At 52.4% G+C, this 54,011-nt stretch carries 67 protein-coding genes and 1 pseudogene (2 of these 68 running past the window's edge); 18 read left to right on the forward strand and 50 right to left on the reverse strand.

Features of this window, described 5'->3' with window-relative positions:
* From AAZT04_RS15170 to AAZT04_RS15315, 30 genes are all read right to left on the reverse strand, one after another.
* On the reverse strand, window positions 1-66 hold the 5' portion of the coding sequence (locus AAZT04_RS15170) for a phage minor tail protein L (RefSeq protein WP_115058229.1). Its footprint begins 687 nt before the window's first position; the window shows 66 of its 753 coding nt (coding positions 1-66); the start codon lies at window positions 64-66; its stop codon lies beyond the left edge, outside the window.
* Window positions 67-74: 8 nt separating this feature from the next.
* Window positions 75-410, reverse strand: a complete 336-nt coding sequence (locus AAZT04_RS15175; RefSeq protein WP_115058228.1) for a phage tail protein — start codon at window positions 408-410, stop codon at window positions 75-77.
* Window positions 407-3,352 carry a phage tail tape measure protein gene (locus tag AAZT04_RS15180; RefSeq protein ID WP_434680723.1) on the reverse strand — a complete coding sequence of 982 codons (2,946 nt, stop codon included), beginning with the start codon at window positions 3,350-3,352 and terminating at the stop codon, window positions 407-409. The genes AAZT04_RS15175 and AAZT04_RS15180 overlap by 4 nt, the downstream gene beginning before the upstream one ends.
* A 232-nt stretch (window positions 3,353-3,584) precedes the next feature.
* Window positions 3,585-3,947, reverse strand: coding sequence for a phage tail protein (locus tag AAZT04_RS15185; protein WP_434680725.1), 363 nt, complete (start codon window positions 3,945-3,947; stop codon window positions 3,585-3,587).
* Between the two features lie 9 nt (window positions 3,948-3,956).
* A complete protein-coding gene (locus tag AAZT04_RS15190; RefSeq protein ID WP_434680727.1) occupies window positions 3,957-4,211 on the reverse strand; it encodes an immunoglobulin domain-containing protein in 255 nt (84 codons plus the stop codon).
* 5 nt (window positions 4,212-4,216) lie between these two features.
* Window positions 4,217-4,672 (reverse strand): phage tail protein, encoded by a 456-nt coding sequence (locus tag AAZT04_RS15195; protein ID WP_262240937.1) that lies wholly within the window; start codon window positions 4,670-4,672, stop codon window positions 4,217-4,219.
* Window positions 4,673-4,705: 33 nt separating this feature from the next.
* Window positions 4,706-5,110, reverse strand: a complete 405-nt coding sequence (locus AAZT04_RS15200; protein WP_434680729.1) for an HK97-gp10 family putative phage morphogenesis protein — start codon at window positions 5,108-5,110, stop codon at window positions 4,706-4,708.
* Window positions 5,107-5,496, reverse strand: a complete 390-nt coding sequence (locus tag AAZT04_RS15205) for a hypothetical protein (protein WP_434680731.1) — start codon at window positions 5,494-5,496, stop codon at window positions 5,107-5,109. The genes AAZT04_RS15200 and AAZT04_RS15205 overlap by 4 nt, the downstream gene beginning before the upstream one ends.
* Window positions 5,483-5,821 (reverse strand): phage head closure protein, encoded by a 339-nt coding sequence (locus AAZT04_RS15210; protein ID WP_262017307.1) that lies wholly within the window; start codon window positions 5,819-5,821, stop codon window positions 5,483-5,485. The genes AAZT04_RS15205 and AAZT04_RS15210 overlap by 14 nt, the downstream gene beginning before the upstream one ends.
* Window positions 5,818-6,144 carry a head-tail connector protein gene (locus AAZT04_RS15215; protein WP_434680733.1) on the reverse strand — a complete coding sequence of 109 codons (327 nt, stop codon included), beginning with the start codon at window positions 6,142-6,144 and terminating at the stop codon, window positions 5,818-5,820. Before AAZT04_RS15215 ends, AAZT04_RS15210 begins: the two co-directional genes overlap by 4 nt.
* A gap of 8 nt (window positions 6,145-6,152) precedes the next feature.
* Window positions 6,153-6,446, reverse strand: a complete 294-nt coding sequence (locus AAZT04_RS15220; protein ID WP_434680736.1) for a hypothetical protein — start codon at window positions 6,444-6,446, stop codon at window positions 6,153-6,155.
* 48 nt (window positions 6,447-6,494) lie between these two features.
* A complete protein-coding gene (locus AAZT04_RS15225; protein ID WP_434680738.1) occupies window positions 6,495-7,715 on the reverse strand; it encodes a phage major capsid protein in 1,221 nt (406 codons plus the stop codon).
* Window positions 7,716-7,727: 12 nt separating this feature from the next.
* A complete protein-coding gene (locus tag AAZT04_RS15230; RefSeq protein WP_434680740.1) occupies window positions 7,728-8,582 on the reverse strand; it encodes a head maturation protease, ClpP-related in 855 nt (284 codons plus the stop codon).
* A 13-nt stretch (window positions 8,583-8,595) separates the two neighbouring features.
* A complete protein-coding gene (locus tag AAZT04_RS15235; RefSeq protein WP_262017303.1) occupies window positions 8,596-9,900 on the reverse strand; it encodes a phage portal protein in 1,305 nt (434 codons plus the stop codon).
* A complete protein-coding gene (locus tag AAZT04_RS15240; protein ID WP_434680742.1) occupies window positions 9,900-11,645 on the reverse strand; it encodes a terminase large subunit in 1,746 nt (581 codons plus the stop codon). Before AAZT04_RS15240 ends, AAZT04_RS15235 begins: the two co-directional genes overlap by 1 nt.
* Entirely contained in the window at window positions 11,596-12,063 is a 468-nt protein-coding gene (locus AAZT04_RS15245; protein ID WP_411226710.1) for a phage terminase small subunit P27 family, read from the reverse strand. The genes AAZT04_RS15240 and AAZT04_RS15245 overlap by 50 nt, the downstream gene beginning before the upstream one ends.
* Before the next feature lie 202 nt (window positions 12,064-12,265).
* Window positions 12,266-12,595: an HNH endonuclease signature motif containing protein gene (locus tag AAZT04_RS15250; protein ID WP_020828223.1), complete on the reverse strand. Its 330-nt coding sequence runs from the start codon at window positions 12,593-12,595 to the stop codon at window positions 12,266-12,268.
* A 128-nt stretch (window positions 12,596-12,723) separates the two neighbouring features.
* Window positions 12,724-12,942 carry a hypothetical protein gene (locus AAZT04_RS15255; protein WP_020828224.1) on the reverse strand — a complete coding sequence of 73 codons (219 nt, stop codon included), beginning with the start codon at window positions 12,940-12,942 and terminating at the stop codon, window positions 12,724-12,726.
* 316 nt (window positions 12,943-13,258) lie between these two features.
* Window positions 13,259-13,789 carry a hypothetical protein gene (locus AAZT04_RS15260; RefSeq protein ID WP_434680745.1) on the reverse strand — a complete coding sequence of 177 codons (531 nt, stop codon included), beginning with the start codon at window positions 13,787-13,789 and terminating at the stop codon, window positions 13,259-13,261.
* Between the two features lie 2 nt (window positions 13,790-13,791).
* Entirely contained in the window at window positions 13,792-14,265 is a 474-nt protein-coding gene (locus AAZT04_RS15265) for a lysozyme (RefSeq protein ID WP_434680747.1), read from the reverse strand.
* A gap of 4 nt (window positions 14,266-14,269) precedes the next feature.
* Window positions 14,270-14,491, reverse strand: coding sequence for an HP1 family phage holin (locus AAZT04_RS15270; RefSeq protein ID WP_249921499.1), 222 nt, complete (start codon window positions 14,489-14,491; stop codon window positions 14,270-14,272).
* An 80-nt stretch (window positions 14,492-14,571) separates the two neighbouring features.
* Window positions 14,572-15,600: a DNA-methyltransferase gene (locus AAZT04_RS15275; protein WP_434680750.1), complete on the reverse strand. Its 1,029-nt coding sequence runs from the start codon at window positions 15,598-15,600 to the stop codon at window positions 14,572-14,574.
* A gap of 264 nt (window positions 15,601-15,864) precedes the next feature.
* Window positions 15,865-17,160 (reverse strand): DUF6575 domain-containing protein, encoded by a 1,296-nt coding sequence (locus AAZT04_RS15280; protein ID WP_434680752.1) that lies wholly within the window; start codon window positions 17,158-17,160, stop codon window positions 15,865-15,867.
* Complete coding sequence (locus AAZT04_RS15285) at window positions 17,157-17,591, reverse strand: hypothetical protein (protein WP_434680754.1); 435 nt, start codon at window positions 17,589-17,591, stop codon at window positions 17,157-17,159. Before AAZT04_RS15285 ends, AAZT04_RS15280 begins: the two co-directional genes overlap by 4 nt.
* 295 nt (window positions 17,592-17,886) lie before the next feature.
* The gene (locus tag AAZT04_RS15290) at window positions 17,887-18,558 is read right to left on the reverse strand and encodes a hypothetical protein (protein ID WP_434680756.1); all 672 of its coding nucleotides are present in this window, start codon (window positions 18,556-18,558) and stop codon (window positions 17,887-17,889) included.
* A complete protein-coding gene (locus tag AAZT04_RS15295; RefSeq protein WP_434680758.1) occupies window positions 18,555-19,133 on the reverse strand; it encodes a recombination protein NinG in 579 nt (192 codons plus the stop codon). Before AAZT04_RS15295 ends, AAZT04_RS15290 begins: the two co-directional genes overlap by 4 nt.
* The gene (locus AAZT04_RS15300) at window positions 19,117-20,103 is read right to left on the reverse strand and encodes a toprim domain-containing protein (RefSeq protein WP_129941338.1); all 987 of its coding nucleotides are present in this window, start codon (window positions 20,101-20,103) and stop codon (window positions 19,117-19,119) included. Before AAZT04_RS15300 ends, AAZT04_RS15295 begins: the two co-directional genes overlap by 17 nt.
* On the reverse strand, window positions 20,100-21,623 hold the full coding sequence (locus tag AAZT04_RS15305; protein WP_434680813.1) for a DEAD/DEAH box helicase family protein: 1,524 nt from the start codon (window positions 21,621-21,623) through the stop codon (window positions 20,100-20,102). Before AAZT04_RS15305 ends, AAZT04_RS15300 begins: the two co-directional genes overlap by 4 nt.
* A gap of 495 nt (window positions 21,624-22,118) precedes the next feature.
* On the reverse strand, window positions 22,119-22,628 hold the full coding sequence (locus tag AAZT04_RS15310; protein ID WP_020828236.1) for a YmfL family putative regulatory protein: 510 nt from the start codon (window positions 22,626-22,628) through the stop codon (window positions 22,119-22,121).
* A 66-nt stretch (window positions 22,629-22,694) separates the two neighbouring features.
* Complete coding sequence (locus AAZT04_RS15315; RefSeq protein ID WP_410528943.1) at window positions 22,695-22,928, reverse strand: transcriptional regulator; 234 nt, start codon at window positions 22,926-22,928, stop codon at window positions 22,695-22,697.
* Between the two features lie 55 nt (window positions 22,929-22,983).
* Between AAZT04_RS15315 and AAZT04_RS15320 the strand changes: the two genes are divergently transcribed.
* On the forward strand, window positions 22,984-23,799 hold the full coding sequence (locus AAZT04_RS15320; protein WP_410528944.1) for a S24 family peptidase: 816 nt from the start codon (window positions 22,984-22,986) through the stop codon (window positions 23,797-23,799).
* 594 nt (window positions 23,800-24,393) lie between these two features.
* Here the strand turns inward: AAZT04_RS15320 and AAZT04_RS15325 are convergent.
* On the reverse strand, window positions 24,394-24,705 hold the full coding sequence (locus tag AAZT04_RS15325) for a hypothetical protein (RefSeq protein WP_434680762.1): 312 nt from the start codon (window positions 24,703-24,705) through the stop codon (window positions 24,394-24,396).
* Window positions 24,706-24,890: 185 nt separating this feature from the next.
* Between AAZT04_RS15325 and AAZT04_RS15330 the strand changes: the two genes are divergently transcribed.
* From AAZT04_RS15330 to AAZT04_RS15370, 9 genes are all read left to right on the forward strand, one after another.
* A complete protein-coding gene (locus AAZT04_RS15330; RefSeq protein ID WP_434680764.1) occupies window positions 24,891-25,253 on the forward strand; it encodes a hypothetical protein in 363 nt (120 codons plus the stop codon).
* A 35-nt stretch (window positions 25,254-25,288) separates the two neighbouring features.
* Window positions 25,289-26,101 carry a DUF2303 family protein gene (locus AAZT04_RS15335; protein WP_020828243.1) on the forward strand — a complete coding sequence of 271 codons (813 nt, stop codon included), beginning with the start codon at window positions 25,289-25,291 and terminating at the stop codon, window positions 26,099-26,101.
* 93 nt (window positions 26,102-26,194) lie between these two features.
* Window positions 26,195-27,010 (forward strand): ParB/RepB/Spo0J family partition protein, encoded by an 816-nt coding sequence (locus tag AAZT04_RS15340; RefSeq protein WP_434680767.1) that lies wholly within the window; start codon window positions 26,195-26,197, stop codon window positions 27,008-27,010.
* A complete protein-coding gene (locus AAZT04_RS15345; RefSeq protein WP_434680770.1) occupies window positions 27,007-27,225 on the forward strand; it encodes a ParE family toxin-like protein in 219 nt (72 codons plus the stop codon). The genes AAZT04_RS15340 and AAZT04_RS15345 overlap by 4 nt, the downstream gene beginning before the upstream one ends.
* 15 nt (window positions 27,226-27,240) lie before the next feature.
* Window positions 27,241-27,522, forward strand: a complete 282-nt coding sequence (locus tag AAZT04_RS15350) for a hypothetical protein (protein WP_434680772.1) — start codon at window positions 27,241-27,243, stop codon at window positions 27,520-27,522.
* Window positions 27,523-27,729 (forward strand): hypothetical protein, encoded by a 207-nt coding sequence (locus AAZT04_RS15355; protein ID WP_434680774.1) that lies wholly within the window; start codon window positions 27,523-27,525, stop codon window positions 27,727-27,729.
* 199 nt (window positions 27,730-27,928) lie between these two features.
* The gene (locus AAZT04_RS15360) at window positions 27,929-28,204 is read left to right on the forward strand and encodes a hypothetical protein (RefSeq protein ID WP_434680775.1); all 276 of its coding nucleotides are present in this window, start codon (window positions 27,929-27,931) and stop codon (window positions 28,202-28,204) included.
* 70 nt (window positions 28,205-28,274) lie between these two features.
* The gene (locus AAZT04_RS15365) at window positions 28,275-28,844 is read left to right on the forward strand and encodes a 3'-5' exonuclease (RefSeq protein WP_434680777.1); all 570 of its coding nucleotides are present in this window, start codon (window positions 28,275-28,277) and stop codon (window positions 28,842-28,844) included.
* A 14-nt stretch (window positions 28,845-28,858) separates the two neighbouring features.
* Complete coding sequence (locus tag AAZT04_RS15370; RefSeq protein WP_434680779.1) at window positions 28,859-29,074, forward strand: DNA-binding protein; 216 nt, start codon at window positions 28,859-28,861, stop codon at window positions 29,072-29,074.
* A gap of 162 nt (window positions 29,075-29,236) precedes the next feature.
* On the opposite strand, the gene AAZT04_RS15375 is transcribed toward AAZT04_RS15370, so the two are convergent.
* Both AAZT04_RS15375 and AAZT04_RS15380 read right to left on the reverse strand, forming a co-directional pair.
* Window positions 29,237-29,764: a hypothetical protein gene (locus tag AAZT04_RS15375; RefSeq protein WP_434680781.1), complete on the reverse strand. Its 528-nt coding sequence runs from the start codon at window positions 29,762-29,764 to the stop codon at window positions 29,237-29,239.
* Window positions 29,765-29,908: 144 nt separating this feature from the next.
* Entirely contained in the window at window positions 29,909-31,306 is a 1,398-nt protein-coding gene (locus AAZT04_RS15380) for a recombinase (RefSeq protein WP_434680783.1), read from the reverse strand.
* A gap of 215 nt (window positions 31,307-31,521) precedes the next feature.
* On the opposite strand from AAZT04_RS15380, the gene AAZT04_RS15385 reads away from it, so the two are divergent.
* Window positions 31,522-31,782, forward strand: a complete 261-nt coding sequence (locus AAZT04_RS15385) for a YfhL family 4Fe-4S dicluster ferredoxin (protein WP_041414859.1) — start codon at window positions 31,522-31,524, stop codon at window positions 31,780-31,782.
* Between the two features lie 63 nt (window positions 31,783-31,845).
* Here AAZT04_RS15385 and acpS read toward each other — a convergent pair whose 3' ends face one another.
* From acpS to lepA, 7 genes are all read right to left on the reverse strand, one after another.
* Window positions 31,846-32,226: a holo-ACP synthase gene (acpS, locus tag AAZT04_RS15390; protein ID WP_020828251.1), complete on the reverse strand. Its 381-nt coding sequence runs from the start codon at window positions 32,224-32,226 to the stop codon at window positions 31,846-31,848.
* Complete coding sequence (pdxJ, locus tag AAZT04_RS15395; RefSeq protein WP_046372886.1) at window positions 32,226-32,957, reverse strand: pyridoxine 5'-phosphate synthase; 732 nt, start codon at window positions 32,955-32,957, stop codon at window positions 32,226-32,228. Before pdxJ ends, acpS begins: the two co-directional genes overlap by 1 nt.
* Window positions 32,958-33,030: 73 nt before the next feature.
* Window positions 33,031-33,762, reverse strand: a complete 732-nt coding sequence (gene recO, locus AAZT04_RS15400) for a DNA repair protein RecO (protein WP_020828253.1) — start codon at window positions 33,760-33,762, stop codon at window positions 33,031-33,033.
* An 8-nt stretch (window positions 33,763-33,770) separates the two neighbouring features.
* Window positions 33,771-34,679 (reverse strand): GTPase Era, encoded by a 909-nt coding sequence (era, locus tag AAZT04_RS15405; protein ID WP_020828254.1) that lies wholly within the window; start codon window positions 34,677-34,679, stop codon window positions 33,771-33,773.
* On the reverse strand, window positions 34,676-35,356 hold the full coding sequence (gene rnc, locus AAZT04_RS15410) for a ribonuclease III (RefSeq protein WP_041414862.1): 681 nt from the start codon (window positions 35,354-35,356) through the stop codon (window positions 34,676-34,678). The genes era and rnc overlap by 4 nt, the downstream gene beginning before the upstream one ends.
* 182 nt (window positions 35,357-35,538) lie before the next feature.
* Window positions 35,539-36,516 (reverse strand): signal peptidase I, encoded by a 978-nt coding sequence (gene lepB / locus AAZT04_RS15415; protein WP_020828256.1) that lies wholly within the window; start codon window positions 36,514-36,516, stop codon window positions 35,539-35,541.
* Window positions 36,517-36,548: 32 nt separating this feature from the next.
* Window positions 36,549-38,348 carry a translation elongation factor 4 gene (lepA, locus tag AAZT04_RS15420; protein ID WP_020828257.1) on the reverse strand — a complete coding sequence of 600 codons (1,800 nt, stop codon included), beginning with the start codon at window positions 38,346-38,348 and terminating at the stop codon, window positions 36,549-36,551.
* A gap of 542 nt (window positions 38,349-38,890) precedes the next feature.
* Here lepA and AAZT04_RS15425 point away from each other — a divergent pair.
* Window positions 38,891-39,729 (forward strand): annotated as a pseudogene (locus tag AAZT04_RS15425) (hypothetical protein).
* Here AAZT04_RS15425 and rseC read toward each other — a convergent pair.
* Genes rseC through rpoE form a run of 4 tightly spaced genes read right to left on the reverse strand, consistent with a single transcriptional unit; the run spans window position 39,726 to window position 42,417 of the window.
* Window positions 39,726-40,202, reverse strand: coding sequence for a SoxR-reducing system protein RseC (gene rseC / locus AAZT04_RS15430; protein WP_046372820.1), 477 nt, complete (start codon window positions 40,200-40,202; stop codon window positions 39,726-39,728). The pseudogene AAZT04_RS15425 and the gene rseC overlap by 4 nt on opposite strands.
* Entirely contained in the window at window positions 40,199-41,158 is a 960-nt protein-coding gene (rseB, locus tag AAZT04_RS15435; RefSeq protein WP_020828260.1) for a sigma-E factor regulatory protein RseB, read from the reverse strand. Before rseB ends, rseC begins: the two co-directional genes overlap by 4 nt.
* Window positions 41,158-41,811 (reverse strand): anti-sigma-E factor RseA, encoded by a 654-nt coding sequence (gene rseA, locus AAZT04_RS15440; protein WP_020828261.1) that lies wholly within the window; start codon window positions 41,809-41,811, stop codon window positions 41,158-41,160. The genes rseB and rseA overlap by 1 nt, the downstream gene beginning before the upstream one ends.
* 30 nt (window positions 41,812-41,841) lie before the next feature.
* Entirely contained in the window at window positions 41,842-42,417 is a 576-nt protein-coding gene (rpoE, locus tag AAZT04_RS15445) for an RNA polymerase sigma factor RpoE (RefSeq protein ID WP_012146382.1), read from the reverse strand.
* A 213-nt stretch (window positions 42,418-42,630) separates the two neighbouring features.
* On the opposite strand from rpoE, the gene nadB reads away from it, so the two are divergent.
* Entirely contained in the window at window positions 42,631-44,232 is a 1,602-nt protein-coding gene (gene nadB, locus AAZT04_RS15450; protein WP_020828262.1) for an L-aspartate oxidase, read from the forward strand.
* Between the two features lie 42 nt (window positions 44,233-44,274).
* Here the strand turns inward: nadB and trmN are convergent, their stop codons facing one another.
* Window positions 44,275-45,057: a tRNA(1)(Val) (adenine(37)-N(6))-methyltransferase TrmN gene (gene trmN / locus AAZT04_RS15455; RefSeq protein ID WP_349525842.1), complete on the reverse strand. Its 783-nt coding sequence runs from the start codon at window positions 45,055-45,057 to the stop codon at window positions 44,275-44,277.
* A gap of 99 nt (window positions 45,058-45,156) precedes the next feature.
* On the opposite strand from trmN, the gene srmB reads away from it, so the two are divergent.
* Window positions 45,157-46,482, forward strand: a complete 1,326-nt coding sequence (gene srmB, locus AAZT04_RS15460; RefSeq protein ID WP_020828264.1) for an ATP-dependent RNA helicase SrmB — start codon at window positions 45,157-45,159, stop codon at window positions 46,480-46,482.
* Between the two features lie 58 nt (window positions 46,483-46,540).
* Here the strand turns inward: srmB and AAZT04_RS15465 are convergent, their stop codons facing one another.
* From AAZT04_RS15465 to grcA, 3 genes are all read right to left on the reverse strand, one after another.
* Window positions 46,541-47,296 (reverse strand): ankyrin repeat domain-containing protein, encoded by a 756-nt coding sequence (locus tag AAZT04_RS15465; RefSeq protein WP_197821594.1) that lies wholly within the window; start codon window positions 47,294-47,296, stop codon window positions 46,541-46,543.
* Window positions 47,289-48,251 (reverse strand): DUF2974 domain-containing protein, encoded by a 963-nt coding sequence (locus AAZT04_RS15470; protein WP_197821593.1) that lies wholly within the window; start codon window positions 48,249-48,251, stop codon window positions 47,289-47,291. Before AAZT04_RS15470 ends, AAZT04_RS15465 begins: the two co-directional genes overlap by 8 nt.
* A 186-nt stretch (window positions 48,252-48,437) precedes the next feature.
* Window positions 48,438-48,821, reverse strand: coding sequence for an autonomous glycyl radical cofactor GrcA (gene grcA, locus AAZT04_RS15475; RefSeq protein ID WP_020828267.1), 384 nt, complete (start codon window positions 48,819-48,821; stop codon window positions 48,438-48,440).
* A gap of 346 nt (window positions 48,822-49,167) precedes the next feature.
* Here grcA and ung point away from each other — a divergent pair, with 346 nt between their 5' ends.
* Window positions 49,168-49,851 (forward strand): uracil-DNA glycosylase, encoded by a 684-nt coding sequence (gene ung / locus AAZT04_RS15480; protein WP_020828268.1) that lies wholly within the window; start codon window positions 49,168-49,170, stop codon window positions 49,849-49,851.
* A 51-nt stretch (window positions 49,852-49,902) separates the two neighbouring features.
* On the opposite strand, the gene grpE is transcribed toward ung, so the two are convergent.
* A complete protein-coding gene (gene grpE / locus AAZT04_RS15485; protein ID WP_020828269.1) occupies window positions 49,903-50,475 on the reverse strand; it encodes a nucleotide exchange factor GrpE in 573 nt (190 codons plus the stop codon).
* Between the two features lie 124 nt (window positions 50,476-50,599).
* On the opposite strand from grpE, the gene nadK reads away from it, so the two are divergent.
* From nadK to bamE, 3 genes are all read left to right on the forward strand, one after another.
* Complete coding sequence (gene nadK, locus AAZT04_RS15490; protein ID WP_020828270.1) at window positions 50,600-51,478, forward strand: NAD(+) kinase; 879 nt, start codon at window positions 50,600-50,602, stop codon at window positions 51,476-51,478.
* 86 nt (window positions 51,479-51,564) lie between these two features.
* On the forward strand, window positions 51,565-53,226 hold the full coding sequence (gene recN / locus AAZT04_RS15495; protein WP_020828271.1) for a DNA repair protein RecN: 1,662 nt from the start codon (window positions 51,565-51,567) through the stop codon (window positions 53,224-53,226).
* A gap of 113 nt (window positions 53,227-53,339) precedes the next feature.
* Window positions 53,340-53,678: an outer membrane protein assembly factor BamE gene (gene bamE, locus AAZT04_RS15500; RefSeq protein ID WP_012146393.1), complete on the forward strand. Its 339-nt coding sequence runs from the start codon at window positions 53,340-53,342 to the stop codon at window positions 53,676-53,678.
* 114 nt (window positions 53,679-53,792) lie between these two features.
* Here bamE and AAZT04_RS15505 read toward each other — a convergent pair whose 3' ends face one another.
* Window positions 53,793-54,011, reverse strand: the 3' portion of a protein-coding gene (locus AAZT04_RS15505) for an RnfH family protein (protein WP_130016690.1). 66 nt of this gene lie beyond the right edge of the window; the window shows 219 of its 285 coding nt (coding positions 67-285); the start codon falls outside the window, past its right edge — the gene reads right to left on this strand; the stop codon is at window positions 53,793-53,795.

A 54,011-nucleotide genomic window follows, 5' to 3' on the forward strand; every position in this document is an offset into this window, starting at 1 on the left:
ATCCACGACGAACAGGCGCACTTCACTCCCAGGCTCAAGGCGCTGGTGATCGGTGTTTATCGACATAATTTTTCCTATGGGTGATAGGCGCGGGTGAATGTAACGGAGAGGGAGAAATAAGCACCGCTGGCTTGCACTGTGAGTTTGCCTGCTTGATAGAGGCCCAGTTCAAACATCGGGTTTCTCCATTTAAAGGAGCGATAGCCTTTGTGCTCACGCAGAAACTTGACGATGGGCTTGATCTCATCCCAGACGCCAACAAACACCAGTGGCCAGCTCTCCTTCTCGCTGTTGATACCGTCACCGGTACTCTGCGTATATCCGTCGCCAAATGGGGTTGTTCTCACCACCGGCTCAATGTCGCCTGAGGTGCCAACCCGTGCTGCGAAATTGAATGTTTCTAATTTCATCGGCTCCCCTTGATTGCTCGGCTCAATGTCCCACCCTGGCCCAGACTTTTGTTCAACAACACACGAAAGCGCTGATCGACATAGTTGGCAATATCATTGCCAGCAGACTCGAATCCGCTCGTTGCCTGCACCTGGCTGGAGCCATCGGAACTAATGGTAATATCGACGTTAATCAACGTCTGATTGCCCGCGGCACCATTTGCCTGCACGCCCAGCGAGCCATCCGCACCACGCTTAAGCGGCATGATAGCTTCCGGCCCCGCTTCGCCCATCAGCCCAGCCCCTTTGGCAAACGCAAACATTGTGGGGCTGCTGACCACCTGGCCACTGTAGGAACTCAGGGACGGTGACGAGTAAACGCCGCCCTTGGCGTTGGCGAACATCGGCACTTGCCCCGGATCATTACCGCTGGGTGAGAAGAAACTCATGCCGGCTTTCAGTGCGTTAAACATCGCCATTTTGATCAACATGCTGGATAGGTCGGTTAGGACAGATTTGGCGAAGTCGCCGAAACTGGCTTTGCCTGTGGTGACAAAGTTGGTCAAGGTGCTGGCCATACCGTCAAACGTTCTGGTGGTCACATCTTTCACCTGGCCATAAACGTTACCGGCATCTGCCGCCCAGTCCGTCATGCCCTTCTTCAGCCCAGCGCTGTAATCCCCCTCGATAGCCGCCTTTTCCTGCGCGGCATTACGAACGATATCCAACTGGCGCTGCTGTTCGCTGGCGAGAATGACCGTCTGTTGTACATACTGCTCGGACGCTTTGTCCGTCACTTCCTTGTCCAGTTGCAGGCGGCGCTGATGGAACGACTCCCTGATCTGCTGTTCTGCCACCATCTGATCGTAAGCAGCGGTAGACAGGGTCATCTGCGCATTCTGGTTTGCGTATTCCTGCTGTTTCGCAGCGGTTTCCATCACCATGCTGCGGGTTTGTTCCAATAGTTTTTTGCCAATCTCCCGCTCACGATTGGCTTTCTCCAGTGCCGCGTTTTCTGTCAACTGAGCACGGATCTGATCCTGCATGGACAGAAGGCTTTTTTGCCCGGTTGTCAGCTTCTTGCCCTGCAGGCCGGCAATCTCCTGATCAAAAGCCACCAGCTTTTTCTGCGCATCGCTCAGCTTGTCGGTGTCCTGCGCCTGGGCGCGTAATACCGCGGATTGCTCCCGTAGCTGTTGCAGGCGACGCACGCCTTCACTGTCGCTATAGCCAGCTTTTGTCTTCTCGCCATACTGCTTGTTGATGCCTTTCAACGCCTGCGCGTATTCATCAGCCGACAGCTTGCCGGCCTTATACTGCGCGGTAACCACTCCCGTCAGCCTGGCCTGCTCTTTTTTCGGGTCCGTCCCGGCCTTGATCGCAGCGGCCACCTCGTTTTGCGTCTTGATCAGCTCGCGGGCTTCGTCCTGCTCCTGCTGTTGGCGCTTATACAGCTCATCGGCGGTTTTCTTCATCTCCTCGGCCGGTGCATTGCTGATATCCAGCTTCACACCCTGCGCCAGTGCCTGCGCCTGCGCGGTCTTCATCTGCGCCTGACTGATGATGTCAAACGCGGACGCCACTTCGTTCTTCAGGGATTTCCAGATCGACGTCAGGCCGCCGACGCTGTTTTCCTGCTCGGTGACCTTCCCCTTCACATCATCCAGGTATTTCTGCTGCAGGAGCGCCGTTGCCTCGCTGGTTTTACCCTGGCGTGACAACGTGGCGATATGTTCGATAAACGTGGTATTGAGCTGAACACCCTGATTGGTCAGTGCCTCCAGTGCTTTCAGCGGCTCGCCCTTCAAGCTGGACAACTGCGTGACCAGATCGTCGGAGGACATGCCCAGCTCATTCATCCGGGTCCCGAGTGATGCCACCTCTGTCAGCATGTCACCGCCGAACCCGGCGCCAGCAGCACTGGTTACGGCTTTAACGGCATTTTGGGTGCTGCCGAGGGTCAGGGTCAGCAGTTGCAGATCGTTGACCGTCATAATGGCTTGATTACCGCTCTTCTGCAGGGCTGCGTTGAATCCCTTTGTCTCAGCCTCCGCATTTTGATAAGCGGTATATAACGCCGTCGCACCAGCAACAGCTGCCATAATGCCCAGCCCAACAGGGCCCCCCAGCAACGCCATTGCACTCTTCAGCAGATTGGTGCTAGCTGCGGCTGCCCGGGCAGAGAACGACACTTCCTTATTTGCCGCACTGATTTGAGTCAAAGAGGAAAGCAGGTTGGTTTTACCCTGAGCCTCAGCAATGTCAGCCGCCAATACTGCTTTTGATGCCTGTGCCATCTTGCCTTTGGCACCAACCTCGGCAATGTTAGCTTCACGTACCTGCCGATTAATATCGGCGTACTCTTTTTGGTAACTGACCGACAAGCCGTAAAGCTGATTTTCCTGTGTCTTGGCCGCATAGAATCGCGCCATTTCCTGCGCCTGTTCACGGGATGCCTGTGCTTGCTCTCGGGTACGTTTCGCTGCTTCAAATTGCGCTTGAGCCTGCTGGCGGGCGGATTGCGCTTGTTCAATCTGCCCCTGAGACGCTTTCTTAAACTCAACGGCCGCCTCTTTCGCCGCCTCACGCTGGGCCTCCCAGCCGCTGCTCAACCCTTTAAAACCGGTGAACGTGCGATCGAGCGTCGGAATTAACGCGTTGGCCAGCGTGCTGATCGCGATATTACTACCACCAGCCAGCCCGCTGATCACCGTCCGGAGCTGCTCAAATCCCCCCTGGCTGGCGTTCAGGGCACCACTCAGCGTGTTAAGCTGGCCACCGGTGCGTTTCGCCTGGTTACCAATCTGGTTTAACGCCTCGGTGGTCTTCTGGCTTTCCTGCTGCGCTTTCCCCGTAAAGTTTTTGGACGCACTTTCCGCCGTCCTGAATGAATCGACAATTTGAGATTTAAAACTGGCGGAGTTCAGGTGCAGCGCTACCGCCAGAGTAGCTACATCGGCCATTACATGAGCGCTCGCATAACGGCAGCACACTGTTCATCAACGTCAGATGAAACAGGGGCTGACAAGGTGACGGGGGGCGGAACAGCGGGATCGGACGACGCCTTATCCACCAGCGAATAAAACGCCTCCCAGTGCCGGATAACCGGTGCCGGGAGCGCCATAATTTTTCGTATATCCGGCTCACCGAAGCGATCGGCCAATTGATAAATCAGCCACAGCCACGGTGAGTGGGTCAGTTTTTTTCGGCCTCCTCCAGCGTGCCGTAGCTGTGGCTCTGGATAGCGCGAATTGCATCAAACAATGCTGCGTTATCGTGAGCGGACAACAGCTCAGCCGGTGAAGGCAGATCAGACGCAGGCACTGATTTGCCCTGCTCATCAACCAATGCGGAGAGGATCAACTGAGCACCCAAGAGAGTTGCTGCTTTTTGGTCACTCTCAGTCTGGGCCTTACCCAGTGCTTCGTCATAATCCATCAGTTCACAGACCGTCAGGCGGCGGATATGTACCGGCACGCCAAACAACGTATGGGCAATTGCCGTATTGGCCGATTGAAGTAGCGCATTCTTGAGGCTGAAACTTTTCTTCTGTGACATGAAATTCCCTTATTTAACGGTGATAGTGGCCGCTGCGCTGTTTACGGTGTCGGCCCGTTCAGCAGACAACACCACGCGATACGTACCGGCATCAGCCGCCACAACAGAGTTTTTGGTATAGGTGGCAGCAGTAGCACCGTTAATGTCGGCGCCGTTCTTCTGCCATTGGAATTTAACGGGCTTGCCGTTACTGGAGGTAGCCGCAACAGTCAGGGACAAATTGCCCCCGACCGCCAAATCAGCGTTTTTCGGCTGGGTAGTCACGCTGATCACACCTTTGGGGCCACGGCTCCCCAGGTGTTGCTGTTCTGCTTGCCCTGCACCGTGATCTGAATGACCTCACTCGCGGGCGCGGTGATCTCATTCATTTTCCAGCCGGACAACGAAAGAATGGAGGTTGATGTGCGGCCGTTCGGCAGCTCGACATAGAACTGCACGGTTTCTCGGTTGTCTGCTGCGGTAAGGAATGCCGCAAAATTTTCATCTGCAGGATTATCGATAAATCCAATGGATTTTTCAGCGCCCTCAGGCAGATCGGAAATAAATTGCTTGGTCGTGTCGATCAGCGTGGTGCAGTCAACAAAGCTGCCGGTTTGCCCCATCTCACCGACCGCCTTACAGTTGGTCAGCGCTTTCATGGTGGCGGCGGCTGCCCCGACCGCGCCCCATTTCACAACCGTGCCAGCGGGTAGCATGGCGTATTCTGGCGAAGTTTTATCAGCCATAATTCCTCTCTTAAATGATTGTGGCAGCGGTCGCTACCGGTTTTCGATGCCGTAGCGGAGTTCTGCCGCCAGGATGCGTAACACTTGCGTTTTGTTGTAATCCAATGCCGGACGGATAAACGGATCGGCCACCTGCTTCACCGTGCCGAATTCCTGCGCCAACGCCTTCATGTGATGCTTTTTGCTGGGGCCAACTTTGAAGGTAATCACCGTCAAATAGCGAGGGTCTTGCATGCGGCTTGTGCTGCGGATTTTAATGTCATCCCGCATGTGTGGCCCAGCGCTACTCTCATCAAACCCGGCATGCTGCTTCATGTCCTCCAGCACCGGCTCCAGGGCAGCGCGGCCTGCATCACGCAGCACCTTAACCGCCTCATCCCCCATCGCTTTAAGCTGACGCTCCAGCGCATCAAGGCCGGTGACGTTGATACTGATCATGTCGCGTCCTCCGGGTAACAGATGATGTAATCACGCACCAGTCGGTACTGGATGCTGTTGTTGGTCAGCGTGGTGGCACCTTGCAACATTGTGCCGCGTGTCACCGTCTGAACCGGCCAGCGGCCAATGTGCCCGTGTTGAATGCCTTCCCAATCGACGCAGATAGCCTTATCCAACTCAAGCAGGCGGGCGTAATCGTCGATCACGTACAGCGAAACCTGGAAGCGGCCTTGCACCAGCGCGGTGCTGGCCAGCCCGGTATCAAATTTAGGATCGGTGATTTTTTGGTATGTCACCCCTTCCTGCTCTGGGTCGGGCAACAATAGCGGGTACGCCGGCAGGCTGGTTAATGCCTCCAGCGCCGCTTTGATTTCATACTCGATCATGACGAATATCTGCCTCCGCCGTAATTAACAGCCGATCTGCCTGCGAACGGTCAGGGGCTCGCACGGTAAAAATTCGCTTTTGAAAAACCACCTGCCAGTCAACGGTGATTTCATCACGCGGGCGGAGCGTGAACAGCATGGTTTCCACCACCTGGCCTTGATCCCCGGTACGGATTTTACGGTTAGAAATCGGCTCGGCATCCGCCCAGACCTCTTTCACAAACTCGAAGGATTTCACCGGCGAACCGGTTTGCTCATCGCGAATGGTGACAGGGCGAAAAAGCCCGATGCGAAAACGAAGCTGCCCGGCACGTAGTGATTTCATAGCCCGTAAATCCGATAAGGTTGAAGTAGAGACTCAACGGCCAACGGCAGTTTGGATGCTGATGCTCCGACTACTGCGGCCTCCCGATTGGCATACCAATGCCCGATACAGAGCAGCATGGCTGTACGAACGTCATCATCCAGCAAAAGCCGATCTTCATCGTCCTCATAGCCAGGGTCTGATTTACTGGCGTAGAGCGTGCGGCGGGTATACATCTCAACATGCTTTTTCGCCGCACCAATGAATACGCCAATCAGCTTGTCGTCCACACTGAAATCAAACTCCAGCCGGCAATGCTCTTTCACCAATTCCAGCTCTAACATGGCTCACCTTACTTTTTGGATTTTTTGCCCGCTTCTGGCTGCTCTGGCTGCTCTGGCTGCTCTGGCTGCTCTGGCTGCTCTGGCTGCTCTGGCTGCTCTGGCTGCTCTGGCTGCTCTGGCTGCTCTGGCTGCTCTGGCTGCTCTGGCTGCTCTGGCTGCTCTGCAGGATTGTGTTCTTCCACCAGCTCGGCATAACCTTTTTTGATCAGTTCGCGACCGTGAAGCTCCTGCGTTTCGAATAATTCGCCGTCATTGACCACCCGGCTACCGAATAAAAGCGGTACAAGTGCTTTAACTTTCATGGATATCTCCTGAAAAAGCGGCCCGCGGGCCGCTATACGTTGAAGGAATTAACCGCCAGCGGGTGGGGTAGGAACAGTGAAGGCACCAGTAACGAAGGCTTCCGGACGTTTGACGGCCAGCGCCACACGCTCTTCGCAACGAATCGAGATCATGTTCTTCTCGAAGTCGTCGGCGTTCTCGGTACTGATCACCACGTTGGCCTCTTCACGGTCGAAGAGTTGCGCACCTGCGCTGAATGCGCCGGTCAGGAATTTACCCAGGAACGCGGGGGCTTCCGTTGCCACAACGGGCAGGCCCCAGAGCGTCGGGCCGACGAGCGCTGATGGGTTCGCAAGGATGTAGCGGCCCAGCGTGTCCTTGAGCAGCTCAATTTTGGCCCAGTCGGTGAAATGCAGCACATGGCCCGTTGATGGGAATCGGGCCAACTGGGCCTGTAACATCGCCAGACGCAAATCATCAATGCCGTTTTGCATCGCCACTTCGAACGCCGCTTTATACTTCGACGCCTGCGGCATGATGCCCTCCAGGTGAGCACCGGTACCGTCACCGAACAGAATTTCCTGCTCTTCGACATATTTCAGGCCAAAGCGCAGTTCTGCATCCACCGTCGATTGCAGCTGCGCAAAGTCATCCAGGATCTGCTTGGACGCCTTGAACATGTGCGCCAGGGTGCGAACCGGTGTGATTTTTTCCGCGAACTGGATATCACTGTACGGTTTCGCCGTATTTTCAGGTACGGCGGCGGCTTTGTTGGTAAAGCCGGTTTGCTGCACCCAGTAAATGGTGCTGGAACCCGTTTTGCCTGGTGCGATCAGGTCGCGGATAAACAGACGTTGTTTCGGGGCGGTATCAATCCCCGGCAAGCGCTGCGGCGCCACAATCTGCCCGGGCACATCGGTAGAAATCAGTGCGGCATTTACCGGGATGCTGAGGCGTTGGTTACTTTGAATACCTGAAGCAAAATCCTTCAGGGCAGATGCAGAAATCACCTGCTGACCAACGGATTGAATAACCGCTGCAGCATGGCTTAATGGCATTTGCGCCACATGCTGCTCGAGCTCACCCAGCGCCGACTTCAAGGTTTTTTCTGCTGCCTTCATGGCATTCAGCTCGGTGGCCATTTTATCAACGGCGTCTTTTGTTTCTGCCGATAGCTCGCCGGATTTTTTGGCTTCTTTCAGCGCATCCTCAGCCTTGGCGTTAAATTTACTGGTCGCATCTTCGATAGAGGCGGTGACTTTTTTCAGGATTTCATTTACTTCAGACATAGTTTCTCCAGATTATTGGCATGCCGAAACCAGCCCATTTAATGCGGCGTCCAGTTTGGCTAAGGTTTCAGGGGTTGCTTCGGCAGCGCTCGGCGTACCTTTTTGATCGGTAACAGCGCCCGGCGTGTTACCCGTAAGGGCTTTCAAAAGTTTGCGGCGTTCTGACCGTGGGGTGTTAGCCTTGGCCAGTAAAGAATCCAGCTTGCGCAGAGCCGCTGCGGGTGAATCATCATCACTGGTGACGGAATCGGAAGAAAGCAGGCCGTCCGCCAATCCTTTTTCGATAGCATCACTGCCGCCAATATAGGTTTCGCCATCCATCATCTGCTTGATGGCATCGCTATCGAGACCGGAGCGAGCAGAATAAATATCCGCCATCGCGTTATCGAAGGGCTCCAGATATTCCACCATCGCGCCAAAATCATGGCGGTTGCCTATCGCCACTACCCAGCAGTTGTGGATCATCAGGAACGCCCCACGACCGATCTGAATGTCATCTCCAGCCATCGCAATGATTGAGGCTGCACTGGCGGCCAGCCCCAACACTTTCACGGTCACTTTTCCCTGGTGCTCACGCAGCAAGTTATAAATCGCCAGACCTTCGAACATATCGCCACCAGGCGAATTAATGTTTACGGTGACATCGGCACCATTCATTGACCGCAAAGCGCCCGCAATCCGCTTCGCTGTGACGCCTTCCCCCCAGTAGTCCTGCCCGATAACATCAAACACAGAAATCGTATTATCGTCAGAGGCTGCGGCTTTCAGGCCGCCATTCCAGCGATCGAGCGCTGAGGGTAAGGGTTCGCAGGTGACACCCGCGCAGGGGCGCCCCGCCGGCGCTGCCGGAAGTTGTTTTTTTGTCATGGGGAAGTTGCTCCTACGCCGCTTTTTTCAGCGGTGACTGGTCTTCAGGAATGTCAGGGAAAAGGTAGTTATGAAGCTTGGTAATACTGCTGGCTTGAGCGCCGAGGTTATTCTGTTTCAAATCCTCCAGCGGGGTCAGGTTAAGCTGCACGGTGTAAATATCTCCACCCGGTATTGGCGGCAGATTTTCAAGCCTGCGGACATCGTTGCGGCTCATCCAACCATTTTGCAGCGCGGTAGTGTAATACGCAGAGCGACCGACGCTATCAGCACGCAACAGGCCTTCAACCGAGAATTCAGCAAAATAATCCTCGTCACCATCCAATAGACAGCGTGCGATTTCCTGCTCGATGTTCACCAACAGTGGTCGCAAGGTATTGGTCAGGAATATCAGGTTCATTCCCTCAACGCTTGATGCCCAACTGCTCTGTTTCGTGACATGTCCCACCATAAATGGCGGAACCCGAAACCAGCGGCAAATCTCTTCGATACTGAAGGCGCGGCTTTCCAAAAGCTGTGCCGCCTCTGGATTCATCGTCACGTTTTGGTAGGAAAGTTCGTTTTCCAGCACCATCAACTTACCGGCGTTTTTAGAGCCGATAAACGATTGCAAGCTTTTACGCAGTCGCTCCCGCTGCTCTTTATTCAATGCCGTTTTTGACGATAAAAAACCGGTGCTTTGAAGGCCATTTTCGAAAATCTTGGCAGCGGCTTCATCCACGGCCATTGCAGCGCCGAACACATCGCGGCCAGAGCTCAAAGGCATCATGCCGCATACCCCATCCAGGCCAAAACCGCGAATATGCATCATACGGTCAACGGGGATCACTCGCTTGGCCCCGTTCTCGGTATACGTGTATTCAAGCTTGCCCGTCGGTAAGCGCTTAACCACCATGTTTTGCGGTAACAGCGGGTCCAGTGCCACCAGCTTGCGGCCAATCATTTTCTTTTCAACGAATGCGTTACCCCGCAAACAAATGCTGGCCACCACCAGCAACATGAACCGCGAGGGGGTCATTTCCAGATTGGGACGACGGCACAGCACCTGGTAAGCAGGATGATCCTGAGCAAGCTTGCGGGAGCCATCCGCCTCACGCATATACACTTTTAGCGGCAGTGTGGAGATCGACTCACTGAGCAGGCGAATACAGGCCCAGACAGACGAAAGCTGAATTGCCTTGTCGGCGGTTACCACCTTCCCGCTGCTACTGGTGCCAAACCATTCTTGCCAAAATGTCCCGGTGGTGAGACTGATCGGGACACCCAGCCAATTTAAAAGGGCGCTTTTAACGCGCCCCGGTTGTTTGTTTTTGTCCATCAGATACCCACTATGATCGGATCATCAAAAAAGCCTTCTAAATCGCCGTCGTCTTCCTGTATATCCTCGGCTGCGCCCACGGACATTGCCAACGCAACAACACCGTCTATACGCCCATTGCTGCGGCGCTTGCTGAACACCCGGTTTTCACTTTTATCAGACTCGGTCACGGCGTTGGCCGCATTCCAACGAAGGCAGGGATTAAACAGAATGGTGATTTTCTTATCGATAATGAGTTTTTCTAACAACTCGATAGAGTGTGGCATCCAGAGCCCAGACTCTTTAGATTTACCGAAACCCTGCCCGTGCGGCACAAGAGGAACGGTGATCCCTTCATCTATCAGCTCCGGCTCTAAATAGTCCATGTGGTAGCGGTCAAATGCGATGGACTGCATATCAAACAGCGCCGCCAGCTGGGCGATGCGTTTTGACACTGCGCCATAATCGATAACACTGCCGACGGGGGCGTGAACGTATTCCTCACGGACCCAGGAATCATAAGGAACACGGTCATTTCTGGCCCGGTCGAGCAACGTATCCTTCGGCGTCCAGAACTCAACGAATGCCGTTCTTATCTCCGGGAAATACAGGGAAAGCGCGGTTAAATCGCGTTTGCCGGATAAATCCAGACCGCCATAGCACATCTGGCCCTGCAGCTCGGCAATATCGAACGTCTTTTCACAGGCCATCCAAACATCACCGCCGATCCACGGATTCTCGGCATCGACCCATTCACAGAAGTTAAGGCGCCGCACCAGGCTCTCTTTGGACGGCATACCCCGCGCATCTTCCACCTGCTCGCGTAAATATTCAGGCTGAAATGTCTGCCCCATCGAGGGATTGGCTTTTGCCCAGCATGACTCATCCTTGAAAGGATCGTCGCCTTCATCCAGCGAACAGATAAACGCAAAGAAGGCATCGTTTTTTTTCTGGCCGGCGGCCAACTGCTTGCCGTACTGGTGATACTCATAACAGACGCTGGTTTTATCGTGGCCACTGTTCGTGATCATGAAAATCAGCGCCTGTCTCCGGCCTTTGGTACCGGCACGCATCATCTCGACGGCTTTGTTATCTTTGTGCTCATGCACCTCGTCAATCAGTGCGCAGTGGGGGCGCGGTCCAGACTGGCCATCATCGGAACTGATTGGCCGGAAGAAAGAGCCTGTCTGCAAAAACGCCAGGTTCCATTCTTTTCCTGCACCACCAGAAGGATCGATGCGCTGTGATAATGCTGGCGATTGGTTAACCATCGCTACCGCATCACGAAACAAAATCATCGCCTGGTCTTTTTTCGTCGCTGCCGCGTAGACTTCTGCACGAGGCTCTTTATCAGCCATCAGGCAATACAGCCCGATACCCGCTGAAAGGGGCGATTTTCCCGATCCTTTACCCGACTCGACATACGCCGTGCGAAAGCGGCGGGAGCCGTTCGCCCTTTTCCATCCAAAAATGGAGCCGACGACGAAAGCCTGCCAGGGTAGAAGAATGAAGGGCGCACCTTCATGCTCGCCGCCATTCAGCTTGAGCACTTTGGCGAAGAAGTCGATCACACGACTCACAGCTTCAACATCCCAGTGAAGGCCCCGGCTTTCCCCCTCAGCTAAATCATTAAGGTGACGCTGGCAGGCATTGCGTATGTCGGGACCGGCAATGGTCCTGCCCTCGGTGACATCCAGGGCATACTGCGTTGCCAGATCAGGTGCCGAAGAATTCGTCGAGCGGGTCCGTTTCTTTTTTTCCACCATTTACATTTACCTTTGACCTGGCCGCTGGCGTCAGACCAAATTCCACCAAATAACTTTTGAAGCGACGATCCGCATCCGCCAGCATGGATACTGCAGGGTTGGCCTTAATCAGAAATCCGCCCTCGGTTTGCACCGTATAGGTGCGGCCTTCATCAGTGATCGTATTTCTCAGTTGGAGGATATCGGCGTAAATGTCACAAAGCCGCTCGAGCGCGAAAGTATCTGCAACGGTCAAAATGCCCATGCCATCGAGAAGAACGGTCATCCGCCCCCAGGCTGTTTTCCCCCAGTCGGTGAGATGCGCCGGAGGGCTGGGAATTTCGCGGGCCGGCATCGGCTCTTTATCATTAAGTTTTCTTTTGCCCGGGTTACCCGTCACCAATTTTAATTTGGTCGGTTTCGGGCGACGACCGGCCATGGAAACCTCCCATAAGGCAAGAACAATTATTAATTACAAGTGAAATTAGTACGCATGAAATAATTAACTTTTAAGCGCAAAATCACTCCAGAAAAAAACTTTTCATTTCGCGGTTCTGCACACGAATGACTAGCGGCGGTCTTTAAAAGCGAGAGGGGTGAACTCTTACCCCGCCCCTCCCCATCGTGTTCAAAACCCGCTATCAGCGGCTCCAGTGCGACGCTGGGTCAAGCGGCAGGCCATCGGGCGTGCACCCTATTACCTTGCCTGTCTTCTCCATACGCTGCTTTGTGGAGTCATGGTGAGGTTTGCAGAGACCTTGCCAGTTCTTGCGGCTCCAGAATAGGTGCTGGGCCTTCTTCATTTCCTCTGGCGTCTTCGCTTCTTTCATTCGGTGCGGCTCTATGTGGTCGACCACAGTCGCCGCTTCAATACGGCCCATCTGCTGACACATGACGCACAGAGGATTGGCACGCAAGAAAACCAAGCGTTCAGCCTGCCACTTGCTGCCATACGGCTTCTTGTTGCTCATGAGTACCTCCAATAGAAAAACCAACAGCAAGGTCTAAGCAAAGAGCGCTAACTACCAGGCAATAAAAAACCCGCCGCAGCGGGTCCTGTTACCTTAGCTGGCCATCTACAGCCATCTAATAGGTTTACTTATTCTGCATCCATATATGCCTGGATAGCTTCGGCTAATGTCGCAACCTCTTGGGCTGCGTACTTCAAATCATTTTCGACCTTGTCACTTCTAATGCAAGCGGTTTGAGCCGCCGCAGAAGCTTTTGCAACTTCTAACGCTGCATTCATCGCAATAATTCTTTTGTGTTGTTCGTCAGATACTCTGTTATCTGTTGACTTGAAATAACCTTGCAACATAAAACCTCCTTATGTAATCGGAGATTTAAGATTACCCCTATGTTTTTCAAGATTAAAGGAATATCTATAGCATTATCGATGGCACTCATTGAATACCATCTGTAATGCTAATCAGAACTGCAGGAGCCTGAATCGTTGCAGCCACTATCCGAACTGTTGGTGCTGTAATCATTACTGTAATCAGCACCAACGAATACCGGGCTTAGTGGGTTGAGAGGGTTCAGTAGGTCACTGCCAGTTCCAGCAGCACTCTGTTCTTCCCTACGGCGGCGCTCTTCTTCCTGACGGCGACGGCGTTGCTCATAGAAATATCTGCTCATGGTTTCTTCCTTTCATCATCAAGCTGACGAATAGCCAGCAGTTGGTTGTTCGCCTTATCGATGGCAGCAAGCAACGGGTCAATCCACAATACCGCCTGGCAATAGGTCAGCGTGTTGGCGGCAGTGGTGCCAGCACTGGCTGTGTTAGCGTTGGCGGTATTGCCTGGCATTGCGCCGGAACGTAGACGGTTCGTGTAGTCGAGCAACCCACCAGCAATAACGGCAGGCACAGCCAAATCGCACGTAGGCTGATTCTTGAGGATTGTCCGGTATTCAATTTCTTTCCCCTGGGTGGCCACGTCGGTATTAATGCCGTACTGGCTCGCTGCGTTACTGATAGCGTTGGCGCGTTGAAACAGAAACGCCTGGGCGGCAATGGTAGCTGTCTGCAGGTTGTTATCGCTTTGAAGCTGCTCAACCTTCCCACCAGCCGTTACAGCGTTACCGTGGAAGTGAAACGCCAGCCATGCCAGCGTGATGAATATGACCAGCAGAGCAGCACCAATAGCTGCCGTTAATCGGTTCATTATTAGCCCCAGCTGCAGATTTCACGTTCAACCTCACGGCGGTTAATCAAACCCTTCCAGACCTTTCCACCAGCTTTATTCCATCGGCGCATTTCGTCACAAGCTCCCGAACTGTCACCAGCATTGAGTTTTTTCAGCAGTGTGGAAGATTCAAACGCTTTGACGCCGACGTTGTAGCTGAAGCTGATAAGTGCCGCTTTCTGATATTCACTGGCTGGCACCTTCACAGACCGGTCTACAGAACGGGCGAAAGGAATAAGGTCTTTATCCAGCATCACTTTGCATTCAGCTTTGCTGTAAGTTTTGCCGGGGATAATATCGGCACCCGTATGGCCATAGCAGACAGTCAGCACGCCAACTACATCGCGGTAAGGTCTGTATTCGACTCCTTCCAGTGAAGGAATAAGCACCGCAGCAATAGCCAACGCTCCACCACCGACAGCACCAATGATTTTCTTTCTTAGCTGTGGATTCATGGTTTCACTCACTCATCGCTTTATATGCAGCTTTTGCACGCTCTTTGTCATACCCGACGGCGGTCAGTTTATTAACCAGCTTGCGCTTGTAGTACCAATTCACACCGGCAGTAAACACAGCAACCAGTATCCCCACCAGCACGGCCCAATCCTGTAGGGTCATTGCTCCCGTCGCTGCCAGTAGTGACGCAACCCAATACGAAAGCTGTGAACTGTATTTATCCATCCTCATAACCTCCCCCTGCCGGGGCTGTGCCCGATCGTCGGGTGGTGGAAACAAAAAGCCCCGGCAAATGCCAGGGCGACTTAGTTACTCGGGAAGATTTCCCGCTGTGTTTGTTCGAATCTGTCTGGTTCCAACTCAACCCCCAACCCAATGCGGCCCAGCTTGATAGCCGCCTTAATCGTTGAGCCGGAACCCATGAAGAAGTCAGAAACGACATCACCTGGGCGACTGCTGGCACTGATGATGTGCTCCATCATTTCAGCGGGCTTTTCGCATGGATGTTTACCGGCGTAGAAAGCCACCGGCGAATAAGTCCAAACGTCGGTATAAGGCACCGCAGCAGTTACAGTGAAGGTACGCCGCAATGATTTATATTCCTGGCACAAGTCCAGATATTCGCGGTTGAGAGTTTTGTATTCCCTTACCAGCTCATGATGGGGGCGATTCAACCCACCAGCCTGATGCTTCTCATTGGCTATGCGGTCAAATAGTGCCTGAAGCTTGTGATATTGCTCTTCGCTCGGTAGCTGCCACTGACTCTCACTAAACCAATGGCTGGCCATCTGCTTACCGGTAGCCGCGTTAATCTCTTTGGATGTAACACCAAGAGACTGCCGGGCGGATTTGAAGTATTTGATGAGAGGCTTGAATACGTTTTGCTTCAGCTCGGTGCATTTGACCGCGTAGCCATCCACCTTCTGTTGTATCGGCCCTGCATAATGACCGGCGAAAATGATCCGCTCGGTAGAAGGGAAAAATGCGCGTAGCCCTTCTTTATGCTGACGTCTCCATGCACCTGACGGTTTCGCCCAAACGATATGGCTCAGTACGTCGAACCTCTGGCGAACTAACAGCTCAGTATCAGACGCCAACCGGCTACCGCAGAACATGTAAAGACTGCCGTTAGGCTTGAGCACCCGCCAGAACTCCACCAGCAATGAATCCAGCCAGGCTAAATATTCTGCCTCGGTCTTCCATTGGTTATCCCAGTCGCAAGACTTCACCCGGAAATAAGGCGGGTCAGTGGCAATCAGGTCGATGCAGTCATCAGGCAGGGTTTTGATGTATTCGAGTGTGTCAGCGTTGACAAGACTTGTGCTGGATATCATAAGCGCCCTTGTTTGATAGGCTCGTCCTGCTGTTAGCAGCACGGGCAAAGGTTCGCTTGTGACCATTGGCATGAGCAACTGGTGGACAGGGTGTTACCTCACCCTTCCGCCGCCCACTTCACAAACATTAAGGCGAAGCACCATCCACCAGATACCGACTCAACCCCTCAGCTGGGGCACCTGTTAATTTTGGATGGCACTTCGCTTTAACTTTTTCATAAAAAAGGCCACCCGAAGGTAGCCTGATTGTCTATCTATAAAATTTTAAATTTCTTGGTAAACCGGTTGGAAAGCTTCGCACCACTGCCGCAAGGTCGATGCTCTTCTCTTCATGGTCGTAGTGCTCAAAGACAAGCACTTTTCCATTAGGAATGTTTCAGCAGTTTCAGCCTGAACACCTTTGAGGTTTTTGGCGTTACTCCACCTGATCCAAGCCCACCCGCAATGGCTTGCTTCAAAACTTCTTGCCGCTATTTTGAGTCTTGATTCACTAGAAGACTCAGCTAGCTGTTGGCCTAAGGCAGCAATGGAACCATTTGAATTCAAGAAACCCAGGATTTTTGCGGCATGAATGTAATAAAGAATATGACGTTCATCTAGCCCGGTTGATTCAAGATTCAAATATTCATCTTTATATTTAAGCTCTACAATTTTAAAAACCTGCTCAATAATATTTGCTTGTGGAACTTGATAACCACCTACGAACTCACTTGCAAGTTTAGCCAATCCATTAATATATATTAACGCATTAGGTTTACTGAGTACAAAAATCAAATCGTCCGTACTATTGCTTTTCAACTCCATTGTCGTGCTTGTTTCGATTACACTCTGAAACAACGCTTCGATCATATGCACATCTATATTATTATTTTTTATGTAAGGGATAATATCCCTTTTATACAAGATGAGATCGTTAAGCCCTTTGAAGAGTGGTTCGAAATGCTCGAGCTTTTCAGCTTGAAAGGATAGTGCGAATGAGCCAGGCCTTCCAGATATAGGCGTCATCACATCTACTTTTCCAGCAGCTTCTAATATTGAGTTATATAAATCATTAAATTTTTCGAATACTTTAGATACACCATTAAGTACTAAAGGCTCTTTATTGCTTTTAGCACTTCTTTCTATATGAATCTCATGGGTCGAAAACTGCACCTCTGCGCCCAACTTACCAGTATCTAGAACTGGGGTTACCCCACTGATGAAGAGTCCCGGTTTAGGAAGCTTTATCGTTGTCGCTATACTTTGAGACTCTCTCGGAAGAAACTCCGTCTCCTCCGAATCATCATACGGAATGTTTACTTGGTAATAAGAGCGCTGCTCTTGATAAGACAGCACCGCATGAATATCTATTCTCTTACGCTCTAGATGCTCTAGTCTGTCTTTGGATATTGGGATCAAAAACCATTTATCATAGTCATCATCATCCCCAATCCAATAGACAACAAAAAGCCCTCCAACTTCGTTGGATACGGAAAAAAACCGAGGCTCTTCGAAAAATTCATATATGTTTTTTATATATAAAGAACCAAATCGCGTGTCGGACAAGAATAAGTTACTCATTTATTCAGCCCTCTAGTACATGAAAAAACCTCATGTATCTGAGAATTCAATTTTATCCATAAAGTATGATGAAAAGGATCGGAAAAGGTCTTCATCATTTTTCCATTTTCTGCGCATACTGTGCCTTTTGCAACATACCTCTGACCAGTCCCCTCAGGGAACTTATCAAACGCATTAACTACTGCGCTTTCTTCTGTATAGACAGAAACACCGTAGCAACATTTTAGTTCAAATCCGCTGAATTTTTTCAGTCTATTAGGTTTCTCTTTATACATGCTTAAGAAGCACCCCTGCAGTGGTGGGTTGCTCTTCACAATACGAAAGAACTCGCCTTCAGCATCCTTTGCTTCTTTTGGCGGAACATGCTGAGGGAAATAATTAGGATATTCATTATTCACCTGCGAAACATTTTCTTCTTTTTTAACTGTCATATTCTTCGCTCTTCAAACCATTCAAACTGCCAAGTTCAACGTGAGCTTAAAATTACCGTCCGTTGGCATCGTAGCTGAATATAACAGACACTTTCGAACCAAGACATACTGTAAATTAACACAGACACACTGAAAAATTACCATTTTTGGTCAAATACCAGTATGTAGTTGTTATCGTTCATTTCTGACACAACATATCGAAGATCATTAATTATCTAAAAATGAAAAACCCGCTCAATGGCGGGTCATTCTGTTGCATCGCTTGATGGTACAGCTTCGCGAAAGCATACCTGTATTATGCATTTTCTTTGGCTATTTTCAAGTTATTTTTGCAAGATTCTTCATTTTCGATGCAGATAGCCGCACGAACGGCGAAGAACACCGAAGAATTGAATATTTCAACGCACCAGCGCACCCTGTCATCCACCTGGTCGCGTGTCAGCCACGGGGCGTAATGATTTTGCATATAGCGACCAAGTACCGACACAGTGTTGTTGCGGCCCGTGTAGAACAACTTGCCTATCACATAGACCGGGTTGTCATGCTTCATCGAGGCCAGCACCGCTTTTTCCATGAAGTCGCATTCCTCCCCTGCATCAGCAGCCACCAGCATTGATTCCAGAGAGCGTTGAGGCCAGAGGATGGTGGTTGCCTTCTTCAACTGCTCTTCACCGCGATAGCCGAGTTTGCGCAGGTCTACCATCACCTTCACAATCCGCGCCGCGCTTTCATCGTCCCACTGCTCAGGCATGATTTGCCCCCATACACCGCCGCCACCGCTGCACTTCAATTTCCCGTCGGTATTGCCGCCGTACATATCGCCCCAGGCATTCAATAAGGAGGTGATCCACAATGTTTGTAGGCGGGTCAGTCGTTTGAATTTACCCAGGTATTGTTTCCGCGTAACCCTGGAAACAGTTGTCCATGAGTTATGCGTTAACGCTCTTTTCTGTTGGGGGGTCATCATGCTGCCTTCTCCTGCTTCAATGCCTTGCGCTTGGCTTTATATGTGTCGCGGATACGTTCGTAGTCACTGCGGGTTAACTTGCCAACCTTCGGCGGTGGGCCTATCAGCCGGTCAAATCTCGCCTGACCTATCTTGGCTATCAGGTTAGGCCGGTATTCACTCAGGTTCGCTGATTTGAAGTTGTTACAGACCGAGCACTGCTTATGGCAATTATCTTCATCAAAGCGCAGCTCTCGATTGCTCCCCACTGTGCGGTAATGCCCGGCGTGATATTGGCCTTCGTGGTGGCGGCCACAGCTGATGCATGGCTGGTCGGCGTCACGTTCACGGATGTAGGCGTTAAATTCGGTCTGTGCCAGGTTGATGAAATACTGCAACGGCTTAACGGCAAGCTTGCGAATCTTCAACTTGGCTTTGCGTTCCCTTTCAGCCTGACGCTTACGTGCGTCACGCTGGTATGCCATAGCACAGAGAGGGCCGCAGACTTTCTGCAGGTACTTCTCCGGCGTGAATGTCGTTCCACACTGAGCGCAAACTTTGTCCTTGTACTGCTTGGGCTTAGTTGGCTTTTTCATTTTTTCCCTCACGGTGGAATATCCACTCGTAGACTTCTGAGCCGTTAAGCAGCAGATCGTTGAAGTCGCCGGATTTAGGCCAGCGGACTGAGACTTGTTGGAGATCGTTTTTTGCCAAGAGATTGGCACGAGCACATTCAAAGGCGGCGGCATGGCCCGTAGCAGATGCGTCAGCGTCGGCGAAGATGATCAGGCGCTGTACGCCACGGGGTACGCGGAACTTTTTCATGAAAGTGGCGTTCAGCGTCGCCCAGGTGTTGCACTGGGTTATTTGGTGGCAGGAAAGCGCGGTCTCTATACCTTCTGCGATACCTAACGTTGCAGACGGTGGAAACATACGAATGGCAACAGAGGTGGCGTGTTCAAGGTAGCTGTCCTCTTGCAGTCGCATCATTTTCTTCGGTGCGCCAGCAACGGTGGCTTTCTGGTCGCCGTCCAACAGGGTGCGGTGCAAGTAGCACAGTTCGCCCTTGTCGTCCGTTGCCAATGCATAGATAGACTGGTATTCGCCACCGGCAGCGCGTTGACGATCGCAATAACGCACGTTCTCGATCGGCAGGCTGGTGATGCCACGTTGCTTTAGATAGCGGTCAGCGCCGGTACCGCGTAACCCTGTTAACCCTGCAAACTTGCAACTGACGCGTTGCCGTTGGGAGGCTATACCAGAAGAAGGGCCACCAGCCTGATAGCTCTCTTCCGGTGAATATGTGCGCCCCACCAGCTTATCGACCTCTGACGCAAGCGTTTTGAAATCCTTCCCTGTAGCGCCGGTTAACAACGCCCAGCCGTCACCTGCACCGCATGAGCAAATGTACGAACCTGTGCCGTTCTTGTCGTCGCAACGGAACTTGCCCTTACGCCCACACAGCGGGCATTCCCCTTTAAAATGTTTTTTGCCGGTAATCGGTGGTAAGCCGTAGAAGTCGAATATTTTTGACCAGTGACCTATAGCTGCCTGTTTGGTATTCATGCGGCTTTCCCCTGCTTAGATTTTGCGTAGGCAATCTGTGTTGATTTAATGAAGTTGCTCACCACCGGCGTGATAGCCATTGGCGTTCTGTGCAGCCCGTTGGGCCATGTGTCGAATTTTTTGCGGTAGACGTGCGAGCACCAGCCATCGCTAACAGGTTTGCCCTGTGCGCTGCGGGTGCGTTGGTAATAGAGAATTTGACTCCACCAGGCTTGTTTCACCTCTTTAGTGATCAGCTCCTTGGTCTGCTTAACTTTCTTGAGGCTACGGGTTTTGTCAGTGTCGATGTCTTCACCAGCGATCGGCTTGAAACCACATTTCGGGCAGATGTAAATGCCGACCGGTTTCACGTAATGACATTGGGTACATTCTTTCGGCAGGCGTTCCGGCTGTTCGGTTCTTACTACGCGGGCCGGGGCATCTTCCATACCATCCGAGGTGGCTGGCAGGTAGTCATATTCGATATCGTCGGGGTAGCCCATCTGATGGACGGTGCCGGTATGATCGAAGATGATGCAATGATCTTTCCCTGGTGCAGGTCGAAGGCCACGGCCCAGTATCTGTATCCAGCGGATTTCTGATTTAGTCGGCCGGGCAAAAATGATGCAGCGGACGTCACTGTCAAAGCCAGCCACCAGCACCCCAACGTTGATGATGATCTTAGTGATGCCCTGTTCAAAGCGGCTGATCGTCAGTTGGCGCTCTTCATGGGGTGTTGATGCCGTCATAACTTCAACCATTACACCTGCCCGGCTGAATTCAACGGTCACGTAATTGGCGTGGGCCACGTTGACGCAGAAACAGATCGTCGGGCGGTCTTCGCCGTTCTCCAGCCAGTTCTTGACGATATCGCCCACCAACGTCGGGTCACTCATGACCTCGCCGGATTGCGTTTCGTTATAGTCCCTGCCATAGCCTGCTTGTACCGACGTTTTCACATCGCTCATGTCAGGGTGTGACGGTGCGTAAAATTCGTATTTGCTGAGTGCGCCAATTGCGATCAGCTCTTTCATCGTGGTCGGCTTGATCAGCTTCTGGTAATACGTCCCCAGCCAAGCCGAAAACGGGGTACCCGATAAGCCGATAACCTTCACGTCGGTGTTGGTCGTCAGGTGGTCGATAATTTCCAGAATCTTTTTGCGCTTCAGGTGGGCTTCATCAATGATCAGCAGATCGATGTTTTCCGGGAAGTCACGACGGATAAGCGTATCGGCAGAGGCAATTTGAATAAGGCGGCTCGGGTCATAGGCCGGGTGGTCACGCCAGATATAACCAATCTCTTCTGCTGGCAAGCCGTATTCAATAAAGCGGTTAGCAGTCTGGTCAAGCAGGACGGTATACGGGGCCACAAACATTATGCGCATGTTGCGACTGATGAACCCGCTGGCGATAAGCGCAGCGATTGCCGTTTTGCCGAACCCTACCGGCGCATACATCATGAATGAGTCGTGTTGCTTCCATGCCGAGCGCAGCATATTCAGTGCAACAATCTGTTTTTCGCGTGGCTGGATGGTAAGCATCATCGTTTCATTCCTCGTTTTATCGTCTAGCCGTCTAAATTTCCGTTTGGCGCTTTTTAACAACTCGATCCCTTAAAGATCTTCCCTCTGGTAAAGCCTGTTCCTGCCCCCACACCCCAACCCGATCACCCCCCTTTCCCCCCTCTTACCCTTCCCCTCTCCCCCGTTTAAAAAAAAACCGTTAAAAATTTTCATGCCACTTTCCCGTTCTGCCCCACCAGCGGTGGCGCTGTTGTTAATCCCTGACCTGCCCGTGAATACCGTTCGACGTAGGTTCTGAGCCGTGTATTCGCTGCCCTGCGGCCCGCGTTGTCTTGCTGGTATGAAACCTCTGCGAGGTCAAATGCAGCCTGGTAAGCCTCCGCGTATGCGAGCGCAATCTTTCCGCGTTGCGCAGGCGGTAACATGCCAAGCTGTTCTTGAATCCATAAGGCATCCTCACGGCAAAACACCGTGGGCATGACGGTTCGAACAAACGTTGCAGACTGCATACGCTTACCTCACGGGTTTAGGTTCCTCTGCGGGGCAGAACACGCTGTAAAGCAAGATGACGTGCTCCTGGAACGTTGCCATCAGGCGGTGGGTGTTCTCGTCCAGCGCCTGACGTTCAACGTCGTCAATCTCGCCGTCTTCAGTGAATTTGCGGACTAATTCGGAGTGCTTGCCGATGTACTCGATAGCTTCCATCAGCTTGCTGTTGATATCGTCGCGATCGACGTCTTCCACCTTCGGCAGAGGTACGTTCACGCTGTGCGATTGACGGGATACAGCGTCGGCAAAGTGGGTATTTCCACCAGCACGCTGCAACACCATGAACCAGCCAATCGGAAAAATTTGATTGCTGTTTGGGCGAAGACGGTTAAACAGCGCGTCCTCAGTAACTCCAAGCCAGTTAGCTGCCTCTGCATAACCGCCAGGCAGACCAGTGATAATTTTACGGGCGGCACTGATCACCCATTCAGGCTGTTTCTCTGCCTGCCAATCCGGCGCTTTTTGCTGTGACACAGTTGTATTCCTCGGGCTGTGGTTACATCGTGCAGACCTTTAGGCCATACTTCGATACATCAGGTGTTAGGCGGCTTTCTCTTTCAGAACTGCAAACACCAAAACTTCTTTTGAAACAGGCTCAATGCCTGAAAATTTACGGGTAGCCTTCTCAATTCTCTCGGCCATATCGGGAGAGGCACGTCGATTGCTATAAGCGATCTGGTCCAGGTACCCGGTAGAGGTTCGAGAGAGCTGAGCAAGACTTTTCCAGTCGGCTTTTGAAGCTGACTGCCTCCAGCGGAGTAAATCGTTGCTCATTAAAATTTACCTTCGTGGTTAAAGATAAAGTGAGTTTATCTTTGTGATAAATTTTATGCAAGACGAATTTATCATTGCGCATATTTATCATTTTGCTAATAGATGGGAACATCTAGGAATGGAAACTAAAGACATACGCCGCAATAACTTGCGCGACCTGATGGACAGCTACGTTCAGGCAGGTAAAACGAAGGCCGAGTTTGCAGAGATGGCAGGATTGCCACCAGCACAGCTAAGCCAGCTAACAAGCAGAACACCGGCACGCAATGTCGGTGATATCGTTGCGCGTAGAATAGAGAAGAGTTTGTCATTACGTCATGGGTGGCTTGACGTGCCGCATGATGTTACAGAGGCACCACACAACAAAGAATCAGGGCAGGTACCCTCCCCGACTAATAATTACAGCTTAAATACTGTCGGAAACAATTATACTGATCATCCATACAGGATAGAGCTGTTGGATTCGGAACATAGTTGTGGGGGCGGCCATATGAATAATGATTATCCTGATATAGTTCAGTCCATTGAGATTGATCCTGAATACGCAAAGAGGATGTTTGGCGGCAGGCCTGCAGAGTCATTGAAGATATCAACTGCATCAGGTGACAGTATGAAAGGGACTATATCGCCAGGTGAACTGGTAGTTATCGATGTTACGGTCCATTCTTTCAAAAGTGATGGGATTTATGCGTTTACGTACGGCGCTGCATCTCATATCAAGAGACTACAGATGGTCAAAGATAAGCTGGTAGTTATCAGCGACAACACCTCTTATGAAAAATGGGAAATTGATCGTAGCAATGAAGATCAGTTCCGCATAGAGGGTTTTATCGTTGGCAAATGGCTTATGGAATATTCCCGTTTAGGCTAAAGCGTTCCCCTACCCCCATCCTCCACATCAAAAATGCCAGCTTTTAGCTGGTTTTTTTTCGTCCACGTCAAAATTGATAAATTAATTTATCATTTAATATCAAAAAGTTAATCTAAAATCCCTTCTAGCCCACTATTTATTTATCATTTTGGTATTTACCATTATTTATCTTTGAGATAAATTAACTCCCATCAACACCGCAACGCCACCAGCAAACCACCGCCACAAACGTTACGGGAAGGGCAGGAAGCCAACAGGAACACGCATCAGGTGAGCGACGTAATCACCCACAGACCCCGAGAGGGACCGACCTGTTACGTTCTTTAAGGAAAGAGTGGATTTACCCTGCCGCTGCCAATACGGGGCGGTAGGCATAAGACCACTGAGAAGGAATTTGTATAACCCATGAAAATTATCTTAACCAACCGTATTCGACGCAGGGCACGTCGGGAAATGCGTGCTCAACGTCGCAGAGCTTTCAAGGCTTTCGGTCATTGTAATCAAGCCAGCCTACTGAATAGCTATGCCCGCTGGTATTTCTAACCTAACCGCGCCCTTCGGGGCGCAACAGCAGGACTCACCATGCAGATCATCTTAACCAAGCGTGAGCGCCGCAAAGCACGCCGGGAATTCCGAACCTTTCGCCGCGTTGCCATCCGAAAATTCGGTAATTGTGATGTTACCAGCTACCTGAACCGCCTTGTGCGCTGGTACTTCTGAATTAAATAGCCCCGGCTGCAGACGCCAATCTTTGCCGGGGCCTGACCAGTAGAACGGAGATTCAACATGATCAACCACAATGTTAACACAATCGTTGTAGACGTTATGCGCGTCGCTCCATCCGTGCAGGCCGTTCGCCTCACCTTCTTTGCCCGTCTGCGCAAAATCCTCTGCCAGAAAGGCCACCCGCTCTAATAGCTTTGCTGTATGTAGTCTTTGGCGACCAGACCGAACTTCAACCCATGAGAGGTGAAGATAATGTTCATAGGCTGGTCGCCCTTTTTCATAGAGAAAAGAACTTAGGCATCTACTAACCGTGGAGGGCGTCACCCGGCCTGAGTTCTTCTCTGTATGTGACGAGGAGAAATATCGTGTCTGAAATTAAAAGCACCCCATTTAGCCAACAACTGGCTTATATCAACCGTGGCGCACTCGACGCCGAACTTACCGAAGCGCTCGCCGAGGTAATTAAACAAGTCCGCGAAACTGGCAAGAAAGGCGCTATTACTCTGACGCTTAATTGTCAAATGTTGAACACTCGCGACGAAAACACAATGAAGATCACCCCAAACGTCAAGAAATCAATTCCTGAACTTGATCGGGCCGACACCATTATGTTCTCAACCGCTGATGGTGACTTAATGCGTGATGATCCATCGCAAGTGCAGATGGATTTGAAAGTGATTGATACCAAGCCTGCCACTGCGCCTATTAAATTAGCGCAAAACAACTAACCCTCGAAACCACCCATAACTGGAAAGGATATTTAATGGACATTACCAACAACAATAATGAAACAGTTAAGCAGATTGCCGAATTGGCAGTAGCAAACAGCTTAATTAAGACTGATATTCCGTATGCTATCGTTCCGGACAGTCACTCGGTAAAATCCCTGAAAGACTTTATCGTTGATGAAACACAAGTTAAACAGGCCGTAACCGTTATCTCGCCTTCTTCTCTGATCGGTTATGTTTCCCGTTTCAAAGACGAGCGCAGTGTTATCTTCGCAGATACTGAAAAAACACGTTTTTGTGCAGTATTGGATTATCACTTGGACGGAAAAACTCCTTTCAAAAATACGCACGTCGTAACGTATGACTGCCCACTGTCCGATGAGTGGAAGGCGTTTTCTCGTTTTGACGCTGAAAAAATGGATCAGGTGACGTTTGCAGAATTTATTGAGCAGTATATTAACTGTATTGCGCCAGCCTCTGATTCAAACCTCACATCAGGGAACGCACTTTTAGAAATGGTGCTGGCCTTCCAGGAAACACGCACATCTGAATTTAAAGCGGTCACTCGTCTGAATGATGGCACCTATCAAATGGCTTTCAGTAACGAAAAAACTGGCAGCGGCAACACGCAACTGCCGGAAAGAATCGCTCTGGCCATTTCACCATTCCATAACGGTACGCCATATCAGATTGATGCTCGCATTCGCTACCGTCTCCGCGAAGGGAAGCTGGCTCTCTGGTATGAGCTGATCGACCCGAAAAAAATCATTGAGCATGCGTACAACGAAATTCTGGTCGACCTGCAAAACCAACTGCCGGACGTACCTCTTTTCGAAGGCCGCATTTAACCCTGATTAAATCCCAATAAAGTGAAGCCTTATGCGCCGCCGTGTGTGGCGCATAGTGAAGCATTTTCACCCCTCAGAATGGAACGATAAATTATGGCAACTTTAAGTCAGCGCTATGCAGCGCGTGAAAGTATTGGCTCTGATATTTCCACACGCAAAACCTTCCTGGTGCCTCTAAATGAAATTTATGCAGAAGAAGGCTATAACGTTCGCGAATTAAATCAGGCGCACGTTGAAGAGTTTAGGGACGCATTTATTGCCGGTGAGTTTATTCCCCCTCTTGCTGTTGAGATAACAGAACAGGGTGTGAAAGTGATCGACGGTCACCACCGTTACCACGGTGCGTTGCTAGCGTCTGCCGCCGGTCATGAAGTGTTGCGCCTTGAGTGTAAGGATTTCGTCGGCACTGAGGCCGATAAAATCGCATTCATGGTCACCAGTTCACAAGGGCTGGCACTTTCCCCAATCGAACGGGGCGCAGCTTACCAGCGGCTTGTGAATCAGGGCTGGACCAACGCAGAGATCGCCAAAAAGGTTAAGCGGTCTGAGTCTGACATTCTCCAGCACCTTCAACTGCAGGAGTGCACCCCCTACGTTAAAAGCCTAGTTCGGGCCGGTACAATGAATTATGCCCTGGCAATCAGCATTAACCGCGAGCACGGCGTTTATGCTGACAAAGAAGCCGCTAGATTAATGAAAAAAGCAGAGGATGCTGGTAAGACGAAAGTCACTAAGAGCATCGCCCAGCCGCAATTCAGCGCCAAAAAAGCCCGCAGGATGCTGGAGCTGCTCTTTGACGCCGTTCCCATTGTTAATGGTGATAGCGACATGCTTATGCTTTCCAAAGGCAGCAAAGACGAGGTGATGCAGATAATCAGTGATTATCGCAATGAAGCCCACCAGCAATGAGCGTCAATTTGAACAACGCGCCTTCGTGGATAACCGCCAAGGCACTGGAAATATTAAAGCAGTTCAGTGCCTGTCAAATATTCCCCAGAAAAACCCACGGTAAAAAATACTTCACCTTCCGGGTTAATAAGCGGTGGCGGTTACTTTCAAAAGATGACGGCCAGAATTGGCAGTTGCTTACCCACAATGATTACAACTCCGTGATCGATACCTAACTCCAAGGACGAGCAATGGATAACTTGAAGGCTACAGCCGACTACTGGCGCAAAGTGAAATCCGGCGAACTACCGGCACCAAGCCCTAATGACATCGACTTCACAATCTGGACTGCCGAAGCTGCAATAAGGCGTATCGCCGAGCTGGAAGCAAAGCTGGCTACGCCCGTGCGGTTGCCTGATTCACGGCAGTGCGTCTCTGGTGACCGCTATCAATGGTCTGACGGGGTTCATAACTACCGACAGGACACTATCGTCACGTTGCGCGAGCAGGGTTTCACTGTGGGGGATGAGTAGATGGAAACTGCTGACTATCTGTATGACGTGCTTATCCCGGCAGCGTCAGAATTCAATAAGATGCTGACAGCTCGCAGGCGGAGATTTATGGCCATTCGCAACGGTAAATCATGCCGAGCAAAATTCTTCTCCAAGGCCGCTGAAAAGGATTGGGTCAGGCTCTGTGCTGAGCGCGGACTTAAAAACGATACGAAGCTGGAGTATTGACCATGCCACAGACACTAACGCCTGAGCGCCTGCGCGAAATCGCAGAACGGAGATCGCCAAGCCTACGCTGGGGTGAGGCTGAACAAATCGCTAAAGTATAAAGTCAGTTCGGCTCACAAGTTAAGTTCAAATCCATATTACATAAGCCTCCCGGTTGATATACTTAAAACCAGTCAGGGTCAACTACGGTGGAGGTAATATGTCAATAAGTGATGTGCATGATGCGCAAGAACTATGGTCTATGGGCATCTTAATGAGAACAGGTGTTTTCACAAACTGTAGAATACATGAAGATGCAGTTTTTGATGGTGGAAATGATGTAGATGCAGCCTATAAATATGCAAACGCTATATTTACTAATAACTCAGATGACACCCCTTTTGAAGACCGTACAGAAATGACTGATTCCATTAAATCAGTATTTGAGGAATACTGCGGGTGTGATAGTTGTCCATCTTGCGAAAGCAACTTCTAATTATTCCATTTATAAGTCGCATGTTTAAAATTACCCGCCAAGTGCGGGTTTTTTATTGTCTGGAGAAAATATGCAACACTTGATGCTTGATATTGAAACTATGGGTAAAAAGCCCAATGCTCCTATCGTGGCCATCGGGGCCGTATTATTTGTTCCGCGTACCGGCGAACTGGGCGAATCATTCTATACTGCCGTTGACCTGCAAAGCGCCATGGCCGGTAAGGCGACACCTGACGCCGATACAATTATTTGGTGGATGAAGCAAAGCAGTGAAGCCCGCGCAGCTATCTGCGTTGACGGTGCGCCGTCGTTGCTGTCTGCGTTGTATGACCTGAATAAGTTTATCCGGGCCAATGTCGCCAATCCTCGTAGTCTGCGCGTATGGGGGAACGGCGTTGTATTCGATAACATTATCCTGCGTGAGTCTTACCAGCGTGAATGCGTTCCGTTACCGTGGGAATGGTACAACGACAGGGACGTGCGCACTATCGTCGAGCTTGGCCGCGAGGTTGGCTTTGATCCTAAGCGTGATATGCCGTTTGACGGCGAGCGTCACAACGCCTTAGCCGATGCTATCCACCAGGCGAAGTATGTTTCCGCAATTTATCAGCGCCTATTTGCAGGCCACCAGCAAGATTAAATCAAGGGGGGTTCATGAATAATAATAAAGAAGGTTCAGAACTGGATTTGCTAACCCCAGAAGAGGTATGCAAACTTATTGGAGGGGTTACTACTAAAACTTTGAGGGATTGGAACAATAATCACCGTCACCGGCAGATTTTAGCGCCCATTCGGTTTACACATAAAGTAGTCCGATATGAGCGCAAAAATGTTTTGGCATTTATCGCTAAATGCAGAAGTGTTTATTAACGTGTATTAGCTCAGACTTGACCTGACAGTTCTCTCGATAGGCACACTATCAAATCGGGCAGTCGGCATTGGGCGAGACGCGAACATTCAAATCTGGAAAAGATATAAGATCGCATCTAGGCCATTTCCAACAACTCTGTATATGAATTAACGGTGGGCAGATCAGTAGGTATCATCTGGTAAACCACGGTCTAGTCGAGCCTTGATATATTGATGTCGTGCGACTTGTTTCTCTGCTGGTGACATTGCCTTGAATTCTGAAATCTGGTTAATCTCTTTCCAGTTTTTGATAGGTCTATAGAATCCGTCGATTTCGTTAGGCCAACCATCCTCATCTGCGTTGCCATAATACGTGCTGTAATGGCTACCATCGTTATAGATAATCTTACCTCCATTAGCAGGCTTGAAAACAATGATAGCGCTCACACCATCCTGATTTTTGAATGAGTAAAGCTTAGTATCGTATTTCTGTAATGTAAGCTTGTATTTATAAGTCTCATCACTCTTATAGACGTAATACCAGTTAATGCCATAAGCAATAGCAGCAAACGCCACAGCAAGTACTACGATACTGATAACAAGCCATTTAGCAAACTTCTTGCCTTTAACAAGCACATTGGAGAGCGGTAGGCTATTAGCCTTTTTGTATTCGTCCTCTGTTTTTTTCCAGAAGTCATTTTCATCTTTCATCTAAGGTACGATCTCATATCACGCTGGTAAGATGGATTGCCTACTCCTCATTGAATAATACATCATAGATGTTAGCAACGTCCACTTCTGGCACAGAGCTATCTGTCATATTAGGTGTGTCAGTTCAAGTCTGAGCGAATTCAATTAACGTTTCTTTCTTAACAATGCGACCTGTGCGAGTATGCTGGTCTCATGGGCTTCAAATGCCAGCCGCTTTAATGCCATTTCTTCGTTTAAAATCTCATCCGAGAAATCATAGAATTCCCCCATCGGGTCTGATTCCTTGTCAGAGTGATGCATGCAAAGAATGCTAATTTCTTTCGAGTCACTGCGAGAATGCCCTTTGTTACGCATAGCAGCAATGATATTGCTCTTGAGGAATTTACGGCACATTGTATTAAATGCACCTTCCTTTCCCTTCACAGTGCCATCGTGTCTAACACCCTTCACGGCGTTCTCTGGACTGTATGTTTTGATAAGCTTGTCCAGAGAACGTTTGGCAAATGGTTTCGCCGGGTCACGTGGCTGAAGGAATACATACTCCTTATTGCACCCTTCTACCGAGTCTCGCCATTTCTTCTGTTCCTCCAGAATTTGTCTGATGCCAGGCGTGATCGGGAGGCGGAATTCCTTCTGCGTTTTCATCGCCCCTCGCATACCAAGCACACCAGCTGGATAGACAATCTCACCTAAAATTTCGTTTATAAAACTCCATCGCAAATTACTAACGTTGATCGGGCGTACCCCAGTTAGAATCATGTACCTCATAGCATTTTTTTGATGCACTGAGCTGGCGGCGGCTATGTTCAACCATAGACCGGCGATCGACTCAATATCAGTATATAGACGGGTCGGCGTCGGCTTCTGAACACGTGAAGATATATAATCGCTTGGCAGACTTGCGGCAACGTTACGGCCATTGCAGTAACGAGGTGCACCGAACTTCCAGAAACGCCGAAGTTCTGCCGACAACTCCAGCGCCTGGTTATTGGACTTTGTTTCAATCCAAAGGTCGAGAACCTCAAGCAGCCGGTTGTACGTTATATCGCTAAAAACTTCACGCTCACCAAATGCGGCGGCGATCTGCTTTGTCCTGGTGCAGTAAGTTTTATAACTATCCTCACCCAGCTTTTGACGCTCAACCTTCGCCTGTAAGTCCCCTTCATACTCTTTGATGGCCATCTGAACTGACTCAGCCTTCAAGCCATTATCCGCAATATCCTTCGCCTTTTCTCTGGCAATCTGAATAGCTAACTCCGGCCATTCCCCTAACTTTTTACCCTTCAATCCCATCTTCTTTGGAAACTCAGCATAGAACGTAACCTTCCCTGCTTTACTAAAATCTATGCGAAGGTAGCTGTCCTTTTCGTACTTGGATCGCCGGGCCTGTCCGACCTGCGCCAAAATGATTTTGGCAGCAGTAACACAGACCCTTATGTGTGAGCTTGCGTAGGGTGGCTTGCAGTCTTCCCAACGGGCTGATGCGGCTAAGAACTCATCATTATTGGGGTTATCCTGCTTCTGTGTTACAGTGCGCGGCATTGATATTTCCTTGTATCAGAGGCCACCAGCTTGAAGCTCACACATGAGGTTATATCTGGAGGCTAAAAAGGGCATGTGTTGCCATTCTGTGTTGCTGAACATGGTTTTTCAATGTTTGAAACACTGTATAAATATACACATAGTGCGGAATCGTGCGCAATAGGAAATGCAGATAACTGCATGATTTAAATAGAATAAAAGCGTAAGTGATTGATATGGCTTTACTAATTACAAAGCGGTGCATCAACTGCGACATGTGCGAACCGGAATGCCCAAATCAGGCCATTTCGATGGGCGATGATATCTACCAGATCGATACCGATCGCTGTACCGAATGCGTCGGTCATTACGATATCCCAACCTGCCAGCAGGTGTGCCCGATCGACAACACCATTATCGTCAATCCAGAGCACCGCGAAACCAACGAACAGCTGTGGGACAAATTTGTGGTGCTGCATCATGCCGATCGGCTGTGACACAGAAATTCAGATCGACAAGGGCGCCAACAGGCGCCCTTTTTTTCATGGCCGATCGCCGGCTTACCCTTCGATAATCACCGTCGCGCAAGCATAACGGCGTTCATCTGCCAGCGAAACGTGAATGGAGGTCACCCCCATTTGCTGCGCCAGCTCGGCGGCGCGAGCATGCAAGCGGATATTCGGCTTGCCGAGACCGTCGTTGAACACTTCAAACTGATTAAACGCCAATCCGTTTCGTATCCCGGTGCCGAAGGCCTTGGCGGCAGCTTCTTTCACTGCAAAACGCTTGGCAAGAAAGCGCACCGGCTGCTGATGCTGCTGATACACTTCCCATTCGGCATCGCTCAGTACGCGACGCGCCAAGCGATCGCCGCTGCGCTCGACAACCGCTTCGATACGCGCCATTTCAACGATATCGGTGCCCAGCCCCAGTACGGCCATTAGCGACGCGCTTCACGCATCAGCAGTTTCATATCCGTCACCGCCGCCGGCAGGCCGCACATGACCGCCTGGCCGATAATCGCATGACCGATATTCAGCTCATGCATTTCCGGCAGGGCCGCGATCGGCTGAACGTTATGGTAAGTCAGGCCGTGGCCAGCGTTGACCTTCAGGCCTTTCTCTGCGGCGTAGGTGGCGGCAACGGCGATACGATGCAGCTCGGCTTTGACCGCCAGTTCGCCTTCAGCTTCCGCATAAGCGCCGGTATGAATTTCAATGTAAGGGGCGCCCACCGCGACCGCTGCATCAATTTGGCGATGATCGGGATCGATAAACAGCGAAACCAGAATACCGGCCTGCGCCAAGCGTTCAACGGCGATGGCCATTTTTTCCTGCTGCCCGGCAACGTCCAGCCCACCTTCGGTAGTCACTTCTTCGCGTTTTTCCGGTACCAGACAGCAAAAGTGCGGTTTCAGCTCAACGGCGATATCCACCATTTCATCGGTCACGGCCATTTCCAGATTCATTCGCGTCTGGATGGTCTGGCGCAAAATGCGAACATCGCGATCGGTGATATGACGACGGTCTTCGCGCAGGTGCACCGTGATCCCGTCAGCCCCTGCTTGCTCGGCAATAAATGCCGCCTGAACAGGATCCGGATATTGGGTTCCGCGCGCGTTACGTAACGTGGCGATGTGATCGATATTGACGCCCAGCAGCAAATCAGCCATGACAACCCTCTAAAAAACGATTTTCAGTGGCCGTAGTTTACACGCGGGTGCAGTAGCGCAAAAGGAGAAAAGGTCAGGCGTCGTCGACCGGCGTATCCGGCTGTTTACGGACAAACTGACGGAACAGCTCGCGGCTCTTGAGCGGCTTACCGCCCAGGTAGGGTTTAAGCGCCATGCGGGTAAAACGCTTGGCGGCACGCAAGGTTTGCACATCAGGGAACTGACGCTCCGCCAGCGCGCGTAATTCGCGGCCGGTAAAGCTGTAGTGATCCACCACCAGACTGGCGATAAAGCCTTTTTCCTCACGGTAGCGGTAGGTCATACCGTCATCGACCGGCAGACCGCTGCCGGCGCAGTGCAGGAAGTCCAGACCGTAACCCAGGTGATTCAGCAAGGCCAATTCGAACTGGCGCAGTGCCTGCTCCGGCGAAACGTCTTCTGCCGCAAGCGCCTGCAAACATTGCAGATAGTCGAAGAACAATACCGAGTAATTGGCTTCTTGCTCAAGCACCCGTGACAGCAGCTCATTCACGTAGAGGCCGCTGTACAGCATCATGCCGCTGAGAGGTAAACCTAGGGACACCGCTTCGGCGTTACGCAGCGTTTTGACTTCGCCGCGACCACCCCAGCGGACTAACAGAGGGGTAAAGGGCTGCAGACAACCCTTCAGATTAGAACGACGGCTGCGCGCGCCTTTTGCCAGCAAGCGCACCCGTCCATGACCTTCCGTGAACATATCCAGCATCAGGCTGGTTTCACTGTACGGTCGTCCATGCAGGACGAAAGCGCGCTCCCAGCCGTCCATTGGAGAGGTTATTTCAGATCGTCGGTATAGCCCAGGCTACGCAACGCACGTTCGTCGTCCGCCCAGCCCGATTTCACTTTCACCCACAGTTCCAGATGTACTTTGGTTTCAAACATCTGTTCCATGTCCTGACGGGCTTCGATACCGATGGTTTTGATCTTCGCACCTTTGTTGCCGATGACCATCTTCTTCTGGCCTTCGCGCTCAACCAGGATCAGACCGTGCACGTTGTAACCACCGCGCTCGTTCGGCACAAACTGTTCGATCTCAACCGTCACCGAGTAAGGCAACTCTTCACCCAGGAAACGCATCAGCTTTTCACGGATGATTTCCGACGCCATAAAGCGCTGGGAACGGTCGGTGATGTAATCGTCCGGGAAGTGGTGTTCCGCTTCCGGCAATACCTTGCGCGCGATAGCGGCGATGGTATCGACATTCATACCTTTCTCCGCAGAGATTGGCACCACATCGAGGAAGTTCATCTGTTGGCTGAGGAACGCAATGTGCGGCAACAGCTTGGACTTGTCGGTGACGTTGTCGACCTTGTTGATCGCCAGCACAACCGGGCATTTCAGGCTGCGCAGTTTGTTGACCACCATTTCATCGTCGGCGGTCCAGTTAGTGCCTTCAACTACGAAGATCACCAGCTCGACGTCGCCGATTGAGCTGCTGGCGGCGCGGTTCATCAAACGGTTGATGGCGCGCTTTTCTTCGATGTGCAGACCCGGGGTGTCGACGTAAATGGCCTGATAGGCGCCATCGGTGTCGATACCCATAATGCGGTGACGGGTCGTCTGCGGTTTACGCGAGGTGATGGAGACTTTTTGCCCCAGCAGTTGGTTCAGCAACGTGGATTTGCCCACGTTGGGACGACCGACTATCGCAATAAAACCACAGTATTGTTTTACTTCGCTCATTCAAGCTCCAGATTTTTCAGCGCTTGTTCCGCTGCCGCCTGCTCGGCTTTACGACGGCTTGAGCCGGTACCCATTACGGGCTCGCTCAAACCACTCACCTGACAGTGGATAGTAAACTCCTGATCGTGCGCCTCACCGCGAACCTGCACCACCAGATAAGAAGGTAACGGCAGATGACGACCTTGCAAAAACTCCTGTAAACGGGTTTTGGGGTCTTTCTGCTTATCACCGGGGCTGATTTCGTCCAACCGGCTGCGATACCAGTCCAAAATCAGTCGTTCAACAGTTTGAATATCGCTATCCAGGAACACGCCGCCAATTAAAGCTTCCACCGTATCCGCCAGGATTGATTCGCGGCGGAATCCACCACTTTTCAACTCACCCGGCCCGAGGCGAAGACACTCGCCCAGATCGAACTCGCGCCCCATCTCCGCCAGCGTATTGCCGCGCACCAGCGTGGCACGCATGCGGCTCATATCACCCTCGTCTACGCGAGGAAAACGATGATAGAGCGCATTGGCGATGACAAAACTAAGAATAGAGTCACCCAGAAACTCAAGACGTTCATTGTGTTTACTGCTGGCGCTACGGTGAGTTAACGCTTGCAGCAAGAGCTCCTGCTGTTGAAAAGTGTAGCCCAGCTTCCGCTGTAGCCTATTTATTACGATGGGGTTCATGAGTTACCAATAGATCAAGAATGCGTCAAAAACTTGCAGCATACGGAACAGGCCTGCTTCGCCGAAAGCCAATCCAAAGCTGTTTCGTTTGCAGTGGCTCCCAACAGGGAGCCAACTTTTTATCGCTCGAGCCGGTATTCTACAACGAGTGGAAATATAATGCTGCGTTTATAGACGCCTGATTAATGAATTCCACCGATGCGGCTAAATCTTACGCCGGTAGGCCATTCGCCTTCCTGCTTTTCAAAACTCATCCAGATAGCCGTGGCTTTACCCACCAGATTTTTCTCCGGTACGAAGCCCCAGTAACGGCTGTCGGCGCTGTTGTCGCGGTTATCACCCATCATGAAGTAATGACCCGCCGGCACAACCCATTCCGCCAACTGTTTACCCGGCTGCTGGTAGTAAGCGCCCACCTGATCCTGCGTGCCTGGCACGGTCAGAATATGGTGAGAAACCGAGCCCAGCGTCTCCTGGCGTTCACGCAGACGGATACCGCCCTGCGGCACGTTGTCGCTCAACGGGATCTGGTAAAAGCCATTGCTGGCTTCGCCCATACCGCTGCGGCTGAACAATTGAACAAAGTCGCTTGGCTGCGCATCGTTGTAAGTCACCGCTAACGCGGTATCGCATGACTGACCGCTATTACAGGATGGCTGAACGGTTACGCGCTTATTGACCGGATCGTAACTTACACGGTCGCCAGGCAAGCCGACTACGCGCTTGATATAATCCAATTTCGGATCCAACGGATATTTAAATACCGCAATATCACCGCGTTTCGGATGACCGGTTTCAATTAGCGTGGTCTGGGTAATAGGATCTTTAATGCCGTAGGCATATTTCTCCACCAGAATAAAATCGCCAATCAACAACGTCGGCATCATCGAACCGGACGGAATCTGGAAAGGTTCGTAAATAAACGAACGCACCACAAAGACCAGCAACAACACCGGGAACACCGACGCGCCAGTTTCAATCCAACCCGGCTGCTTTGCCACTTTCGCCAGCGTTTTATCGTCCACGGCGCCCGCAGTTTGTGCATTGACCGCCGCAATCTTGGCGCGGCGGGCAGGCGCCCATCTAAAGCGCTCAAAGGCCCAAATGATCCCGGTTGCCAACGTTGCCAGCGCCAGGATCAGGGCAAACATATTCGCCATGCAAACTCCCTAATTACGCGAACTAATCGCTCTTACTTACTGTCTTTGCCAACGTGCAGAATGGCCAGGAACGCTTCTTGCGGCAACTCTACGTTACCGACCTGCTTCATACGTTTCTTACCGTCTTTCTGTTTCTGCAACAGCTTCTTCTTACGGCTAACGTCGCCGCCGTAGCATTTTGCCAGAACGTTTTTACGCAGCTGTTTCACCGTGGAGCGCGCGATGATATGGGTGCCGATCGCCGCCTGAATGGCGATGTCGAACTGCTGACGCGGGATCAGCTCTTTCATCTTCTCCACCAGCTCGCGGCCACGGTATTGCGCATTGTCGCGGTGGGTAATCAGCGCCAGCGCATCCACACGCTCGTTGTTGATCAGCACGTCAACACGCACCATGTCAGAGGTCTGGAAGCGTTTGAAGTTGTAATCCAGCGACGCATAACCGCGTGACGTAGACTTCAGACGGTCAAAGAAGTCGAGTACCACTTCCGCCATCGGGATTTCGTAAGTCAGCGCAACCTGATTGCCGTGATAAACCATGTTGGTTTGCACGCCGCGTTTTTCGATACACAGCGTGATGACGTTACCCAGGAATTCCTGCGGCATCAGCATGTGACATTCGGCGATCGGCTCACGCAGCTCTTCGATATTGTTCAGTGGCGGCAGCTTGGACGGGCTATCAACGTAAATCGTCTCTTTGCTGGTTGTTTCCACTTCATACACTACCGTCGGTGCGGTGGTGATCAGCTCCAGATCGTATTCACGTTCCAGACGTTCCTGGATGATCTCCATGTGCAGCAGGCCGAGGAAGCCACAACGGAAGCCGAAGCCCAGCGCGGTGGAGCTCTCTGGCTCATAGAACAGGGAGGCGTCGTTCAGGCTCAGCTTGCCCAACGCATCGCGGAAGGACTCATAGTCGTCGGAGCTGATCGGGAACAGGCCCGCATAAACCTGCGGCTTCACTTTTTTGAAGCCCGGCAAGGCTTTGTCCGCCGGCTGGCGCGCCAACGTCAGGGTATCACCCACCGGCGCACCGAGGATGTCTTTGATTGCGCAGACCAACCAGCCTACTTCGCCACAGTTCAACACGTCGCGATCGACACGCTTCGGCGTGAAGATACCCAGACGATCGGCGTTGTAGGTTTGGCCGGTGCTCATGACTTTAATCTTGTCGCCCTTGCGCATGGTGCCGTTTTTAACGCGCACCAGGGAAACTACGCCCAGGTAGTTATCGAACCAGGAGTCGATGATCAGGGCCTGCAGTGGCGCATCCGGATCGCCTTGCGGCCCCGGGATATCGCGCACCAGGCGTTCGAGCACTTCCGGCACGCCAACACCGGTTTTGGCGGAACAACGCACCGCGTCGGTCGCATCGATGCCAACGATATCTTCAATTTCCTGCGCGGCGCGGTCAGGATCGGCAGCCGGCAAGTCAATTTTGTTCAGTACCGGCACCACTTCCAGATCCATATCCAGCGCGGTGTAACAGTTAGCCAGAGTCTGAGCTTCTACGCCCTGCCCGGCATCGACCACCAGCAGCGCGCCCTCACAGGCGGCCAGTGAGCGCGAAACTTCGTAAGAGAAGTCAACGTGCCCTGGGGTGTCGATAAAGTTGAGCTGATAGGTTTGACCGTCCTGCGCCTTATAATCCAGCGTGACGCTCTGCGCTTTGATGGTAATACCGCGCTCGCGCTCCAGATCCATAGAATCGAGCACCTGCGCGGCCATTTCACGTTCGGTCAAGCCACCGCAAATTTGAATGATGCGGTCGGACAGCGTCGACTTACCGTGGTCAATGTGGGCAATAATGGAGAAATTTCGTATATGCTTCATTATAAAAGTTTTTCTGCCTTGGTATTTCTGAATTACTCGCCTATAGAAACCCGCATGGACCTAAAGCGACAGTGAATGGGTTCGGCCGTCTTGCGCCTGAATCGCTGCATTCTACATGTCACAACACTGAAAACCTAGCGATCGGTGCAGTGAAGGCATTCTATTATGTGCACTTTAATGTTACAGAGCGCCCCGGGTTATGAAAGCTGATGTTAACAAAACTCAGCGTGCTCACAACACCGCGTTGCAACAGCCGTTGCCCTCTGCATTTCTTTCTCCGCCATCGGCGGGATCCGGTAGTAATACATAACCGCCAATAACGCAATAAACCCTCTCCGAGTTATTGATTAAATAATATCTGGATCAATATCTTAGAATTGCCGTCTACCCCTCCGGCTTTAGGAAAAACCCCATATACGCCTCCCGGTAGCTTCTATAGAAATGAAGGTGAACACCGTGACAAAACATAATTCAGGGCACTACATCGGCATGCCCACCGGGGTTCACCAGCATATCTCTACGTATTGATTGGAAGGTGCAAAATGATCGATAAAGGGCAAATGCTGAGCCGGCACGATTTTTCTAAGGTCAATTGGGGCATTCTGACGGCAGCGGCGCTGCTGTTAACCATTGGTGCGGCGCTGCTGTTGCTGCCGCTGCTGAGCAATATGGATGAAAATGCAATACTGACCCTACTGCAAACCGGCGCAGCCACTATTGTACTCGGCTGTATTCTTCTGGCGCTACGCCACTATCTGCGGCCAGCGGTGACTTACCGTCTGTACGAACATGGCGTTAGGGTGATTAACCAACATAGTCACAAAGAACGCTTTATCCCCTTTGAAAAAATTGGGGATATTTATCGTTTTCGCGGCGGGCGACTGTTTGGCGGGCTATTCGACGTAATGGCATTTCGTGCCTCGGCTGAACACCCTTGGTACCCGGTGTTCAGCAACCTGTCTCACTCCTGGCGGCTGGCTGATACCATTATTAATCAGCAGATCCAGCAACGTGGGCCGCTGGCGCTGAATGCGTTGTATCAGGGGGAAGTGCTGTCGTTTCACTATCTCAGCTGCGGAGCTCGCTGGCTGAATCATTTATTGCCCGGAAACCGACAAGGAAAACAGGTTCAAACGCTGCAGTTGAGCGCGACGGCGCTTATCACGGCACAAGGATCAATCCCGATTGAACAGATCCGTGAACTCGAGAATAATCCACGACGTGGCACCATTCGACTGCTGGATAACCAGGGGAATGCGTTGTTTACGATAGGGTATTTTTCGCTGCTCAGCGCAGACCTGTTTGTCGCACTGTTAGAGCATATGATCTACAGCCGCATCCCCGCCTACCATAACCGGCGGTGACGCGGCCGAAGTTTTAACGCAGAGGTTCGTTTTCCGTCTGCAGGCGCATGGCCCCAGGCGGTAAACCAATTTGCAAAACGACAGGTTGGTAATTGGCTTGCTCGCCGAGACGATGAGCCAGACCACGCGCCAGAATAAAAGCCAGGCCACCGCCAAGCAATGCACCGAGCGCGGCAGAAGCGTCAGTACCCAGCCAGTATTGCAACAGGCTGCCACCCAGCATCATTCCCACCAGCGGCGTCAGATAAACCAGCATCGCTGAACGCAGCAAGCTGCCTTCTGCAATGCCTACTTCGACGCGTTGACCCGGCTCGAGCGGCTGCTCAATGCGTACCTGCAGTTGGTGTTCGGTTTCCGGCACCAATTCGTTTAACGCGCGCGCACCGCATCCAGAGCGAGCTGTGCAGCTGCCGCATCCGGCTTTAGGTTCACAACGCAACAGCGCCACGCCCTGTTGCCACGAGACGACCGTGGCCCACTCTTTCATCATTGTGGTGATACCTTGAAGGAAATACTGTCTGCAATACGTTTGGCCGTTGCCGGCGGCAATTCGCCAACAATGGTAATCTCATTGCCGTTACGCACTTCGGTTTGAATCGTGCGTCGACCCTGACGATAATACTGCTGGCCCGCACCGCTGCCCGCAGGGCTGATATTGACCGAGAAGCTGAATAAACCATCGCTGTAAAGCCGTGACTCTACCGGCTCTGTCACATTCGGCAGTTTACGGCGATTACGCGCCACCTCGTCCACCCCAGCCGGTAACCAGCCCGTGCTCCAGCTCAGCTTGATTTTATCTACCGCAGGCAGCGACAGCAATGGTGGCAGGTTAGCTTTGATCAGCCCTTCCATCACGCCCTGTACTTGCGGCCCGACCACGAACGAAATCACCCGATATTGCTCCAGCGTTTCACCGTCGCGATCGATCAGATCCACCCGCAGTGGCAGCTTGGTATCTTCGTCCATCCAGACTATATAGCTATAGCGTGAGCCATCACGCGCAACCACGCGAATCACTTCGCAGGGACGATCGGAAATACGGGTGCTGCCAACGGAGATGAAATCGTAATATTTCGCCAGGCGGCTGAAATCGGCATAAACAATCGCCGGCAACGCATCGACGATATGATCGCCGGACAGCGTAAAGGGTTCCAAACCGGGTTCGAAATAGCTGATCCCGCCGCCGCGCTGTAACACTTCACGACGTGGACCATCCATATGCAGCAGTTGACCGAGAGGCAATTGATCGATCACCGCATGACGATAACGCAGCGATTCAATCCCCTGCTTGCTGATGCTGATATAGGCGAGTTCATAATTGAGCGAACGGCTGGCACTGCTCATCTGTTGCAACAACGCCCCGGACGCAGTGGGCTGCGCCGGGGCGATGCTTGAGTAGAGCAGGCTGCCCGTCAATAGACAGACGGAGAACCAAATTTGCTTCATTACTGCTGTTGCATTCCTAAAGACTGAGTTCCGGGAACCTGAACGGCAGCCTGTTGTGGTGTGCTTTGCTCAAGCTGCAGCTGATCAGAATGCAAACGACGTTGCAACTCATAATCTTGCAGCATAGCGTTAATGCGTTTGCGCTGTTCCTGCACCTGCTGCTGTTGTCCGCTGCCGGTAGAGAAACTGTCTGCCGGCACACCAAGGCTAACCGGTGACGCCTGCCCCATGATTGGCAATGTGGTGAATGCAGGTGATTCTGCAGCACCCGATTGGGCAGCTGGCTGATTGTACTGCTGTACGCCGACAATCACCGCGAGCGACACGCAGGCCGCCATGCCAATCTGTGTGATCTGGCTGGCCCAAGGACGAACTTTGTCCCAGAACGGCATTTTTTGCCAGGTATGTGGTTGCGGCTGAGACTCAGGCACGGCAGAAGGAACCAGACGTGCGGGTTCTTTCTCAAGTGCAGCAGCAACACGATCTGCGATATCGAAATGCATGACTTGCCCGATATCACCCCGTAGTGTGTCACGTATCAGGTGATAGCTCTGCCAGCTTTGTTGAAGCGCCCTGTCTTTAGACAATGAACTCAGTAGCTCGCTGTCGAGCGATTCTCCATCCATCAGAGCGGAAAGCTTTTCTTTCTGCATGCCTAAGTACCCTTCCTGTGTCCGCCATTGCTAACGTTGAATCAGCGGTTGAACTTTATTATCGATAGCCTCCCTGGCGCGGAAAATACGCGAACGTACGGTTCCGACCGGGCAATCCATGATGGCAGCTATCTCTTCGTAGCTTAGACCATCCAGCTCCCGCAGGGTAATCGCCATGCGAAGATCCTCAGGGAGAGACTCAATGGTACGGAAAACTATCTGTCTCAGCTCTTCTGACAACATTAAGTTCTCAGGGTTCGAAATTTCTTTCAGTGCACCCGCACTTTCGTAATTTTCTGCGTCGTTGGCATCCACATCGCTGGATGGCGGACGACGTCCCTGGGCAACCAAATAATTCTTTGCCGTGTTCACGGCGATTCGATACAACCAGGTATAGAAAGCGCTATCCCCACGGAATGATTCCAGTGCGCGATAGGCTTTAATAAACGACTCCTGCACCACATCCGGCACATCGCCCTGCGGTACATACCGGGAAACCAGACTCGCAACTTTATGCTGGTAACGAATTACCAGTAAGTTAAACGATTTCTGATCGCCCTTTTGGACCCGCTCAACCAGAACTTGATCCGTTAACTGCTCGCTCATCCGAGGTAAACTCTCCCCAAATCCGTCTCCACGCGTAAAATTGTACTGCCAGCCATACATTATTTTCCTGAGCAAGCACTCGCTTGGAGTTCATACAGAACGCGAAGTTCCGTATTGCCATTGTTTTTTATGTTGATGTCACCCATCCGTGGCTTTTGCCCGGACAATTAGGCTAACATGAATTTCACTCTTCTTCTGCACACATCATACGTTATGCAACCATCATCTGAACATGTTAGCGATGTACTGATCGTCGGCAGCGGTGCTGCGGGCTTGTCACTGGCGTTGCGCCTGGCGCAGCATTGCAAGGTTACCGTACTCAGCAAGGGGCCGCTCAACGAAGGCGCCACATTCTATGCCCAAGGCGGGATCGCCGCGGTTTTCGATGAAACGGACAGTATTGCCTCACACGTTGATGACACTTTAATTGCCGGAGCCGGCCTGTGTGACAGAGACGCCGTTGAGTTTATCGCTGGCAATGCCCGCCACTGCGTGCAGTGGTTGATTGACCAAGGGGTATTGTTCGACACCGAAGTCAACGCTCAGGGCGAAGAGCATTACCACCTGACGCGGGAGGGGGGGCACAGCCACCGCCGTATCCTGCATGCCGCTGATGCTACAGGTAAAGAAGTAGAGACCACACTGGTAGGGAAAGCAAGCGCCCACCCCAATATTTGCGTGATGGAACGCCGCAATGCGGTCGATCTGATCACCTCCAACAAAATCGGCCTGCCGGGCACCCGCCGAGTCGTCGGCGCCTACGTCTGGAACCGCGAGCTGGAGCAGGTAGAAACCTATCGTGCCAAAACGGTGGTGCTGGCAACCGGCGGTGCAGCCAAGGTGTATCAATACACCACCAACCCGGATATCTCTTCCGGAGACGGCATCGCCATGGCCTGGCGCGCAGGCTGCCGGGTCGCCAACCTCGAATTTAACCAGTTTCACCCGACCTGCCTGTTCCACCCGCAGGCACGTAACTTCCTGCTGACCGAAGCCTTACGCGGTGAAGGGGCTTATCTGAAGCGCCCGGACGGCAGCCGCTTTATGCCCGATTTTGATCCACGAGGCGAACTGGCACCACGCGATGTCGTTGCCCGCGCCATCGATCATGAAATGAAGCGTCTGGGTGCGGACTGCATGTATCTGGATATCAGCCATAAACCGGCTGAATTCATTACTCAGCATTTCCCGATGATCCATGAAAAACTGCTGACGCTGGGTTTCGATCTGACTACGCAACCTATCCCTATCGTACCCGCCGCGCACTACACCTGCGGCGGCGTAATGGTCGATCAGCATGGTCGTACCGATCTGGATGGGCTGTATGCCATTGGCGAAGTCAGCTATACCGGCCTGCATGGCGCCAACCGCATGGCGTCCAACTCGCTGCTGGAGTGCTTGGTTTACGGCTGGTCAGCGGCAGAAGACATCAAGATGCGTCTGCCGTTTATCAAATTGGCGAAACAGCTGCCGCAGTGGGATGAGAGCCGGGTGGATGACGCTGATGAACGAGTGGTCATTCAGCACAACTGGCATGAGTTGCGGCTGTTTATGTGGGACTACGTGGGTATTGTGCGCACCACCAAACGGTTGGAGCGTGCACTGCGCCGCATCAATACGCTGCAGGCGGAAATTGATGAGTACTACGCCAACTTCCGTATCTCCAACAATTTGCTGGAGCTGCGAAATCTGGTGCAGGTGGCGGAATTGATCGTACGCAGCGCCATGGCGCGTAAGGAAAGCCGTGGGTTGCACTTTACGCTGGACTATCCGGATATGCTGCCGGAAGCGCTGCCGACCATACTGCAACCCTAGCAGCAACACCGCAAGGGCGCCCATTGTGGCGCCCTTTTCATTTCAATAGAACAAGTAGAAATCGGTAATCAAACGGCGGAACGCCTCGGTGTAACTGCCATCAGCCAGCTTGATCGCCAGGCTTTGCGCCGCTTTTTCTTCCGTCGGTTGACGGGTCAGGGCCAGCAGCACGCGATGCAACGGCGTATCGGCGCGATCGCTGACGTTCAGCCGTTGCGCAGTATGCCATCCACGGCGTTGTGCATTACTTTCAAAGGCCTCACCAATATCATGCGGCAGCACTACGCAAAAATTCCCCTGTGGGGCAATCAACCGTTCCGCGCTTTCTAGCAAGGCGTCGTGGGTGAGCGTTTCAGTATAACGCGCGTTGTGACGAGCCTGGTCCCGGCAGGCGACAGCCGGCTCAAAATATGGCGGGTTGCTGACGATCAGGTCGTATTGGCCGGCATGGTGCTGGGCATAATGATGAATGTCCTGCGCATGCACCTGGATACGCTCAGACCAAGGCGATTCCTGAGCGTTGTCACGCGCCTGCGCGGCGGCAGCCTCGTCCAGCTCCACGGCGTCAATCAGCACGGACTCATCTGAACGCTGTGCCAACATCAGCGCGATCAGTCCGCTACCGCTGCCGATATCCAGCACGCGTTGCGCCTGCGCCAAGGGCGCCCATGCGCCGAGCAGCACGCCATCGGTGCCCACCTTCATTGCACAGCGATCGTGAGCAACAAAAAACTGCTTAAAGGTAAAACCACCGCGACGCGGGGTGAAATTTGCTTTCGATTGAGTACTCACAATAACCACCTGAAGACAAAACTGGCGTAGCATAAGGCAATCTGATTTTTGGGAAAAGAGATGCTTTCCGCTTAAATAGGTGAAGAACGCGGCCAACCCGTCTATAATCGGCGCCCCAAGTAGAGGTAGACCATGACAGTAACCAATTTTTCCGAACTCGAACTCGATGAACGCCTGATAAACGCCCTGCGCGATAAAGGCTACGAACGCCCAACCGCCATTCAAGCCGAGGCGATCCCGCCTGCGATGGATGGGCGCGACGTATTGGGTTCGGCGCCAACCGGCACCGGCAAGACCGCGGCATTTTTGCTGCCGGTATTGCAACATCTGCTCGACTTCCCACGTAAGAAGTCCGGCCCACCGCGCGTACTGATCCTGACTCCGACGCGCGAGCTGGCGATGCAGGTAGCCGATCAGGCTCGTGAACTGGCTGCTCATACTTCGCTGGATATCGCCACCATCACCGGCGGCGTAGCCTATATGAACCACGCGGAAGTCTTCAGTGAAAACCAGGACGTGGTGGTCGCGACCACCGGCCGCCTGCTGCAGTATATTAAAGAAGAAAACTTCGACTGCCGCGCAGTAGAGACGCTGATCCTCGATGAAGCCGACCGCATGCTCGACATGGGCTTCGCGCAGGACATCGAAACCATTTCCGCCGAGACCCGCTGGCGTAACCAGACCCTGCTGTTCTCCGCGACGCTGGAAGGCGATGCCATCCGCGAATTCGCCGAACGCATTCTGAAAGAACCGGTAGAGGTCGAAGCCGATCCGTCACGCCGCGAACGTAAAAAGATCCTGCAATGGTACTACCGCGCCGACGACGTACAGCATAAAACCGCCCTGTTGGTGCACTTGCTGCAGCAACCGGACGTGCAGAAATCCGTTATCTTCGTGCGCAAACGTGAGCGTGTGCATGAGCTGGCCGGCTGGCTGCGCGAGGCAGGCATCAACACCTGTTACCTCGAAGGCGAAATGGTGCAGGCCAAGCGCAACGAAGCGGTAAAACGTATGATGGACGGCCGTGTGAACGTGCTGGTCGCAACCGACGTTGCTGCGCGAGGTCTGGATATCCTGGATATCACCCACGTGTTCAACTTCGACATGCCGCGCACCGCAGATACCTATCTGCACCGTATCGGCCGTACCGGTCGTGCCGGGCGTAAGGGCACCGCAATTTCGTTGGTTGAAGCACACGACCACCTGCTGCTGGGCAAAGTGGGCCGTTATCTGAACGAGCCGCTGAAAGCACGCGTGATCGATGAGCTGCGTCCATCAACCAAAGTGCCAAGCGAAAAGAGCAACGGCAAGCCTTCGAAGAAGGTACTGGCCAAACGCGCGTCAGACAAAGAAAAGAACAAAGAAAAAGCCAAGGTGAAAGTACGTCATCGCGATGCGAAAAACGTAGGCAAACGCCGCCAGCCAAAGGCCAAGCCTGAGGGCAGCGGCGCGAAGTAATACCGCCGCAGTGAATAAAAACCGCCTCCTTTTCTGCAGGCGGTTTTTTTATGCCCCGTTACTGCTGTCCGTATTTCGCCGCCTGTTGATGGGCTTTCAACCAGGCGTTCAGTTGACGATAGCGATCGCGCATTTCTTCATTCTGCAATGCCGTCGGCGTCTGCGATAAATAGAACTGGAAGGCCACGCCTTGCTGATTGCGCGCTTTGGCGTCCGCCCCCGCCTGCAACAGCATCAGCGCCAACTGCGGCGCATTGATTTTCGCCGCCAGGTGCAAAGGCGTATCCCCCAGCCGATCGCTAAGGGTGACATCGGCACCGGACACCAACAGCAGCCGTACTTGCTCCTCCCGCCCCGCCAAGACTGCCGCTGCCAGCGGCGTAGCACCGGTCACCGCATTGCGCGGATTCATCGGCACTCCGTGAGCCAACAGCAATCGAAGATACTGCGGGTCCTGCACCGCAGCGGCAGTATGCAACGCGCTATTGCCATCCAGGCCCGGAGTGGTCGCATCGGCCCCCAATGCCAGCAGCGAGCTTAGGCTTTGCGTTTGCTGCGACAGTATGGCCCATTGCAGCAAAGTGACCTGACGGTCCCCTTGTTCATGCAGGCGCGCCTCAGTTGCCTGTTCGGCAATCCCGTTGGTGTCACCACGCGCCACTGCCTGAGCCAGTGCCAGATTGTTGCGCCCGTTAAACGGAGAAATTTCCTGATTCATCTGTTGTTCCTTAGCCATCATCAGCAAACCGACGATCGCGATTACCGCCAGCGTGGCGACCATTAACGTCTGCCATAGGCGCCGCCGTTCAGGCATTGGCCTTCGTCTCCCATGGCTTTTGCTCCGCCATCGAGCCGATCACCTTATCAATCCCATGAGCAGTCAGGCTGCGATCCAGGTGTTTGCTCGGGCGCCAGTCGTCAATGCCGCTCAGGGTGTCGTTATTGGCCAGCGTGATTTTATGCCCAATGGCATCCGGGATCAGCGAAGTGGATTCCTGCGTGCCGGTCAGCATGTCGTATTGCTCGCTGTAACGGCGGATACCACCGGCTTGTGCATCCTGCTTCGCCGCTGCCGGATCGATCCCCATACGATTCAACGTATAGTCAGAAACCCCGGCAGCGTTAAAAGTCACCGCCACCGTGCCCGTTGCCAGCGCTGCCGTAGCCGCCAGACCGCCGCCAAGCGAATGACCGGCGATCACCAGCGCATCACCAAAGGCTGCCTTGGCGCTTTTCGCAAGGGATACCGCCTGATTGTACTGCACATCGTCATAGCCGGTCGCCTGGCGCACGTTGCTCAACCAGTCGCGCATATCATTGGTGCCGGCGAAGGCCAACACATACTGCTGATTATCACTATAAATCCCGGCCTGAAAACCCGACGCCGCATCCTGCAGACTGGCAGGATCAATGCCGACCCCCAGCAAAGCATCGGCACTCAACCGATTGAATCCCTCTACGCCCTGACTGCCGGTGCTGTAAACGTCTTTAGCCAGTAACGCCAGCGTATAGTCCCCCTTCTGTGGCTGCTGACCGCGTGTCACGCCCTGATTCGCCGCCGCCGGCGCTGCTGCCGACAAATCTCTCGCCAGCGTGTTCAGCAGGTTCTGGGCATTCAGGCTATTCTGGGAAAGCGTGGCCGCGGGGGCCTTTGATGCCGAGGGTTCAGTAGGCTGGGAAGGATCCAAACGCTCTGGCAGCGAGCGCGTTGCCGGGGGCTGAATCGCCGCAGGGCTGACCGCAGAGGTAAAACTCAAAGACATACTCATGCCGACTCCTTGTCGATAGACTTATCAATGCCGCACCTCATTGGGTGCTGATGTAGCTATCGGCAGGTCGGAGCAGTTCTGTAATGAGAAGAATTATCTTTGCGAGGAATGTGATCCGGATTCACTTTCTGGCCGTTGCGGCAAGAAAAAAGGGAGCCGAAGCTCCCTTATTAAGCGTGCGTAAAATTACAGACTTTCTGTAAAAGTACGTGTAATCACGTCACGCTGCTGTTCTGGCGTCAGCGAGTTGAAACGCACTGCATAGCCGGACACGCGGATGGTCAGCTGCGGGTATTTTTCCGGATGCTTAACCGCGTCTTCCAGAGTTTCGCGACGCAACACGTTCACATTCAGGTGCTGACCACCTTCTACGCGAACGGTCGATTGCATTTCCAATGGCACTTCACGGTACTCGATCTGGCCCAGTTCGCTGACCGGTACCACCTGATCTTCCGCATAGTTGGCTTTAGCGCAAACGCAGCGGGCTTCTGATGTTTCGTCGTCCAGCAGCCAGAAAGAGTTCACCAGCGCCTGGTCGTTCGCTTTAGTGATTTGAATACCAGTAATCATTTTGTTGCCTCCGTACAAGGGCGAAAAATTCTACTTCGAAAGAAAACCCAATGTTGGTTTCGGCCATTTGGTAAAACCATTGTTGTCTTGTTGTTCTGTATACCAGTCTGGCCGGGGTAATTCTTTGATTAAAGTCAATTTTCACGGGGTACCCACAGAGCGAGAATGGGCAAGTTTATGTTTTATGTCAATTTTCCCTGTAGAGCACATCGCAATTATTTTTGTAAATTTTAAAAAATATTTATATGCCGGGGCGCCGCGGAAAAAGAAAAGCGGGTTTCGCTGCGTGGCACTAAACGGTAAGCTATGCCCAGTGAATTGTTAACGAAAACAAAGGAGAGCGTTTATGTCCACCTCCCTCACCTGGCATGATGTTATCGGCAAGGAGAAAGAGCAGCCCTATTTTCATGAAACGCTTGCCTTTGTTGCCGCTGAACGCCAGGCCGGTAAGACCATTTACCCACCGCAAAAAGACGTGTTCAACGCCTTTCGTTATACCGAGCTAGCGGACGTGAAGGTGGTAATCCTCGGTCAGGATCCCTATCACGGCCCGAATCAGGCCCACGGGCTGTCCTTTTCAGTGCTCCCTGGCGTACCCGCTCCCCCTTCGCTGGTAAACATGTACAAAGAGCTGGCGACGGATATCCCGGGCTTTGAGCGCCCCAGCCATGGCTACCTGCAAAGCTGGGCGGAACAGGGTGTGCTGTTGCTGAACACGGTATTGACCGTTGAAGGCGGCCAGGCGCACTCCCACGCCAAACTGGGCTGGGAAACCTTTACCGACAGAGTGATCGCCGCGCTGAATGAAAACCGCGAAGGTATCGTGTTCCTGCTCTGGGGATCGCATGCACAGAAAAAAGGCAACTTTATCGATCGCAACCGCCACCACGTGTTGAAAGCGCCACATCCATCGCCGCTTTCCGCCCACCGAGGGTTCTTGGGCTGTCGCCACTTCTCGCAAACCAACCAACTGTTGGAACAGCAGGGGCTGGCGCCTATCGACTGGCTACCGCGACTGCCGCAGGCATAACCCAGACGCAAAAAAGGCACCCGCAGGTGCCTTTTCCTTATTGAATTCAGCTTAAGCCTTGGCTTTGGAAACCGCCACCATCGCCGGGCGCAGCAGGCGACCATTCAGCGTATAGCCTTTCTGCATTACCATCATGACGTGGTTCGGCTGGTGATCGGCAGATTCCATCAGGCTCATTGCCTGGTGCACATCCGGGTTGAACGGCACGTTAATATCACCAACGATTTCAATCCCGTACTTACGCACAACGTCCTGCAGGGACTTCAGCGTCAGCTCGATACCTTCAATCATCGCCGTCAGTTCCGGATTGTTTTTATCCGCCAGTTCCAGCGCGCGCTCCAGGTTATCCAGCACCGGCAGCAGATCACCGGAAAACTTCTCCAGCGCAAATTTGTGTGCTTTTTCGATATCCAGCTCGGTGCGGCGGCGGACGTTTTCCATTTCCGCTTTGGCACGCAGCAGGCTGTCGCGTTCATGCTGCTGGGCTTCGGCCAGTTGAGCTTCCAGCTCAGCAATGCGCTCATCCCGCAGATCGACGCCCTCAGCCGCTTCCGGCAAGACTTCCTGCTGTTCCATTTCTTCCGAGACTTGCTCGTTTGGCGTCTTCTGTTCTTTACTACTCATGAATATCTCCGCGTTTTAGCATTAATCTCGCAACTTGGCTTATTATGGGGATCAAAACCGGGGTTTCAAGTCAACCGGTCACAATGTGGGGCATAAACTGGTCCCGGTGAGGAAAATCACAACAATGAATAAAAAATTCGCCTGTATTGGCATTGTTGGCCACCCGCGTCACCCTTCGGCGCTGGCAACGCATGAGATGTTGTTTCACTGGTTAGTCGCCCGAGGCTATTCAGTGATGATTGAACGCCAAATCGCTCAGGATTTGGGGTTAAAAGATGCGGTTACCGGCAGCCTGGCGGATATTGGCCAAAAGGCCGACCTGGCGGTAGTGGTCGGCGGCGACGGCAATATGCTCGGCGCAGCCCGCGTTCTGGCCCGCTACGACATCAAGGTGATCGGCGTTAACCGCGGCAATCTCGGTTTTCTGACCGATCTTGATCCCGACAACGCACTGCAGCAACTGGCCGACGTGCTGGAGGGCGAATACATCGATGAACAGCGCTTCCTTCTGGAAACCATCGTGCACAAAGAGAACCAGCAGTGCCGCATCAGTACCGCCATCAACGAAGTGGTGCTGCACCCCGGTAAAGTGGCGCACATGATCGAGTTCGAAGTGTATATCGACGATCGCTTCGCCTTCTCGCAACGCTCAGACGGTCTGATTATCGCTACCCCGACCGGTTCGACTGCCTATTCGCTTTCTGCCGGCGGCCCGATCCTGACGCCATCGCTGGAAGCCATCGCGCTGGTGCCGATGTTCCCGCATACCCTCTCGGCCCGCCCGTTGGTGATCAACGGCAACAGCACCATTCGCCTGAAGTTTTCGCAGATCGGCAGCGATCTGGAAATCAGTTGCGACAGCCAGATCGCACTGCCTATCCAGGAAGGCGAGGAAGTATTGATACGCCGCAGTGATTTCCATTTGAATCTTATTCATCCAAAGGACTACAGCTATTTCAACACGTTAAGCACCAAGCTGGGCTGGTCTAAAAAATTGTTCTAAAAATATCGCCAGCCCCTTTACTGTATATAAAACCAGTTTATACTGTATGAAACTACAGTTATGTGTTTATACACAGGAAGGTTCCCATGCTGGCGCAATTGACCATCAGCAATTTTGCTATCGTTCGTGAGTTGGAAATTGATTTTCAACCGGGTATGACGGCGATTACCGGTGAAACCGGCGCCGGTAAATCTATCGCCATCGACGCACTGGGGCTGTGTCTAGGCAACCGCGCCGACGGTAACGTCGTCCGGCTGGGAGCCGCCCGTGCCGATATCTGCGCCCGTTTTTCACTGGCAGATACCCCTTCTGCACGCCAATGGCTCGAACAGAACCACCTGGACGACAGCAATGAGTGCCTGCTGCGCCGGGTCATCAATGCAGACGGCCGCTCACGCGGCTTTATCAACGGCACTTCCGTGCCGCTTTCGCAACTGCGCGAACTCGGTCAGTTGCTGATTCAAATCCACGGTCAGCATGCCCACCAGTTGCTGCTCAAACCCGATCACCAGAAGCAGCTGCTCGACGCCTATGCCGACGAACCTGCCCTGCTGGCGCAGATGCAGCAGGCTTATCAGCGTTGGCACCAAAGCTGTCGCGAACTGGCCCATCATCAGCAACAGTCCATCGAACGCGACGCACGCCAACAGTTGCTGCAATACCAATTGAAAGAACTGAACGAGTTTGCGCCTGTGGCCGGTGAGTTCGAACAGATAGATTCGGAGTTCAAACGCCTGGCCAACAGCGGCCAATTGCTGACCATCAGCCAGCAGACCCTGCAATTGCTGGCTGACGATGAAGAAAACAACATGCTGAGCCAGCTTTACACCGCCAAACATCTGCTGGTTGAGCTGGTCGGCATGGATGAGAAACTCAGCGGCCTGCTAGACATGCTGGAAGAGGCGTCGATCCAAATCAGTGAGGCCAGCGACGAACTGCGTCACTATGCCGATCGCATGGATCTGGACCCCAACCGCCTGCAAGAGCTGGAACAGCGTCTGTCGCGCCAAATTAACCTGGCGCGGAAACATCACGTTGCGCCAGAGGAACTGCCACAGCTGCACCAACAGATGCTGGATGAGCAGCAGTTACTGTCGCAGCAAGAGAACGACCATGAACACCTTAACGAGGCGGTCACTCTGCATCATCAGCAGGCGCTGCTGTTAGCGGAACAATTGCACCAGAAGCGCCAGCACTATGCCGCAGAGCTGACCACGTTGATTACCGACAGCATGCAGGCCCTCTCCATGCCGCACGGCAAATTCAATATCGACGTTCGCTTCGAGCCGCAGCATTTGAGTGCTGAAGGGGCCAGCCGCACCGAATTCTGTGTGTCCACCAACCCAGGCCAACCGCTGCAAGCGCTGGCGAAAGTGGCCTCCGGTGGCGAACTGTCCCGCATTGCGCTGGCTATCCAGGTGATTACCGCTCGCAAGATGGAAACCCCGGCGCTGATTTTCGACGAAGTGGACGTCGGCATCAGCGGTCCGACGGCCGCCATTGTTGGGCGCCTGTTGCGTCAACTTGGAGAATCTACCCAAGTCATGTGCGTCACCCACCTTCCACAGGTGGCCGGTTGTGGGCATCAGCACCTGTTTGTCAGCAAGCAAACTGACGGCACGGAAACCGAAACGCAGATGTCACCGTTGGATAAACGTGCTCGTTTGCAAGAATTGGCGCGCCTTCTTGGCGGCAGCGAAGTCACCCGAAACACCCTGGCGAACGCAAAAGAACTGCTTGCTGCATAGAAAAGCTCAACTTTTTTACTTTCCTGAGGTCATATTGGGGCCCTGTAAAGGTTTCCAACTGCTGCAAGGTCTATTATCATCGGCATCCTATGCCCTAAAGGAATGTGATTACTATGCGCTGTAAAACGCTGACTGCCGCCGCTGTGGTTCTTGTGATGCTGACTGCAGGCTGTTCTACTTTTGAGAAGGTGGTTTACCGGCCTGACATCAACCAAGGGAACTACCTGACGTCAACCGACGTAGCTAAAATCCAAAAAGGTATGACCCAGCAACAGGTCGCTTATACATTGGGAACCCCAATGCTGCAGGATCCGTTCGGTACTCAGACGTGGTTCTATGTGTTCCGCCAGCAGCCGGGTCATGAAAATATCACCCAGCAAACTCTGACGCTGACCTTTAACAGCGCGGGCGTATTGACGGATATTCAGAACAAGCCTGCGCTGACCAAATAATCAGCACAGGAACTGTCGTCCGGCCCGTGAGGGACGAATCAAGTTCTTCATGACAGTCACAGGCTGCAACTCGGAAGATAAAATTCTGATAAAAAATAAGGCGCACTCAGCGCCTTATTTTTTTGCCTTCTCTGCCCGTTGACGGCGCAGCTCTTTGGGATCGGCAATCAATGGGCGATAGATTTCCACCCGGTCGCCATCATTGAGCACATCGCCCAACTTGGCCGGTCGGCTATAAATGCCCACCTTGTTACTTTTCAAATCAATGTCACTGCGCAGTTCCAGCAATCCGGAGGCCACAATCGCCTGCTCAACATTGCTGCCCTCTGCCAG

It is taken from the genome of Serratia sp. Je.1.23.a (assembly GCF_051129805.1).
In the GTDB taxonomy this organism is placed as follows: Bacteria; Pseudomonadota; Gammaproteobacteria; order Enterobacterales; family Enterobacteriaceae; genus Serratia; species Serratia liquefaciens.

What these genes read in the sequence shown, in the direction of transcription:
- AAZT04_RS15175 (WP_115058228.1), bottom strand. Translation starts at nt 410, where the DNA reads ATGAAATTAGAAACATTCAATTTCGCAGCACGGGTTGGCACCTCAGGC.
- AAZT04_RS15180 (WP_434680723.1), bottom strand. Translation starts at nt 3,352, where the DNA reads ATGGCCGATGTAGCTACTCTGGCGGTAGCGCTGCACCTGAACTCCGCC.
- AAZT04_RS15185 (WP_434680725.1), bottom strand. Translation starts at nt 3,947, where the DNA reads ATGTCACAGAAGAAAAGTTTCAGCCTCAAGAATGCGCTACTTCAATCG.
- AAZT04_RS15195 (WP_262240937.1), bottom strand. Translation starts at nt 4,672, where the DNA reads ATGGCTGATAAAACTTCGCCAGAATACGCCATGCTACCCGCTGGCACG.
- AAZT04_RS15200 (WP_434680729.1), bottom strand. Translation starts at nt 5,110, where the DNA reads ATGATCAGTATCAACGTCACCGGCCTTGATGCGCTGGAGCGTCAGCTT.
- AAZT04_RS15205 (WP_434680731.1), bottom strand. Translation starts at nt 5,496, where the DNA reads ATGATCGAGTATGAAATCAAAGCGGCGCTGGAGGCATTAACCAGCCTG.
- AAZT04_RS15210 (WP_262017307.1), bottom strand. Translation starts at nt 5,821, where the DNA reads ATGAAATCACTACGTGCCGGGCAGCTTCGTTTTCGCATCGGGCTTTTT.
- AAZT04_RS15215 (WP_434680733.1), bottom strand. Translation starts at nt 6,144, where the DNA reads ATGTTAGAGCTGGAATTGGTGAAAGAGCATTGCCGGCTGGAGTTTGAT.
- AAZT04_RS15220 (WP_434680736.1), bottom strand. Translation starts at nt 6,446, where the DNA reads ATGAAAGTTAAAGCACTTGTACCGCTTTTATTCGGTAGCCGGGTGGTC.
- AAZT04_RS15225 (WP_434680738.1), bottom strand. Translation starts at nt 7,715, where the DNA reads ATGTCTGAAGTAAATGAAATCCTGAAAAAAGTCACCGCCTCTATCGAA.
- AAZT04_RS15230 (WP_434680740.1), bottom strand. Translation starts at nt 8,582, where the DNA reads ATGACAAAAAAACAACTTCCGGCAGCGCCGGCGGGGCGCCCCTGCGCG.
- AAZT04_RS15235 (WP_262017303.1), bottom strand. Translation starts at nt 9,900, where the DNA reads ATGGACAAAAACAAACAACCGGGGCGCGTTAAAAGCGCCCTTTTAAAT.
- AAZT04_RS15240 (WP_434680742.1), bottom strand. Translation starts at nt 11,645, where the DNA reads ATGGTGGAAAAAAAGAAACGGACCCGCTCGACGAATTCTTCGGCACCT.
- AAZT04_RS15245 (WP_411226710.1), bottom strand. Translation starts at nt 12,063, where the DNA reads ATGGCCGGTCGTCGCCCGAAACCGACCAAATTAAAATTGGTGACGGGT.
- AAZT04_RS15250 (WP_020828223.1), bottom strand. Translation starts at nt 12,595, where the DNA reads ATGAGCAACAAGAAGCCGTATGGCAGCAAGTGGCAGGCTGAACGCTTG.
- AAZT04_RS15255 (WP_020828224.1), bottom strand. Translation starts at nt 12,942, where the DNA reads ATGTTGCAAGGTTATTTCAAGTCAACAGATAACAGAGTATCTGACGAA.
- AAZT04_RS15260 (WP_434680745.1), bottom strand. Translation starts at nt 13,789, where the DNA reads ATGAACCGATTAACGGCAGCTATTGGTGCTGCTCTGCTGGTCATATTC.
- AAZT04_RS15265 (WP_434680747.1), bottom strand. Translation starts at nt 14,265, where the DNA reads ATGAATCCACAGCTAAGAAAGAAAATCATTGGTGCTGTCGGTGGTGGA.
- AAZT04_RS15270 (WP_249921499.1), bottom strand. Translation starts at nt 14,491, where the DNA reads ATGGATAAATACAGTTCACAGCTTTCGTATTGGGTTGCGTCACTACTG.
- AAZT04_RS15275 (WP_434680750.1), bottom strand. Translation starts at nt 15,600, where the DNA reads ATGATATCCAGCACAAGTCTTGTCAACGCTGACACACTCGAATACATC.
- AAZT04_RS15280 (WP_434680752.1), bottom strand. Translation starts at nt 17,160, where the DNA reads ATGAGTAACTTATTCTTGTCCGACACGCGATTTGGTTCTTTATATATA.
- AAZT04_RS15285 (WP_434680754.1), bottom strand. Translation starts at nt 17,591, where the DNA reads ATGACAGTTAAAAAAGAAGAAAATGTTTCGCAGGTGAATAATGAATAT.
- AAZT04_RS15290 (WP_434680756.1), bottom strand. Translation starts at nt 18,558, where the DNA reads ATGATGACCCCCCAACAGAAAAGAGCGTTAACGCATAACTCATGGACA.
- AAZT04_RS15295 (WP_434680758.1), bottom strand. Translation starts at nt 19,133, where the DNA reads ATGAAAAAGCCAACTAAGCCCAAGCAGTACAAGGACAAAGTTTGCGCT.
- AAZT04_RS15300 (WP_129941338.1), bottom strand. Translation starts at nt 20,103, where the DNA reads ATGAATACCAAACAGGCAGCTATAGGTCACTGGTCAAAAATATTCGAC.
- AAZT04_RS15305 (WP_434680813.1), bottom strand. Translation starts at nt 21,623, where the DNA reads ATGCTTACCATCCAGCCACGCGAAAAACAGATTGTTGCACTGAATATG.
- AAZT04_RS15315 (WP_410528943.1), bottom strand. Translation starts at nt 22,928, where the DNA reads ATGAGCAACGATTTACTCCGCTGGAGGCAGTCAGCTTCAAAAGCCGAC.
- AAZT04_RS15320 (WP_410528944.1), top strand. Translation starts at nt 22,984, where the DNA reads ATGCAAGACGAATTTATCATTGCGCATATTTATCATTTTGCTAATAGA.
- AAZT04_RS15335 (WP_020828243.1), top strand. Translation starts at nt 25,289, where the DNA reads ATGGACATTACCAACAACAATAATGAAACAGTTAAGCAGATTGCCGAA.
- AAZT04_RS15340 (WP_434680767.1), top strand. Translation starts at nt 26,195, where the DNA reads ATGGCAACTTTAAGTCAGCGCTATGCAGCGCGTGAAAGTATTGGCTCT.
- AAZT04_RS15345 (WP_434680770.1), top strand. Translation starts at nt 27,007, where the DNA reads ATGAGCGTCAATTTGAACAACGCGCCTTCGTGGATAACCGCCAAGGCA.
- AAZT04_RS15350 (WP_434680772.1), top strand. Translation starts at nt 27,241, where the DNA reads ATGGATAACTTGAAGGCTACAGCCGACTACTGGCGCAAAGTGAAATCC.
- AAZT04_RS15355 (WP_434680774.1), top strand. Translation starts at nt 27,523, where the DNA reads ATGGAAACTGCTGACTATCTGTATGACGTGCTTATCCCGGCAGCGTCA.
- AAZT04_RS15360 (WP_434680775.1), top strand. Translation starts at nt 27,929, where the DNA reads ATGTCAATAAGTGATGTGCATGATGCGCAAGAACTATGGTCTATGGGC.
- AAZT04_RS15365 (WP_434680777.1), top strand. Translation starts at nt 28,275, where the DNA reads ATGCAACACTTGATGCTTGATATTGAAACTATGGGTAAAAAGCCCAAT.
- AAZT04_RS15370 (WP_434680779.1), top strand. Translation starts at nt 28,859, where the DNA reads ATGAATAATAATAAAGAAGGTTCAGAACTGGATTTGCTAACCCCAGAA.
- AAZT04_RS15375 (WP_434680781.1), bottom strand. Translation starts at nt 29,764, where the DNA reads ATGAAAGATGAAAATGACTTCTGGAAAAAAACAGAGGACGAATACAAA.
- AAZT04_RS15380 (WP_434680783.1), bottom strand. Translation starts at nt 31,306, where the DNA reads ATGCCGCGCACTGTAACACAGAAGCAGGATAACCCCAATAATGATGAG.
- AAZT04_RS15385 (WP_041414859.1), top strand. Translation starts at nt 31,522, where the DNA reads ATGGCTTTACTAATTACAAAGCGGTGCATCAACTGCGACATGTGCGAA.
- acpS (WP_020828251.1), bottom strand. Translation starts at nt 32,226, where the DNA reads ATGGCCGTACTGGGGCTGGGCACCGATATCGTTGAAATGGCGCGTATC.
- pdxJ (WP_046372886.1), bottom strand. Translation starts at nt 32,957, where the DNA reads ATGGCTGATTTGCTGCTGGGCGTCAATATCGATCACATCGCCACGTTA.
- recO (WP_020828253.1), bottom strand. Translation starts at nt 33,762, where the DNA reads ATGGACGGCTGGGAGCGCGCTTTCGTCCTGCATGGACGACCGTACAGT.
- era (WP_020828254.1), bottom strand. Translation starts at nt 34,679, where the DNA reads ATGAGCGAAGTAAAACAATACTGTGGTTTTATTGCGATAGTCGGTCGT.
- rnc (WP_041414862.1), bottom strand. Translation starts at nt 35,356, where the DNA reads ATGAACCCCATCGTAATAAATAGGCTACAGCGGAAGCTGGGCTACACT.
- lepB (WP_020828256.1), bottom strand. Translation starts at nt 36,516, where the DNA reads ATGGCGAATATGTTTGCCCTGATCCTGGCGCTGGCAACGTTGGCAACC.
- lepA (WP_020828257.1), bottom strand. Translation starts at nt 38,348, where the DNA reads ATGAAGCATATACGAAATTTCTCCATTATTGCCCACATTGACCACGGT.
- rseC (WP_046372820.1), bottom strand. Translation starts at nt 40,202, where the DNA reads ATGATGAAAGAGTGGGCCACGGTCGTCTCGTGGCAACAGGGCGTGGCG.
- rseB (WP_020828260.1), bottom strand. Translation starts at nt 41,158, where the DNA reads ATGAAGCAAATTTGGTTCTCCGTCTGTCTATTGACGGGCAGCCTGCTC.
- rseA (WP_020828261.1), bottom strand. Translation starts at nt 41,811, where the DNA reads ATGCAGAAAGAAAAGCTTTCCGCTCTGATGGATGGAGAATCGCTCGAC.
- rpoE (WP_012146382.1), bottom strand. Translation starts at nt 42,417, where the DNA reads ATGAGCGAGCAGTTAACGGATCAAGTTCTGGTTGAGCGGGTCCAAAAG.
- nadB (WP_020828262.1), top strand. Translation starts at nt 42,631, where the DNA reads ATGCAACCATCATCTGAACATGTTAGCGATGTACTGATCGTCGGCAGC.
- trmN (WP_349525842.1), bottom strand. Translation starts at nt 45,057, where the DNA reads ATGCTACGCCAGTTTTGTCTTCAGGTGGTTATTGTGAGTACTCAATCG.
- srmB (WP_020828264.1), top strand. Translation starts at nt 45,157, where the DNA reads ATGACAGTAACCAATTTTTCCGAACTCGAACTCGATGAACGCCTGATA.
- AAZT04_RS15465 (WP_197821594.1), bottom strand. Translation starts at nt 47,296, where the DNA reads ATGCCTGAACGGCGGCGCCTATGGCAGACGTTAATGGTCGCCACGCTG.
- AAZT04_RS15470 (WP_197821593.1), bottom strand. Translation starts at nt 48,251, where the DNA reads ATGAGTATGTCTTTGAGTTTTACCTCTGCGGTCAGCCCTGCGGCGATT.
- grcA (WP_020828267.1), bottom strand. Translation starts at nt 48,821, where the DNA reads ATGATTACTGGTATTCAAATCACTAAAGCGAACGACCAGGCGCTGGTG.
- ung (WP_020828268.1), top strand. Translation starts at nt 49,168, where the DNA reads ATGTCCACCTCCCTCACCTGGCATGATGTTATCGGCAAGGAGAAAGAG.
- grpE (WP_020828269.1), bottom strand. Translation starts at nt 50,475, where the DNA reads ATGAGTAGTAAAGAACAGAAGACGCCAAACGAGCAAGTCTCGGAAGAA.
- nadK (WP_020828270.1), top strand. Translation starts at nt 50,600, where the DNA reads ATGAATAAAAAATTCGCCTGTATTGGCATTGTTGGCCACCCGCGTCAC.
- recN (WP_020828271.1), top strand. Translation starts at nt 51,565, where the DNA reads ATGCTGGCGCAATTGACCATCAGCAATTTTGCTATCGTTCGTGAGTTG.
- bamE (WP_012146393.1), top strand. Translation starts at nt 53,340, where the DNA reads ATGCGCTGTAAAACGCTGACTGCCGCCGCTGTGGTTCTTGTGATGCTG.